Origin of the sequence: Sulfitobacter sp. NFXS29 (assembly GCF_040148765.1) — a bacterium.
In the GTDB taxonomy this organism is placed as follows: Bacteria; Pseudomonadota; Alphaproteobacteria; order Rhodobacterales; family Rhodobacteraceae; genus Sulfitobacter.
On record NZ_JAGDED010000005.1, the window covers coordinates 112,793 to 167,987 of the forward strand.

Annotated in this window: 57 protein-coding genes and 2 pseudogenes (2 of these 59 cut by a window edge); 22 read left to right on the plus strand and 37 right to left on the minus strand. The window is 62.6% G+C overall.

Features of this window, described 5'->3' with window-relative positions; translation table 11 throughout:
- Both rnhB and J3456_RS10125 read right to left on the minus strand, forming a co-directional pair.
- On the minus strand, positions 1-279 hold the 5' end (the start) of the coding sequence (gene rnhB, locus J3456_RS10120) for a ribonuclease HII (RefSeq protein ID WP_349580148.1). Its footprint begins 351 nt before the window's first position; 279 of the gene's 630 nt are visible here — the first part of the coding sequence; it begins with the start codon at positions 277-279; its stop codon lies beyond the left edge, outside the window.
- 124 nt (positions 280-403) lie between these two features.
- Positions 404-985 carry a hypothetical protein gene (locus tag J3456_RS10125; protein WP_349580149.1) on the minus strand — a complete coding sequence of 194 codons (582 nt, stop codon included), beginning with the start codon at positions 983-985 and terminating at the stop codon, positions 404-406.
- A 217-nt stretch (positions 986-1,202) separates the two neighbouring features.
- On the opposite strand from J3456_RS10125, the gene J3456_RS10130 reads away from it, so the two are divergent.
- From J3456_RS10130 to J3456_RS10140, 3 genes are all read left to right on the plus strand, one after another.
- Complete coding sequence (locus J3456_RS10130; RefSeq protein ID WP_349580150.1) at positions 1,203-1,496, plus strand: hypothetical protein; 294 nt, start codon at positions 1,203-1,205, stop codon at positions 1,494-1,496.
- Between the two features lies 1 nt (position 1,497).
- Positions 1,498-2,172 carry a winged helix-turn-helix domain-containing protein gene (locus tag J3456_RS10135; RefSeq protein ID WP_082849503.1) on the plus strand — a complete coding sequence of 225 codons (675 nt, stop codon included), beginning with the start codon at positions 1,498-1,500 and terminating at the stop codon, positions 2,170-2,172.
- A 108-nt stretch (positions 2,173-2,280) separates the two neighbouring features.
- Positions 2,281-3,303 (plus strand): aspartate-semialdehyde dehydrogenase, encoded by a 1,023-nt coding sequence (locus J3456_RS10140; protein WP_067623574.1) that lies wholly within the window; start codon positions 2,281-2,283, stop codon positions 3,301-3,303.
- Between the two features lie 75 nt (positions 3,304-3,378).
- Here J3456_RS10140 and J3456_RS10145 read toward each other — a convergent pair whose 3' ends face one another.
- A complete protein-coding gene (locus J3456_RS10145) occupies positions 3,379-4,029 on the minus strand; it encodes a carbonic anhydrase (protein ID WP_349580151.1) in 651 nt (216 codons plus the stop codon).
- 155 nt (positions 4,030-4,184) lie between these two features.
- Here J3456_RS10145 and J3456_RS10150 point away from each other — a divergent pair, with 155 nt between their 5' ends.
- The 3 genes from J3456_RS10150 (at position 4,185) to J3456_RS10160 (ending at position 6,787) form a co-directional block, all read left to right on the plus strand.
- Positions 4,185-4,562 carry a hypothetical protein gene (locus J3456_RS10150; protein WP_349580152.1) on the plus strand — a complete coding sequence of 126 codons (378 nt, stop codon included), beginning with the start codon at positions 4,185-4,187 and terminating at the stop codon, positions 4,560-4,562.
- A 63-nt stretch (positions 4,563-4,625) separates the two neighbouring features.
- Positions 4,626-6,008 (plus strand): leucyl aminopeptidase family protein, encoded by a 1,383-nt coding sequence (locus J3456_RS10155; protein ID WP_349580153.1) that lies wholly within the window; start codon positions 4,626-4,628, stop codon positions 6,006-6,008.
- Positions 6,005-6,787 carry a C40 family peptidase gene (locus J3456_RS10160; RefSeq protein ID WP_349580154.1) on the plus strand — a complete coding sequence of 261 codons (783 nt, stop codon included), beginning with the start codon at positions 6,005-6,007 and terminating at the stop codon, positions 6,785-6,787. The genes J3456_RS10155 and J3456_RS10160 overlap by 4 nt, the downstream gene beginning before the upstream one ends.
- Here J3456_RS10160 and J3456_RS10165 read toward each other — a convergent pair.
- Complete coding sequence (locus tag J3456_RS10165) at positions 6,784-7,131, minus strand: DUF2794 domain-containing protein (protein ID WP_259947163.1); 348 nt, start codon at positions 7,129-7,131, stop codon at positions 6,784-6,786. The genes J3456_RS10160 and J3456_RS10165 overlap by 4 nt on opposite strands.
- 130 nt (positions 7,132-7,261) lie before the next feature.
- Between J3456_RS10165 and paaI the strand changes: the two genes are divergently transcribed.
- A complete protein-coding gene (paaI, locus tag J3456_RS10170) occupies positions 7,262-7,699 on the plus strand; it encodes a hydroxyphenylacetyl-CoA thioesterase PaaI (RefSeq protein ID WP_067942039.1) in 438 nt (145 codons plus the stop codon).
- Positions 7,699-9,009, plus strand: a complete 1,311-nt coding sequence (gene paaK, locus J3456_RS10175; RefSeq protein WP_349580155.1) for a phenylacetate--CoA ligase PaaK — start codon at positions 7,699-7,701, stop codon at positions 9,007-9,009. The genes paaI and paaK overlap by 1 nt, the downstream gene beginning before the upstream one ends.
- A 9-nt stretch (positions 9,010-9,018) precedes the next feature.
- On the opposite strand, the gene J3456_RS10180 is transcribed toward paaK, so the two are convergent.
- Positions 9,019-9,507 carry an I78 family peptidase inhibitor gene (locus J3456_RS10180; RefSeq protein WP_349580156.1) on the minus strand — a complete coding sequence of 163 codons (489 nt, stop codon included), beginning with the start codon at positions 9,505-9,507 and terminating at the stop codon, positions 9,019-9,021.
- Positions 9,508-9,662: 155 nt separating this feature from the next.
- Between J3456_RS10180 and mbfA the strand changes: the two genes are divergently transcribed.
- The 6 genes from mbfA to J3456_RS10210 are packed head-to-tail and all read left to right on the plus strand — an operon-like array spanning position 9,663 to position 14,504.
- Positions 9,663-10,637, plus strand: coding sequence for an iron exporter MbfA (gene mbfA / locus J3456_RS10185; RefSeq protein ID WP_349580157.1), 975 nt, complete (start codon positions 9,663-9,665; stop codon positions 10,635-10,637).
- 55 nt (positions 10,638-10,692) lie between these two features.
- A complete protein-coding gene (locus tag J3456_RS10190) occupies positions 10,693-11,622 on the plus strand; it encodes an AEC family transporter (RefSeq protein ID WP_322344826.1) in 930 nt (309 codons plus the stop codon).
- A 28-nt stretch (positions 11,623-11,650) separates the two neighbouring features.
- Positions 11,651-12,484: an S-formylglutathione hydrolase gene (gene fghA, locus J3456_RS10195; RefSeq protein WP_349580158.1), complete on the plus strand. Its 834-nt coding sequence runs from the start codon at positions 11,651-11,653 to the stop codon at positions 12,482-12,484.
- A 3-nt stretch (positions 12,485-12,487) separates the two neighbouring features.
- Positions 12,488-12,940, plus strand: a complete 453-nt coding sequence (locus J3456_RS10200; protein WP_300054271.1) for a YaiI/YqxD family protein — start codon at positions 12,488-12,490, stop codon at positions 12,938-12,940.
- Between the two features lie 32 nt (positions 12,941-12,972).
- Positions 12,973-13,593, plus strand: coding sequence for an HAD family hydrolase (locus tag J3456_RS10205; RefSeq protein ID WP_349580159.1), 621 nt, complete (start codon positions 12,973-12,975; stop codon positions 13,591-13,593).
- A complete protein-coding gene (locus tag J3456_RS10210) occupies positions 13,590-14,504 on the plus strand; it encodes an ornithine cyclodeaminase family protein (RefSeq protein ID WP_349580160.1) in 915 nt (304 codons plus the stop codon). The genes J3456_RS10205 and J3456_RS10210 overlap by 4 nt, the downstream gene beginning before the upstream one ends.
- Here the strand turns inward: J3456_RS10210 and J3456_RS10215 are convergent.
- Positions 14,501-15,742, minus strand: a complete 1,242-nt coding sequence (locus J3456_RS10215; RefSeq protein ID WP_339639253.1) for an MFS transporter — start codon at positions 15,740-15,742, stop codon at positions 14,501-14,503. The two genes, J3456_RS10210 and J3456_RS10215, sit on opposite strands and share 4 nt — an antisense overlap.
- A 123-nt stretch (positions 15,743-15,865) precedes the next feature.
- On the opposite strand from J3456_RS10215, the gene J3456_RS10220 reads away from it, so the two are divergent.
- Positions 15,866-16,297 carry an Lrp/AsnC family transcriptional regulator gene (locus J3456_RS10220; protein WP_007118685.1) on the plus strand — a complete coding sequence of 144 codons (432 nt, stop codon included), beginning with the start codon at positions 15,866-15,868 and terminating at the stop codon, positions 16,295-16,297.
- A 1-nt stretch (position 16,298) separates the two neighbouring features.
- On the opposite strand, the gene J3456_RS10225 is transcribed toward J3456_RS10220, so the two are convergent.
- Genes J3456_RS10225 through J3456_RS10240 form a run of 4 tightly spaced genes read right to left on the minus strand, consistent with a single transcriptional unit; the run spans position 16,299 to position 19,262 of the window.
- Positions 16,299-17,252, minus strand: a complete 954-nt coding sequence (locus tag J3456_RS10225) for an OmpA family protein (protein ID WP_349580161.1) — start codon at positions 17,250-17,252, stop codon at positions 16,299-16,301.
- Positions 17,249-17,818, minus strand: a complete 570-nt coding sequence (locus tag J3456_RS10230) for a peroxidase-related enzyme (protein ID WP_349580162.1) — start codon at positions 17,816-17,818, stop codon at positions 17,249-17,251. Before J3456_RS10230 ends, J3456_RS10225 begins: the two co-directional genes overlap by 4 nt.
- 11 nt (positions 17,819-17,829) lie before the next feature.
- On the minus strand, positions 17,830-18,546 hold the full coding sequence (locus tag J3456_RS10235; protein ID WP_349580163.1) for a GNAT family N-acetyltransferase: 717 nt from the start codon (positions 18,544-18,546) through the stop codon (positions 17,830-17,832).
- Positions 18,543-19,262 carry a competence/damage-inducible protein A gene (locus J3456_RS10240; RefSeq protein WP_349580164.1) on the minus strand — a complete coding sequence of 240 codons (720 nt, stop codon included), beginning with the start codon at positions 19,260-19,262 and terminating at the stop codon, positions 18,543-18,545. Before J3456_RS10240 ends, J3456_RS10235 begins: the two co-directional genes overlap by 4 nt.
- A 48-nt stretch (positions 19,263-19,310) precedes the next feature.
- Between J3456_RS10240 and sfsA the strand changes: the two genes are divergently transcribed.
- Both sfsA and map read left to right on the plus strand, forming a co-directional pair.
- Positions 19,311-20,018, plus strand: a complete 708-nt coding sequence (gene sfsA / locus J3456_RS10245) for a DNA/RNA nuclease SfsA (protein ID WP_349580165.1) — start codon at positions 19,311-19,313, stop codon at positions 20,016-20,018.
- A 51-nt stretch (positions 20,019-20,069) separates the two neighbouring features.
- Entirely contained in the window at positions 20,070-20,900 is an 831-nt protein-coding gene (gene map, locus J3456_RS10250; RefSeq protein ID WP_349580166.1) for a type I methionyl aminopeptidase, read from the plus strand.
- A 29-nt stretch (positions 20,901-20,929) separates the two neighbouring features.
- On the opposite strand, the gene J3456_RS10255 is transcribed toward map, so the two are convergent.
- The 8 genes from J3456_RS10255 to J3456_RS10290 all read right to left on the minus strand — a co-directional run bounded on the left by J3456_RS10255 (position 20,930) and on the right by J3456_RS10290 (position 28,530).
- Positions 20,930-22,006 carry a DUF1513 domain-containing protein gene (locus J3456_RS10255; RefSeq protein WP_349580167.1) on the minus strand — a complete coding sequence of 359 codons (1,077 nt, stop codon included), beginning with the start codon at positions 22,004-22,006 and terminating at the stop codon, positions 20,930-20,932.
- Positions 22,006-22,992, minus strand: a complete 987-nt coding sequence (locus tag J3456_RS10260) for an imelysin family protein (protein ID WP_349580168.1) — start codon at positions 22,990-22,992, stop codon at positions 22,006-22,008. Before J3456_RS10260 ends, J3456_RS10255 begins: the two co-directional genes overlap by 1 nt.
- Positions 22,992-24,533: a di-heme oxidoreductase family protein gene (locus J3456_RS10265; RefSeq protein WP_502989501.1), complete on the minus strand. Its 1,542-nt coding sequence runs from the start codon at positions 24,531-24,533 to the stop codon at positions 22,992-22,994. Before J3456_RS10265 ends, J3456_RS10260 begins: the two co-directional genes overlap by 1 nt.
- A gap of 52 nt (positions 24,534-24,585) precedes the next feature.
- On the minus strand, positions 24,586-25,071 hold the full coding sequence (bfr, locus tag J3456_RS10270; RefSeq protein ID WP_349580169.1) for a bacterioferritin: 486 nt from the start codon (positions 25,069-25,071) through the stop codon (positions 24,586-24,588).
- Entirely contained in the window at positions 25,068-25,316 is a 249-nt protein-coding gene (locus J3456_RS10275) for a (2Fe-2S)-binding protein (RefSeq protein ID WP_349580170.1), read from the minus strand. The genes bfr and J3456_RS10275 overlap by 4 nt, the downstream gene beginning before the upstream one ends.
- A gap of 61 nt (positions 25,317-25,377) precedes the next feature.
- Positions 25,378-26,640, minus strand: coding sequence for an imelysin family protein (locus J3456_RS10280; protein ID WP_349580171.1), 1,263 nt, complete (start codon positions 26,638-26,640; stop codon positions 25,378-25,380).
- 130 nt (positions 26,641-26,770) lie between these two features.
- A complete protein-coding gene (rsmD, locus tag J3456_RS10285) occupies positions 26,771-27,328 on the minus strand; it encodes a 16S rRNA (guanine(966)-N(2))-methyltransferase RsmD (RefSeq protein WP_349580172.1) in 558 nt (185 codons plus the stop codon).
- Complete coding sequence (locus J3456_RS10290; protein ID WP_349580173.1) at positions 27,325-28,530, minus strand: NAD(P)/FAD-dependent oxidoreductase; 1,206 nt, start codon at positions 28,528-28,530, stop codon at positions 27,325-27,327. The genes rsmD and J3456_RS10290 overlap by 4 nt, the downstream gene beginning before the upstream one ends.
- A gap of 88 nt (positions 28,531-28,618) precedes the next feature.
- Between J3456_RS10290 and J3456_RS10295 the strand changes: the two genes are divergently transcribed.
- Positions 28,619-29,107, plus strand: a complete 489-nt coding sequence (locus tag J3456_RS10295; RefSeq protein WP_349580174.1) for a peroxiredoxin — start codon at positions 28,619-28,621, stop codon at positions 29,105-29,107.
- Positions 29,108-29,183: 76 nt separating this feature from the next.
- Here the strand turns inward: J3456_RS10295 and J3456_RS10300 are convergent, their stop codons facing one another.
- The 8 genes and pseudogenes from J3456_RS10300 to J3456_RS10335 all read right to left on the minus strand — a co-directional run bounded on the left by J3456_RS10300 (position 29,184) and on the right by J3456_RS10335 (position 38,306).
- Entirely contained in the window at positions 29,184-30,029 is an 846-nt protein-coding gene (locus J3456_RS10300; RefSeq protein ID WP_349580175.1) for a mechanosensitive ion channel family protein, read from the minus strand.
- Positions 30,030-30,041: 12 nt separating this feature from the next.
- A complete protein-coding gene (locus J3456_RS10305) occupies positions 30,042-30,350 on the minus strand; it encodes a 4a-hydroxytetrahydrobiopterin dehydratase (protein WP_067628953.1) in 309 nt (102 codons plus the stop codon).
- The gene (locus tag J3456_RS10310) at positions 30,347-31,534 is read right to left on the minus strand and encodes a GNAT family N-acetyltransferase (RefSeq protein WP_349580176.1); all 1,188 of its coding nucleotides are present in this window, start codon (positions 31,532-31,534) and stop codon (positions 30,347-30,349) included. The genes J3456_RS10305 and J3456_RS10310 overlap by 4 nt, the downstream gene beginning before the upstream one ends.
- 48 nt (positions 31,535-31,582) lie before the next feature.
- Entirely contained in the window at positions 31,583-32,344 is a 762-nt protein-coding gene (locus J3456_RS10315; protein WP_349580177.1) for a glycerophosphodiester phosphodiesterase family protein, read from the minus strand.
- Positions 32,341-32,799, minus strand: coding sequence for a RidA family protein (locus J3456_RS10320; protein WP_349580178.1), 459 nt, complete (start codon positions 32,797-32,799; stop codon positions 32,341-32,343). The genes J3456_RS10315 and J3456_RS10320 overlap by 4 nt, the downstream gene beginning before the upstream one ends.
- Positions 32,800-32,890: 91 nt before the next feature.
- Complete coding sequence (locus tag J3456_RS10325) at positions 32,891-34,201, minus strand: HlyD family type I secretion periplasmic adaptor subunit (RefSeq protein WP_349580179.1); 1,311 nt, start codon at positions 34,199-34,201, stop codon at positions 32,891-32,893.
- Positions 34,198-35,935 (minus strand): annotated as a pseudogene (locus J3456_RS10330) (type I secretion system permease/ATPase). Before J3456_RS10330 ends, J3456_RS10325 begins: the two are co-directional and overlap by 4 nt.
- Positions 35,936-36,050: 115 nt before the next feature.
- Positions 36,051-38,306, minus strand: a complete 2,256-nt coding sequence (locus tag J3456_RS10335) for a transglycosylase domain-containing protein (RefSeq protein ID WP_349580180.1) — start codon at positions 38,304-38,306, stop codon at positions 36,051-36,053.
- A 271-nt stretch (positions 38,307-38,577) separates the two neighbouring features.
- Between J3456_RS10335 and amt the strand changes: the two genes are divergently transcribed.
- Entirely contained in the window at positions 38,578-39,885 is a 1,308-nt protein-coding gene (gene amt, locus J3456_RS10340; RefSeq protein WP_349580181.1) for an ammonium transporter AmtB, read from the plus strand.
- 59 nt (positions 39,886-39,944) lie between these two features.
- Here amt and J3456_RS10345 read toward each other — a convergent pair whose 3' ends face one another.
- The 5 genes from J3456_RS10345 to J3456_RS10365 all read right to left on the minus strand — a co-directional run bounded on the left by J3456_RS10345 (position 39,945) and on the right by J3456_RS10365 (position 45,542).
- Positions 39,945-41,669 carry a histidine kinase N-terminal 7TM domain-containing protein gene (locus J3456_RS10345; RefSeq protein ID WP_349580182.1) on the minus strand — a complete coding sequence of 575 codons (1,725 nt, stop codon included), beginning with the start codon at positions 41,667-41,669 and terminating at the stop codon, positions 39,945-39,947.
- 200 nt (positions 41,670-41,869) lie between these two features.
- Positions 41,870-43,051, minus strand: coding sequence for an amino acid aminotransferase (locus tag J3456_RS10350; protein WP_349580183.1), 1,182 nt, complete (start codon positions 43,049-43,051; stop codon positions 41,870-41,872).
- A gap of 33 nt (positions 43,052-43,084) precedes the next feature.
- Entirely contained in the window at positions 43,085-43,939 is an 855-nt protein-coding gene (sseA, locus tag J3456_RS10355) for a 3-mercaptopyruvate sulfurtransferase (protein ID WP_349580184.1), read from the minus strand.
- 248 nt (positions 43,940-44,187) lie between these two features.
- Entirely contained in the window at positions 44,188-44,676 is a 489-nt protein-coding gene (smpB, locus tag J3456_RS10360; protein ID WP_067266812.1) for an SsrA-binding protein SmpB, read from the minus strand.
- A 47-nt stretch (positions 44,677-44,723) separates the two neighbouring features.
- A complete protein-coding gene (locus J3456_RS10365) occupies positions 44,724-45,542 on the minus strand; it encodes a sulfotransferase family protein (protein WP_349580185.1) in 819 nt (272 codons plus the stop codon).
- A 168-nt stretch (positions 45,543-45,710) separates the two neighbouring features.
- Between J3456_RS10365 and J3456_RS10370 the strand changes: the two genes are divergently transcribed.
- Both J3456_RS10370 and J3456_RS10375 read left to right on the plus strand, forming a co-directional pair.
- On the plus strand, positions 45,711-47,288 hold the full coding sequence (locus J3456_RS10370; RefSeq protein WP_349580186.1) for a DUF5928 domain-containing protein: 1,578 nt from the start codon (positions 45,711-45,713) through the stop codon (positions 47,286-47,288).
- A gap of 108 nt (positions 47,289-47,396) precedes the next feature.
- Positions 47,397-47,909: a PepSY domain-containing protein gene (locus J3456_RS10375; protein WP_349580187.1), complete on the plus strand. Its 513-nt coding sequence runs from the start codon at positions 47,397-47,399 to the stop codon at positions 47,907-47,909.
- 118 nt (positions 47,910-48,027) lie between these two features.
- On the opposite strand, the gene J3456_RS10380 is transcribed toward J3456_RS10375, so the two are convergent.
- From J3456_RS10380 to J3456_RS10390, 3 genes are all read right to left on the minus strand, one after another.
- Positions 48,028-50,541, minus strand: coding sequence for a cation:proton antiporter (locus J3456_RS10380; protein WP_349580188.1), 2,514 nt, complete (start codon positions 50,539-50,541; stop codon positions 48,028-48,030).
- A 76-nt stretch (positions 50,542-50,617) separates the two neighbouring features.
- Positions 50,618-51,247, minus strand: coding sequence for a DUF1523 family protein (locus tag J3456_RS10385; RefSeq protein WP_259947112.1), 630 nt, complete (start codon positions 51,245-51,247; stop codon positions 50,618-50,620).
- A 128-nt stretch (positions 51,248-51,375) separates the two neighbouring features.
- Positions 51,376-52,164, minus strand: a complete 789-nt coding sequence (locus J3456_RS10390; protein WP_349580189.1) for a hormone-sensitive lipase — start codon at positions 52,162-52,164, stop codon at positions 51,376-51,378.
- 91 nt (positions 52,165-52,255) lie between these two features.
- Here J3456_RS10390 and J3456_RS10395 point away from each other — a divergent pair, with 91 nt between their 5' ends.
- Positions 52,256-53,731 (plus strand): NAD-dependent succinate-semialdehyde dehydrogenase, encoded by a 1,476-nt coding sequence (locus J3456_RS10395; protein WP_317390460.1) that lies wholly within the window; start codon positions 52,256-52,258, stop codon positions 53,729-53,731.
- A 58-nt stretch (positions 53,732-53,789) separates the two neighbouring features.
- Here the strand turns inward: J3456_RS10395 and J3456_RS10400 are convergent, their stop codons facing one another.
- The 3 genes and pseudogenes from J3456_RS10400 to J3456_RS10410 all read right to left on the minus strand — a co-directional run.
- Positions 53,790-54,047 (minus strand): DUF6525 family protein, encoded by a 258-nt coding sequence (locus J3456_RS10400; RefSeq protein WP_349580190.1) that lies wholly within the window; start codon positions 54,045-54,047, stop codon positions 53,790-53,792.
- A 15-nt stretch (positions 54,048-54,062) separates the two neighbouring features.
- Positions 54,063-54,738, minus strand: a pseudogene (locus J3456_RS10405) (metal-binding protein ZinT).
- 193 nt (positions 54,739-54,931) lie between these two features.
- Positions 54,932-55,195, minus strand: the 3' portion of a protein-coding gene (locus J3456_RS10410) for a hypothetical protein (RefSeq protein WP_349580191.1). 243 nt of this gene lie beyond the right edge of the window; the window shows 264 of its 507 coding nt (coding positions 244-507); its start codon lies off the right edge, out of view; it ends in the stop codon at positions 54,932-54,934.

Sequence of the window (55,195 nt, forward strand, 5' to 3'; positions counted from 1 at the left end):
GCTGGCACGCAAGATGTTGTGTTCTTCGATCTCTTCCACGGTGGCATGGGCCACGCAAACGATAGCCACCGACATGATCTCATCATAGAGCCGTTCTCGGGCGCGGGCGGTCAGCTTTTTAGAATCGTTCAGCCCCTCGGGGATCTGCCCCTCGGTAAAGACCACGGCGGCGGCAGTGACCGGCCCGGCCAGCGGGCCACGGCCCACTTCGTCCACACCGGCGATGGTGCGAAAGCCTTGTCCCATGGCGCCGCGTTCAAATTCAAAGTCAGGTATCATGGCGCTGGTGAAACCGCATGCGCCCAAAAGGTGCAACAAAAAAGAGAAAGGGGAGGCGCCCGAACACCCCCCCTTTCAACACCCGAGCGACAGGGACGTGACGCTCGGTCAAGGCACGCCGGATTTACCGACGGGCCAAGCTGTAACCCGAGTCGCGCAGGCAGCGGGCATCATAGCCGTAGCGTGCACTGTCCGCCGTCTTCACGCGCTTGGCGCAGTAGTTGGGCAGTCGGTCGACTTGGGAATAATTCTTTTCAAGGCAGGGCTCGCCAAACATCATCACCTTGCCGTCTTCGCCGTCATAGCTGCGGAAGCACTGCTGCGGCAGCAACTTGCTGTCCACCCGCTCTGGCAGGGGGCGCACTTCGCGCTCAGGGTAGGTGGCGCGGTCGCGCTCTGGGTGGGTCCGGGCGCTGCGGCGCGGTTCGGGGCGCGGATCGATATAGGGGCGCGGGTGCGGCCGCTTGGAAACTGTGGGGTAATAACGCGGCGCCTCATACACTGGAGCGGCGCGGCGCCGGGTGACCGTCTCGCGCTCGTTGCGCTCTTTGTTGTTGTCGTAGATTATCTTGCCCACGATCGCGACGCCCGCAATCGCGGCGAGCGTACGCAACACTTCCTTTTCATCGGCGGCGGCAGGGCGGGCACCAAAAGCGGTGATGGCAACCGCTGCGGCGGCGATGGTAGCAATGAACTTGCGGTACATGGGTCTGGTCCCTTCTCGTTTATCGGCGCGTTAGCTGCGCCCTTGATCGTCTACGGCCTCAACTCGGGGGCCGCGTATCGGTTCGTGTGTCTGTTGGTGCCACCAAATTGGGGGGAGGGCCAAAGACAGGCAATAACAGGGGGTCGTTATTAGATAACAAGGCGCCCAAAACGCCTTGGTTATTGAATATCAGCGGGCGAAAGCGCATTAAAAACATATGAAAAACCGATGTCTCTCCTTACTGACCGCGCTGACGGTCATACTGGCCCTGCCCGCTGCGGCGACGGCCGGATGCTTTGCCGATTATAAGGCCAAGCAAGACAATCCGCTGCGCCTCCATTACGGGGTGGCGCAGATTTCCGGGGCCTGTGAGCCAGCGTCCGCCGAAACCGAACTCACGCCGCGTCTTGCAGCGGAGGGCTGGACATTGTTGAATGTGCTGTCTGTCTTCGGTGACGAAGGCTTGGATCAAAGGAAAGACAGTGCAGGAACATTCTACCTCCGCTTCTGACATGCGCAGATTTGGCGGGCGTTTCGTGATCGGTGGCATCGCCGCCGTGGTCGCCGTGCTTTTGGTCGGGGCGCTTGTCCTGCTTTGGGCGCTGCCGGATGCGAACGTCTTTAACGCGCGGGTTGAGCGGATCTTTATCGAGAATGACGATCTGACCACCCAAGCCGAGATCAAGCTTCTCGAAATCCTCGCCCAGTCCGGCACTGCCTTTTCTGAGACTTTGGCCAGCTACCGCATCGTGATCGTCGTGCTGCTGGTCTTTGCCAGCGCCATGCTGGTCGCGGCGATGGTGTTTTTGTTCATGCTGGTCGGCTTTAACCGCCGCATGGCGCAGATTGAGCGGACCGGCATTCAAGTGAACTCACTGCTCATTAGCCGCGAAGAGAATACCGTTTATCTTAACAACCTCGGTTTCAAATTGACCGCCGCCGCGATGGAGACGATGTCGGTTCTCGCCGAAGCGCGGATGGACGATGACGTGCTGTCAGGGTCCGAGATCGAAGGCATGATATCAGGCCGCAACGCCGCCGACTGTGATGAGGCCGCCGGGGCCACACGGATCAAGCGCCTGCGCGACACGCTGGGCAACCAGCTGGTGTCGGAACTGCTGGTCAAAAACATCGCCCGGCGCGGCTATATGCTGGCGATCAACAAGGACGTGATCAAGGTTCTTTAACCCCGCCAGAGCGGCGCTCTGCATGGTCTGCGCGCGGCTGGCCCTAGCCAATGCCCCGCAGGCACGTTAAATGGCGTCAAATTTAATTGGACAGACTGGAGTAATCAGATGGGTTATCGCGTCGCCGTCGTCGGTGCCACAGGCAATGTGGGCCGTGAAATGTTGAACATCCTCGCGGAGCGTCAGTTCCCCGTGGACGAGATCGTGGCTCTGGCCAGCCGCCGCTCGCTCGGCTCGGAAATCAGCTTTGGGGACAAGACCCTCAAGACCAAAGACCTCGACACTTTCGACTTCACTGGCTGGGACATGGCGCTTTTTGCGGTAGGTTCCGAAGCGACCAAGAAATACGCTCCTGCTGCTGCCAAAGCGGGCTGCGTGGTGATTGATAACTCTTCGCTTTACCGCTATGATCAAGACGTGCCGCTGATCGTGCCCGAGGTGAACCCGCAGGACGTGCACGGCTATTCCAAGAAAAACATCATCGCCAACCCCAACTGCTCGACCGCGCAGATGGTTGTGGCGCTGAAGCCACTGCACGACCGCGCCAAGATCAAGCGCGTCGTCGTCTCGACTTACCAGTCGGTTTCCGGCGCGGGCAAGGAAGGCATTGATGAGCTTTGGGATCAGACCAAAAGCATCTACAACCCGACCGATGACAAGCCCGCCAGCAAGTTCACCAAACAGATCGCCTTCAACGTGATTCCGCATATCGACGTCTTCCTCGAAGACGGTTCGACCAAGGAAGAATGGAAGATGGTCGCCGAGACCAAAAAGATCGTCGACCCCTCGATCAAAGTCACCGCGACCTGCGTGCGCGTGCCGGTCTTCGTGGGCCATGCGGAATCGATCAACATCGAATTCGAAGACCACCTCGACGAAGCCGAAGCCCGCGACATCCTGCGCGAAGCGCCGGGTCTCATGGTGATCGACAAGCGCGAAGACGGCGGCTACGTCACGCCGGTGGAATGTGTGGGTGACTTCGCCACCTTCATCAGCCGCATCCGTCAGGACAGCACCATCGACAACGGCATCAACCTGTGGTGCGTCAGCGACAACCTGCGCAAGGGTGCCGCCCTGAACGCCGTTCAGATCGCCGAACTGCTGGGCCGCGAAGTGCTGAAAAAGGGCTGAGGTTCAGCCAGTCTAGGAATAAGAAAGGGGGCCAATCGGCCCCCTTTTTCGTCTCAACAGTTCTGGTCGGCGAAATCAAACCGGCTCGAAGGTCTGCGCCTTGGCGTCGTAATATTCCAAGCTGCCCTCGCCAATGTCGGTCCACAGGCCATGCAAGCTCAGCGTGCCATCTTCGACCTTTGCCTTGATCCACGGGAAGGTCATAAGGTTTTCAAGCGAGGTCATCACCGCCTGACGCTCCAGCAAGAGCTGCTGCTCTGCCGGGTCTTCGACCTTTTCCACCGTCTCGTATTTCGGGCGCAGCAGGTCCATCCAGCGGCCCACGAAACTGTCTTGGTTCTCAAGCTCGGGCGCGTTGCCTTTGCACATCTGGATACAACCCGCGACGCCGCCGCAGCTGGAATGGCCCAACACGATCAGATGCGCGACCTTCAGCGCGTTGACCGCATATTCCACCGCCGCCGAGGTGCCGTGCTGTTTGCCATCTGGCTCATAGGGCGGGACGAGGTTGGCGATATTGCGGTGGATGAAGAACTCCCCCTGATCGGCCCCGAAGATCGAGGTCACATGCACGCGGCTGTCGCAGCAAGAGATCACCATCGCGCGTGGGCGCTGCCCTTCGGCGGCCAATCGGCGGTACCATGTCTGGTTCTCGGCATAGCCGGTCGCCTTCCACCCTTGATAGCGTTGCAACAGATACGACGGCAGAGCCTTGGCCTTGTCCATGTGTAAACGTCCCTTAATGCGTGATGTGGTTTTAGCGCAGATAGCGCAAATACCATACGAATTCGAGAGAAAAGACACTGCCATCGCAACCCTTTGCACACCTTCCCGCGCCATATTGTCTCAAGGCCGTGGGGGCTGATTGAAGGATGATACCAATGCAACTTATGCAAATACGCCCGACTGAGCAGGTCTATGTCGATCAAGAGCGGCTTGGCCTGCTCTACACGCAACTCGGGGAGGTGGGCGCCGAAGATGTCGTCTGCCGCGCCATGGAGGAATTGGCTCTGCGCCTGTCGCATTGCAAAAAGCTGCACAAGGACCAAGACCGCGCCGGGCTGCGCAAAAGCGTGCACCGCCTGATCGCCATCGCAGAGCAGGTCGGCATGGCGCTGGTCGCACAGGTGGCGGCGGATGTGGTGATCTGTATCGACGCGGCGGATGACATCGCGACCGCCGCCACTCTGTCGCGGTTGATCCGCAGCGGGGAACGGTCGCTCACCGCGATATGGGACTTGCCCGACATCACGATCTGACCGCTTGCGGGTGGCGATGGAAAAGGTAGGCTGCGCGCAAATCCAGATTTGCAAAGGTTTGTCATGTCCGCCGAATTCGCCGCCCCCTCCGCCGCCGCCCTGCCGCTTCATGTCTTGAGCGAGGCCGCGCTTGAAGGCTGGCTTGCCGATCAGCCCGGCCCGGTGCAGGCATGGGTCAAAGCCAGCGGTTTTGCGGGCGCTCTTGGTCAGGCGCTTGTGGTGCCGGGGGAGGAAGGCACCCCCGCGCTGGCATTGGCGGGCTACGGCACCGAAGCCGCGCGCCGACGGGGCCGCTTTCACCTCGCCGCCGCAGCCGCCCGCCTGCCTGCGGGGGACTACCAGATCGAAAGCGGCCTGCCAGAGGACCAAGCCGCGAACGAGGCGCTTGGCTGGCTGCTGGCGGGCTACCGTTTCGACCGCTACCGCGACCAAACCGCGCTGGCCGCCCGTCTTGTCGCGCCCGAAGGGATCGACGCCGATCAGATCGCGGCGCTGGCCACGGGTGAGATGCTAACTCGCGACCTGATCAACACCCCCGCCTCAGATATGGGGCCGCCCGATCTGGAAGCCGCCGCGCGCAAACTGGCCGAACAGCATGGCGCAAAGATCGAAGTCATCACCGGCGATGCGCTGCTAGAGAACAACCTGCCGATGATCCACACCGTTGGCCGCGCCGCCGACCGCGCGCCGCGTTTGATCGACATGGCATGGGGCGACACGGGGCCAAAGCTGACGCTGGTGGGCAAAGGCGTCTGTTTCGACACCGGCGGGCTGAACCTGAAACCCGGTGCGTCCATGGCGCTGATGAAAAAGGACATGGGCGGCGCCGCCGCCGTGCTGGGGCTGGCGCATATGATCATGGCCACCGGCATGGCCGTGCAACTGCGCGTGCTGATCCCGGCGGTAGAGAATTCGGTCTCCGGCAACGCCTTCCGCCCTGGCGACATCCTGACCTCGCGCAAGGGGCTGACGGTTGAGATTAACAACACCGACGCCGAAGGGCGTCTGGTATTGGCCGATGCGCTGGCGCTGGCGGATGAGGACAAACCGGATCAGATCATCTCGATGGCGACGCTCACCGGGGCCGCACGGGTCGCCGTGGGGCCGGACCTTGCACCCTATTACAGCGACGATGCCGCTTTCGTCTCGGCCCTAGAAAGCGCCGCGGCGGGCTCTGCCGATCCGGTCTGGCGGATGCCTTTCCATGACGCTTACGAGGCGCTGATCGAGCCCGGCATTGCCGATCTCGACAACGCGCCCAAGGGCGGCTTTGCCGGGTCGATCACCGCAGCGCTTTTTCTGCGCCGTTTTGTGACCGAGAGCAAATACGCGCATTTTGACATCTACGGCTGGCAGCCCGCCGACGCCCCCGCCCGCCCCAAAGGCGGCGCGGGCCAAGGCACCCGCGCGCTCTATGCCGCGCTGCCAGCCATGCTAAAGCTATGAGCGATCCACGCCTCACCCCTGATCCGGCGCTGATGACCCTAAACCGCCCCGCGCAGGTGGCGGTGCCGGTGGCAGACCTCTGCCGCCGCCCCGACGGGCCGCGCGACCGGCAGGTGTTGTTCGGCGAACAGATGACCGTCCTGCATGAGGCGTCGGGCTGGACCTATGTACAGGCCGAGAAGGATGGCTATTGCGGCTATGTCCTGCAGCGCGCGCTGAGCATAGCGCGCAGGCCCACCCATCGAGTCCGCGTGCCTGCCACCCATGCCTATTCCAACGCCGATCTGAAATCGCCCGACCTGCTGAGCCTCAGTTTCGGCTCACCCGTCACGGTCATTGCTGAGACCAAGGATTTTGCCGAGACCCCGCGGGGCCATATCCCGCGCGGCCACCTTGCCCCCATCGATCGCCACGAGGCCGACCCCGCGCAGATCGCGGCGCTGTTCCTCGGCACGCCCTACCTCTGGGGTGGCAACAGCCGCTGGGGGATTGATTGTTCGGGCCTCGTTCAAGCGGCGCTGCTGGCCTGCGGGATCCCCTGCCCCGGTGACAGCGACCAGCAAGAGGGCTCCGTGGGCGCGCCCGTCGACGGTGACTACCAACGCAATGACCTGCTGTTCTGGAAAGGCCATGTCGCGTTGGTGGTCGATGCCGAAACGATGATCCACGCCAATGCCCATGCGATGGCCGTGAGCTATGAAAACATCACCGATGCCATCGCCCGGATCGAAGCCGCTGGCGACGGGCCGGTCACCGCACATCGCCGCCCCGGCGTTTAATCCACCGACCGGATCAGCTTGCGTTCTAGCACGCGCAGCACCGCTTTAAGGTCATGCCCCCGGCGCAGCACCTGCCCGCCGGTGCCCACCACCGCATACATCCCTTGGCGGTTGCGCAGCTTTGGCCGCTTTTCAATCCGGTAAAGCGGTATCTCTGCCGTGCGTCGGAAAACCGAAAAGACAGCCACGTCCTTAAGATGAGAAATCCCGTAATCGCGCCACTCTCCGGCGGCGACCATCCGGCCATAAAGCGATAGGATCAGCGACAGTTCCGTGCGGTGGAATGCGACCTGTTCGGCGGGGCGCTCGAAAGCCGTGATCGGCGATGGGGGCTCTATGCTCATGGCTTTACAGTTGACCCTGACGGGGGCCAAATCAAGCCCTGACATGGTTGAATGCGCCGCTCAAAATTTCTTGAAAGCGTTACAGAATTGTGCCACCAATCTGAAAAATGAAACACAAAGGCCCGATGGAATGACCCCAGAAGCCCGCGCCCGCAAATGTGCCGAGGTGATGTTCGCCCAAGATTCCGCCTCTGCCGGATTGGGCATGACCATCGACGATGTCACCCCCGGCGGCGCGGTTTTGTCGATGTCGGTGCGCCCGGACATGCTGAACGGTCACGGGATTTGCCACGGTGGTTTCATCTTTACCCTTGCCGACAGCGCCTTTGCCTTTGCCTGCAACAGCTACAACCAGACCACCGTCGCACAGCAGAACCAGATCACCTATCTCAGCCCCGGCCAGCCGGAGGAGCGGCTGACCGCCACCGCACGCGAAGTGTCGCGCAGCGGTAGGTCGGGCATCTATGATGTGACCGTCACGGGTGAGGATGACCGTGTCGTGGCCCTGTTTCGCGGGCTCTCCCGCAGCATCAAGGGCCAGCTATTTACCGAGGAGGAGCCGACCTGATGAAAGACTTGACCCCCGCGAAGGACACGCTCGACCCGATTGAGATCGCCAGCCGGGACGAGATCAGCGCCCTGCAACTGGACCGTCTGAAATGGTCCCTGCGCCACGCCTATGACAACGTGCCCTTCTATAAGCAGAGCTTTGACGATGCAGGCGTGCACCCCGACGATCTGAAACAGCTTTCCGATCTCTCGCGCTTTCCCTTCACCGTCAAAACCGATCTGCGCGACAATTACCCCTTTGGCATGTTCGCCGTGCCGCGCGATCAGGTGGCGCGCATTCACGCATCATCTGGCACCACCGGGCAGCCGACGGTGGTGGGTTACACTAAGGACGACCTCGCCAACTGGGGCCAAGTCGTCGCCCGTTCCCTGCGCGCGGCGGGGATGCGCCCCGGCGATATGCTGCACAACGCCTATGGCTATGGGCTGTTCACCGGCGGCTTGGGCATTCACCTTGGGGCCGATGCGCTTGGCCTGTCGACCGTGCCAATCTCGGGCGGGATGACACCACGCCAAGTGCGGCTGATCGAAGATTTCCAGCCCAAGGGCATCACGGTGACGCCCTCCTACGCGCTGTCGATCCTGGATGAATTCGCCAACCAAGGCATCGACCCGCGTCAATCCTCGCTCGAAGTCGGCATTTTCGGGGCTGAACCTTGGACCAATGCCATGCGGCTTGAGATCGAGCAGGCTTTCGACATGCATGCCGTCGATATCTATGGCCTCAGCGAAGTCATGGGGCCGGGCGTATCGATGGAATGTGTGGAAACCAAGGACGGGCTGCACATCTGGGAGGATCACTTCTACCCCGAGATCATCAACCCCGAAACGGGTGATCCGGTTGAGGATGGCGAGATGGGCGAGCTGGTCTTTACCTCGCTGACCAAAGAGGCCTTCCCGATCATCCGCTACCGCACCCGCGACCTGACCCGTCTGCTGGCCGGAACCGCACGGTCTATGCGCCGGATGGAGAAGGTGACGGGCCGCAGCGACGACATGATCATCCTGCGCGGCGTCAACGTCTTTCCCACCCAGATCGAAGAAGCGCTGATGGCGACGCCGGGGCTTGCCCCGCATTTCCAGATCGAGCTCACACGCCCCGACCGGATGGATCAGATGCGCGTGCTCTGCGAATGCGCGGACGCCAGCATCAGCACCGACGCCCGGAAAGCGGCGATCAAAGCGCTCTCGGCGCAGATCAAGCAGACGGTGGGCATCTCGGTCAAGGTAGAGGTCATGGACGTGGGCGGCGTTGCCCGGTCAGAGGGCAAAGCCGTGCGCATTCTCGACAAGCGACCAAAGGGCTAGGCCGAAAACCTAGCCGCAGGTGACCTTGGCGATTTTCCCTTCCGCGTCCAACACGATGTTGGTGCGCTTTGGGTTGGCGTCCATCGTCACCGGGTCACCCTCGGTATAGACGCGCTTGGGCTCGGACACGATGTTTGCCGCCGCGCGGGGGCGGCCAATCAGACCCCACCAACTGCCTTCTTTGCAGGTTTCCGCCAGTGGCTTGGCAGGCGTGGGCGCGGTAGGCGTGCTGGAACTGCTGGAACTGCTAGAGTTACTAGACGGCTCATTCACCGCGTCGATCACCGAATTGGGCAGGGGTTTGGGCTTGGTCGTGGAGGCGCGCGCTTCTGTCCGTGCGGGGCGTGGCGCGGTCTGTGCGGGCGGTGTGGTTGTGGCCGTCGGTGGCGTAATCTGCCCCGTCGGCGCAGCTGGGGCCGGAATGGGGTTTTGCACCGGCGCTGTCGCCACTTCGGCGCAGCCCGCCATCAATAGGGGTGCCAAGAAAACTAATCTCATGTTCCAAACCTCGTTATTCGCGTGGTGTCGGAGCAAGGGCCGACCATCCCGCAACAGGTAGGTCCATCCCGCGCGCCGCCAAGGGCGAGGCGCTTTGCATTTGCTGGAACCCGCCGATGGCTCTACTGTGAGGGCCTGACAACGGAGCCTTCTCGATGCGATTTTCTCTCAACCGCAAACGTTTCAAAGACCTGAGCGAACAAGAGGTGCTGGCGCTGGCCATCTCCTCCGAAGAGGATGACGCGCGCATCTACCGCGACTATGCCGAAAGGCTGCGCGCCGAATACCCCGACAGCGCCGCCGTCTTTGACGGGATGGCTGAGGAGGAGAACGAACACCGCCGCCGCTTGATTGACCTGCACCGCGCCCGTTTCGGGGATGTCATCCCGCTGATCCGGCGCGAACATGTCTCGGGCTACTACGCGCGCCGCCCGGTCTGGCTGATCGAGAACCTGTCGCTAGAGCGTATCCGGCAAGAGGCCGCCGCGATGGAACAGGACGCCGAGCGGTTCTACCTTGCCGCCGCCGCGCGCACGTCAGACGCGGCGACACGGCAGTTGTTAGGCGATCTGGCCGCTGCCGAGGCAGGCCACCACAACAGCGCGCAGGATTTGACCGAGAAACACCTTAACAGCGACAGCCGCAGCGACGAAGACAGCCGCGCGCATCGGCAGTTTCTCCTGACATGGGTCCAGCCCGGGCTGGCGGGTCTGATGGACGGGTCGGTCTCGACCCTCGCGCCGATCTTTGCCACCGCATTTGCCACCCATAACACTTGGACGACCTTCCTCGTCGGCCTTGCGGCGAGCGTCGGGGCGGGCATCTCAATGGGCTTCACCGAGGCGGCATCGGACGATGGGGAACTGTCGGGCCGCGGCTCTCCGATCAAACGCGGGGTAGCCTCGGGTGTGATGACCACGGTGGGCGGGCTGGGCCACGCGCTGCCCTACCTGATCACCGACTTCTGGACCGCCACTGTCGTCGCGATCATCGTCGTCTTTGTAGAGCTTTGGGCGATTGCGTGGATTCAGAATAAGTTCATGGAAACACCCTTCTTTCGCGCCGCGTTCCAAGTGGTGCTGGGCGGCGCATTGGTCTTTGCCGCCGGGGTGCTGATCGGCTCAGGGTAAGGCAAAGAGCCATGCCCCATTGCACCCCAAGGGCGGGCTGGCTAATGCTTGACCCATGGTCGCGATCTTCCTGAAAACCCTGCCGTTCTTTGCGCTGATCGGCCTTGGCTACTGGGCCGGGCGCACGCGGTTCTTCTCAGCCGAAGCGACAGCCTATCTCACCAAATTCGTGTTCTATTTCGCCCTTTCGGCAATGCTGTTCCGCTTTTCCGCCAATCTGTCATTGGCCGAGGTTTGGGACAGCCGCCTTGTCGCCGCCTATCTTTGGGGCACGGCTTTCGTCTATGCCATCGCCAGCCTCGTCGGTTTCCTGCGCAGGCTCGACGTAGCGACCAACGGGATCGAGGCGCAATGCGCCGTGATCGGCAACACCGGGTTTCTGGGCGTGCCGATGCTGACGCTGCTTTTGGGGCCAGAGGCGATCGGCCCCGTGCTGCTGGCGCTGACCGTCGACATGATCATCTTTTCCAGCCTCATCGTGATCCTGATCACCGGGTCGCGCGAGGGGCAGTTGCGGCTGGCGACGCTCAAGATCGTCGGACTGGGGCTGCTGAAAAACCCGATGATTGTCGCCATCACCTTGGGGTTCCTCTGGTCCGGCTTCGGCATCCCGATCCCCGTGCCGCTGAACGAATTCCTCGCAATCCTCGGCGGGGCCGCCACCCCCGGCGCGCTTTTTGCCATCGGCGCGTCGCTGGCCTCCAAATCAGCCGAGCGGATCGAGATCGCAGGCTGGCTGACCTTTTGCAAGCTTGTGCTGCACCCGCTTTTCGTGGCCTTTGGCGCGCTGTTTCTTTTCGGCGTCGATCCGTACAAAGCCGGGGTCATCATCGCAACGGCATCCCTCCCGGTGGCGGGCAATGTCTATATGCTCGCCCAACATTACGGCGTCGCTCCTCAGCGCGTCTCCGCCGCCATTCTCGTCTCAACCACAGTCAGTATCGTTACCGTCAGCCTTGTCGTAGGCTGGGTCTCGGCGCTGTGACACATTCAAGTTCGAAAGGAACGCTGCCATGAAAACCATCTCGGAAAATGCCTGTTTCGGTGGCACGCAGGGGGTCTACTCCCACAACTCCGACGCCTGCGGCTGCGACATGACCTTTGGCCTCTTCCTACCTGCCGAAGCACAAGACGGCCCTGTCCCGGTGCTGTGGTATCTGTCGGGCCTGACCTGCACCCATGAGAACGCCATGACCAAAGCGGGCGCACAGCTTTGGGCGGCAGAGCATGGCATCGCAGTGGTCTTCCCCGACACTTCCCCACGCGGTGAGGATGTGGCGGATGATGACGCTTATGACCTCGGCAAAGGCGCGGGTTTCTATGTGAATGCCACGCAGGAGCCTTGGGCCAAACACTACCAGATGTGGGACTATCTGGCCGATGAACTGCCCAGCTTGATCGGCGAGAACTTCGCCATCGATATGGAGCGGCAGGGCATCACCGGGCACTCCATGGGCGGCCACGGCGCACTGACGCTGGCGATGAACCTGCCGGGGCGCTTCCTCTCGGTCTCGGCCTTCGCGCCGATCACCAACCCTACGTCGAGCGACTGGGGCAAGAAGCAACTCAGCGCCTATCTAGGCACGGATGAAACCACATGGGCTAGGCATGACAGCACGCTGCTGATGCGCGAAAAGGGCTTTGATGGCCCCATCCTGATCGACCAAGGCAGCAGCGATCAGTTCCTTGACCTGCTAAAACCCGAAGCATTGGCCGAAGCCATGGCCGCCAAACGCCAACAAGGCAGCTTCCGCATGCAGCCGGGCTATGACCACAGCTATTTCTTCGTGGCGAGCTTCATGGAAGACCACGTCGCCTTCCACGCCGATGCGCTCTATGCGGGTTAAGCCATGACTGCGCTCTACATCGACGCCGACGCCTGTCCGGTCAAAGCCGAGGCCGAGCGGGTGGCGACCCGCCATAAGGTCAAGATGTTCCTCGTCTCGAACGGCGGGTTGCGCATGTCGCAAAACCCGCTGGTCGAGGTGGTGATCGTCCCTGACGGGCCCGACATCGCCGACATGTGGATCGCCGACCGCTGCGGGCCCGGCGATGTGGTGGTCACCGGGGATATCCCGCTAGCGGCTAAATGCGTCGAAGCCGGGGCAAGGGTGCTGAAACACAACGGCGAGGCCCTCACGCAGGCTAACATCGGCAACGTGCTGGCGACCCGCGATCTGATGACCGACCTGCGCGCCGCAGACCCCTTTCGCCAAGGCGGCGGCAAGGGGTTTACAAAGGCCGATCGCTCCCGCTTCCTAGAGGCATTGGAGCGGGAATTGCGCGCGGCCGCGCGGGGTTAGCCCCGCGTTTAGGAATTGATAGGGCAAGTGATATGACACCTCAGGCGGTCGTTTTCGACATCGGCAACGTATTGATCGAATGGCAACCCGAACGCTTTTACGACAGCGTCATCGGCGCAGACCGCCGCCGCGCGATGTTCGAGGCGGTTGATCTGCACGGCATGAACGACCGCGTCGACAGCGGCGAAAACTTCCGCGATACGATCTATGCCATGGCCGAGGCGACGCCCGAGTGGGGCGACGAAATCCGCCTCTGGCATGACCGCTGGATCGACATGGCCGTACCAGTGATCGACCATTCCCTGCGGCTGATGAAGGCGCTTCAGGCGCGCGGCGTGCCGGTCTTCTCACTCACCAACTTTGGCATCCAAAGCTATGATCTTGCCGCCACGCACTACCCCTTTCTGCGCGAGTTCGACCGCGATTTCATCTCGGGCCACCTTGGCATGATCAAACCCGCGCCATCGATTTATGAGGCCGTGGAGCAAGGCAGCGGCCTGCCGCCCGAAGCGCTGCTCTTTACCGATGACCGCGCCGACAATATCGCCGCCGCCGCCGCGCGCGGCTGGCAGACGCATCACTTCACCGGGCCGCAGGGCTGGGCCGACCGGCTCGTTCACGCCGGGTTGCTCAACCGGGAGGAGGCCGCATGACCGATATCCCCAACATCTCCTTCGACGAAGGCGAAGCGCTGCTGGATTGGATCGCCCTGACCGACGCGCTGGCCACGGGCCATGACCTGCCCAAGGCCGAGATTGGCGACACTTTCCTCTATCGCGGCAAGGACACGCTGCTCAGCCGCGCGGCATGGATCGACGGGCTGGGCATTGCGGTGAAATCCGCCACGATCTTCCCCGGCAATCCCGACCGCGAGGTACCGATGGTCAACGGCGGCGTGTCTCTGTTTGATGACGAAACCGGCACGCTCGCCGCGATTGTGGATTTCCACCTCGTCACCAAATGGAAAACCGCTGGCGATAGTCTGCTCGCCGCGCGGCGGCTGGCGCGACCCGAAAGCGAGAACATCCTGATCGTTGGCGCGGGCACCCAAGGCCGTGCGCTGCACGCCGCCTACTCCGCCGCCTTCCCGCAGGCGCGTTTCACCGTTTGGAACCGCACCGCCAAAAACGCCGAGGCGATGGCGGCCGAGCTTAAGATCAACGTGGCCACCGATCTGGAACAGGCCGTGCGCGCCGCCGATATCGTAACCTCTGCCACCATGTCGACCGACCCGCTGATCATGGGCGACTGGCTGCACCCCGGCCAGCACGTCGATCTGATCGGCGCCTACCGCCCCGACATGCGTGAGGTCGACGACACGGCGCTGCTGAAGTCGCGGGTCTTTGTCGACAGTTTTGACACCACCATCGGCCATATCGGCGAAATCAACATCCCGCTTGAGGCAGGCACTATCACGCGCGATCACCTGATCGCGGATTACTACGACCTCGGGGCCTTCACCCGTCAAAGCGACGATGAAATTACCCTGTTCAAGAACGGCGGCGGCGCGCATCTAGACCTGATGACCGCGCGGCACATCCTCGAACGCTGGCGGGCGCGTTAAGCGGTCACCAGCCCCTCAAGCCGTTTCTCGCGGATTGGTAGATGCACCACGGCGCTGAACGCCCCCACGGCCACGCCGACCCACCAGACGCCGGTGTAGCTGCCATAGATGTCATACATCCGCCCGCCCAGCCACACGCCAAGGAAGCTGCCCAACTGGTGGCTGAAAAAGACGATCCCATAAAGCGTGCCCATATAGCGCAGCCCGTAGATATGCGCGACGAGACCCGACGTGAGCGGCACCGTCGCCAGCCAAAGCGCTCCCATGCCGACCGAGAATAGGATCACCGTCACCGGGGTGATCGGGAACATGATAAAGGCCGCTGCGATCACCGTGCGCCCCACATAAATCCCCGCCAGCAGGTACTTCTTGGAATAGCGTTTGCCCGCCCAGCCCGCCAGCAAGGTGCCCGCGATATTGGCAAGCCCGATGAGCGAAATCGCCACCGCGCCAAGCGCCGAGGTGGTGGTGATGCCGATGTTATGCAGCACACCTCCGGCCAAGATTGGGCCACACATCTCGGTCACGAAGGCCGGGAAATGCGCGGTGATGAAGGCGAGTTGATACCCGCAGGAGAAGAAGCCCAGAAAGATCAGCGTATAGGACGGATCGCGGAAGGCTTTGCCGAGGATCTGGCCCATCGACTCCTCAAGCTCGGCCCGGCTCGCCATCGCGGGCGCGCGCATCATCGGCAGGGTCAGCAGCATCGCAAGGATCACGCCCGCGAAGCTGACAAAGGTCATCTGCCACGACATGAAGCTCAGCATCCACTCTGCCACCGGCGCGCCAAAGACCTGCCCCGCACTGCCCGCCGCCGTGGCGATGGCCAGCGACATGGAGCGGTTCTCGTCCGACGCGGCGCGGCCCACCACGGCCAAGATCACGCCAAAGCCCGTGCCCGCGATGCCGAACCCCACCAGCCAAGCATAGGTTTGATGCTCAATCGGAGTCGCGGAATTGGCCGACAAAAGCAGCCCTACCGCATAGACCACCGCGCCGATGATGATCGCCTTTCGGTCGCCGATCTTCTCGGCCAGCGCGCCAAAGATCGGCTGCCCGATGCCCCATGCAAGGTTCTGGATCGCAATGGCGAGGGAGAATTCGCTGCGCGCCCATGCAAATTCCTCGGCAATCGGAATCTGGAACACGCCGAAAGAGGCCCGCACGGCGAAGCTGACCATGATGATGATACAACCGACCATCAGGACCGGTGTGAACAGGGGCGCGCGGCTTTGCATGGAGGAAATCCTTTCCGCGGCAGATTATGGGTTTCCCCGCCGCCGTCAATTGCGCATCCCCAAGACTGGCCAGCCTGCCCGCGCTGCCGTAAACCCTATTCAACAAAGCAAACAGGATCCCCCATGGACGAGATCGACAACAAGATCATCGCAGAACTGCGCCGCGACGCACGTATGTCCTATTCCGCGCTGGCGGCCACCACGGGCCTGTCGCGTGTGACGGTCCGCGCGCGGGTCGAACGGCTGGTCAGTTCCGGTGCGATCTTGGGCTTTACGCTGATCCTGAAAGAAGACATGCGCCACAGCCCGATCCGGGGCCATACGCTCTTGGCCATCGAAGGGGCGGGCACCGACCGGATCAAGCGCATCCTTGCCGGTATGCCCGCCGTGCAGGCGATCCATGCGACCAACGGCAAATGGGATTTGATTGTCGAAACGGGGACTGAGACCGTCGAAGAGTTGGACAGCGTGCTGGGCCAAATCCGTCGCATTCAGGGGGTGAGTTCCAGCGAGACGAACCTGCTCCTGGCCACCCAGATGACGGTCACGAAATAGCCTACTCGGCAGAGAGCACCACCACCTCAACCCGGCGGTTCTGCTCGCGGCCCGCTTCGGTCAGGTTGCTGGCCCGCGGCGCGAGATAGCCGGCACCCTGCGCCTCGACCCGGCCGGGGGCCACGTCATAGCTCTGCACCAAACGGTCCCGCACCGCCTCGGCCCGTCTGCGCGACAGAGCGGTGTTGGCGTCCAGACTGCCCACCGCATCGGTATGCCCCACCAGCGCCACGCGCAGATCCGGCTCGGCCTTGAGCAACTCGGCTAGCCGCTCAAGGGTGGCAAAGGGGCCGGGGCCAAGCGCGGAGGTGCCGGTCTCGAACTCCAGCCGGTTGAGCACCAGATGGCCGTCGACTTTCAGGGTCTCTGCGAAATCGCCCGTCGCAGTGGCAAGCGGCACCTCGGCAGTCGCCTCTGGCGTGATGGGGGTGCTTTCCCCTTCGGGCGCGTCGCCGCTGCGGGCTTGGATAATCTGCACATAGGCCGAGGTCGCCGCCGTGCTGGCAAGGATGCTGATCGCCTCGGTCGGCGTTCCGTCCTCTCCTCGGCGCAGGGCGGTGATGAAGTGGAAGGCGCGCAGGTTGACGTACATGTTCGGCCCCGGCAGCACCTCCACCGCAAAGCGAAAATCAAAGCCGCCGCATTCCCGCGCAGCACAGTCGAGCACGATGTCAAAGCCCGCTTCGCCCAGTTGTCGCCGCAGCGGGCGCATCACCTGCAAGGCGGTCAGCCCCGGCGTGTCCATCCGCCACGCGGCGCGGCGCACGCTGCCATCCACATTGACCCGCGCCACCTGCCCTTCGGCATAGACCCCCACGGGCGCGGCATAGCGATCCGGCGCGGTGTTACGCTCTGCCGTCAGGCGTGCGGTGCTGGGCAGCGCCAGTTCAAGCGCTACCGCCGGGGCCGCCAGCAGCACCCCGAGCAGAGCCGCAGCAGCCCCCGCCCGGCTCATCGCGCCTGCGCGTGGTAATCGTCGTTCGGGCGCATGTCGGTGGCACTGGCCACCCGGTTGGTCATGTTGAAGAACCCGGCCACACTGGCGATGTCAAAGATATCCCGGTCAGTGAAACCCGCATCGCGCAGCGCCTGACGGTCGGCCTCCTCGACCTTGGCGCTGGCCTCGGTCAGTTTCACGGCGAAATCCAGCATGGCGCGTTGTTTTGCGGTAATCTTGGCAATGCGGTAGTTCATCACAAGCGCCTCGCCCAGTTGCAGATCGCCGGAAAGCTCACGCACCGCCGCGCCATGCGCGACAAGGCAATAGTAGCATTTGTTCACCGAGGAGACCGCCACCGCGATCATCTCACGCTCAAGCTTGCTGAGCGCGCTATCGCCCAGCATCAGATCGTTATACATGCCGGCAAAAGCGTTCAGCTTGTCGATGTCAAAGGCATAGGCGCGCAGGACATTGGGCACCATCCCGAGCTTTTCCTGACAGATGTCGAAATACTTCTGCGTCGCTTCGGGCAACGGATCGACCATCGGCAGATCAAGGGCGGTGGGCATGTCGTTGGCCATGGTCTTATCCTTTACTCAGTGCTTTGACGGTAATGATAGTGCCCGACCGGGGCAAAGCCCAGTTTGGCGTAAAGCGCCTGCGCGCGGATATTGGTATCAACGCAGAGCACCGAAAGCCGCTTGGCCCCTTGGGCCTGCCCCCAATGGGCGGCGGCGCGCATGATCCAAGTGGCAACGCCCTGGCGCTGTTGATGCGGCAGCACCTCGACCGCGTGGACCATGCAAATATCGTCGTGCACCCCGGCAAAGGCCACGCCTGCGGGTTTCTCGTTCCAGCGCGCAAGGATGCCTGTTTTGGTCGCGACGCGGTCCATCACGGCAAGACGCGCAGGGCCGACCCCTCCGGCGGCCCAGACCTCGGCCATGATCGCCAGCGGCTCCCAAATGCAAAAGGCGGTGACCGGGGGCATAGGCACATCTGTCAGCCGGGTGATCGGCGCGCTCAGCACCGTGACCGGGTCGACCACCTCGTAGCCCCGCGCGGCCAGCAGCGCGTCGAGATCATCTTCGCCCGCACGCACCATAAAAAGCGGGCGCTGGTCCATCTCGCGCATCGCCGCTTCGGCGGTCGGAATGTCGGCGTCGGTTATCGCCCCACGCACTGTCGCCGCCGAGACGCGTTTGCCGCCACCCTGCCCTTCGCGCAGTGTCCATGGCCCGTGATCAAACCGCCGCGCGGCGGGCCATGTCGCGTCGCCCGCATCAAAAAACGCCTGCGCCTCGCTCATGCGAAGGCGGCCTTGAGCTTGATCATCGCGGCTTCGACCATCCCCGGATCGCTGCCCCGGATCACCACATGCGCACCAAAGACACCGTCCTTTTGAAACGGGTAGCTGCCCATCGACAGATGCGGGTATTCCTCGGCCAGCGCGCCCAAAGGCCCGGCGATATCACCCTCGCCCCGGTCGATGCGCAGGGTCTCACTGATCAGCGGCTGTCCACCTGTCAGTCCCGGCAAAACACTCGCGACCATGGCTTCAAACACCGCAGGCACCCCGGCCATCACATGCACATTCTCAACCACGAACCCCGGCGCGGCAGAGACCGGGTTTTCGATCAGCGCGGCCCCCTCGGGAATGCGCGCCATGCGCAGGCGCGCCTCGTTCATCTGGGTGCCCGCGCGGGCGTAGTGTTCGGCCAGTATCTCGCGCGCGTCGTCGCGCACGTCGATATCACGGTTAAAGGCGGCGGCGATGCAATCGGCGGTAATGTCGTCATGCGTGGGCCCGATGCCGCCCGAGGTAAACACATGGGCATAGGCACCTGAGAGTGCCTGCACGGCGGCGATGATCGCGCCATGATCATCCGACACCACGCGCACCTCCTTGAGGTCGATCCCCACTTTCGTCAACTCTCCCGCAAGGTGATGCATATTGCTGTCGCGGGTCCGGCCCGAGAGGATTTCGTCGCCGATCACGATCATCGCGGCGGTGGGGTTTGACATGGGGGCGGCTCCTTGAGGATGGCGTCCCTTCGGTATAGGCCGCGCCTCATGCGCTTTCAAACCCAACTTGTCCCCGCCCGGCTGATCCGCCGCTACAAACGCTTTCTGGCCGATTGCACGCTTGAGGAAACGGGCGAAGAGGTGGTGGCCCATTGCGCCAACCCCGGCTCAATGATGGGGCTGGCGGAACCGGGCAGCCGGATTTGGCTAGAGCCGAACGATGACCCGAAGAAAAAGCTGAACTACGGCTGGCGGCTGGTCGATCATGAAAATGGCCATTTCACCGGCGTCGACACCGCCCTGCCCAACCGCGCGATGAAGGCGGCGCTGATCGCGCGCGAGGTGGCGCCACTTGCCGCCTATACCGAAGTCCGGCCCGAGGTGAAATACGGCGAAAACTCCCGCATCGACTTCCTGCTGCGCGGCGATGGCCTGCCCGACGCCTATGTCGAGGTGAAATCAGTTACCCTCTCGCGGCAGACGGGTCTGGCCGAATTCCCCGACAGCGTCACCGCGCGCGGCGCGAAGCACCTTGGCGAACTGGCGCGGATGGCGCAGGCCGGACACCGCGCCGTGCTGCTGTATCTGGTGCAGCGCACCGATTGCACGCAGATGACCCTCGCCGCCGATATCGACCCGACCTATGCCGCCGCGTCCCAAGCCGCGCGGGAGGCGGGGCTGGAAATCTACGCCATCGGCACCCATATCACGCCCCAAGCCGTCACACTGGCGCAACCGATCCCCTTTACGGGCTGAGCTGCACTGGCCCTCGCCGGAAAGCCACGCTAAATAGGAGCGAACAAAAGGATGGAGAGAGCGGTGAACAACGCACACCGAGGCCGCCAGACACGCGACGGCATTCGCATTTACGAGCCTTCGGATCACGCCGGGATGCAGGCGGCGGGCCGTCTGGCCGCCACGATCCTCGACGAGATCGCAGAGCATGTCCTCCCCGGTCAAACCACCGGAGAGCTTGACCGCCTGATCGAAGAGAAGGTCAACGCCGCCGGCGCGAAATCCGCGACGATCGGCTACAAAGGCTATCAGCACGCCAGCTGCATCTCGGTGAACCATGTGGTTTGCCACGGGATCCCCAGCGACAAGAAGCTGAAAGACGGCGACATCCTGAACATCGATGTGACCGTGATCGTCGATGGCTGGTTCGGCGACACCAGCCGCATGTATGTCGCAGGCAAGCTGCCCCGCAAGGCTGAGCGGCTGATCAACGTGACCCACGACAGCCTGATGTGCGGCATAGAGGCGGTAAAGCCGGGCAATACCTTTGGCGACATCGGCCATGCGATCCAGACATTTGTCGAAGGCCACCGCATGTCCGTCGTGACCGATTTCTGCGGCCACGGTCTGGGGCAGGTCTTTCACGCGCCGCCCAACGTGCTGCACTATGGCCGCCCCGGCACGGGTGCTGTGCTTGAGCCGGGCATGTTCTTTACCATTGAGCCGATGGTGAACCTTGGCCGGGCCGAGACCAAGACCCTCGCCGACGATTGGACAGCGGTGACCCGCGACAAATCCCTCTCGGCGCAGTTCGAGCATTCGGTTGGCGTGACCGAAGACGGGGTTGAGATCTTTACCCTCTCCCCCGGCGGGCTGTTCCACCCGACGTATAAGACCGACTGAAACCCGGTGGGGGCAGTGCCCCCGCCCGCCTATCCGTCAATGGCAACCAGATGGTTGTCCCACGCCCGCGCGGCGGTAGTGAGCCGCGACAGCGCCGCCTCTTGCAGCGATAGGATACCGCCCAGCCCATCCGTTGCGACGAAACCGCCCCGGCCCGGCGCCAGCCCGCAGACATCGGCACGGCGGTGGCTGGCAAGGAACCCACCTTTGCTGTCAAACAGATGCAGCCGCCCGCCCCGGGGGGAGGTGATACCGACCGCCCCGCCATCTGCCGCGAATGCCACGCTGCCTGCATAGCCCTGCATCGCGATTTGTTCGGCCAGATCGGCCTCGGCCAATACCGGGTTGTGCCCGCGCCGGTGGAGGCACAACAACGGCACGGCGTCGTTCGGCTCTCCCTGCCATTGCATCGCAAAAGCCACCTGCCCGTCGGGCGCCAAGGCCAGATGGCGGATCGAGTTCCTGTGCAGATCGTCGGGCAATGTGACCTGCTCCAAAACCTCGCCTGAGAGGCTGACATAAGACAGATTGGGCCGCATATCGTCGATGTTCAGCTTTTCCCGCCCGCTGTCGGGATGGGTGCGGATGCCGCCATTGGCCACGACCAGCACATCCTCGGCCCAGCGGCGAATTTCATGCGGGCCGATCCCGCCCGAGGCGATCTCTCCGATCCGGGCATAGCCCTGCGCGCGAGACCACAGGCCGATGCGCCCTTCGCCTGTGTCGATGTCATTCTCGCTGGTGGCGAGGATGGCCCCGCCCTTAAGATATGCCCCATGTCCGTAGAAATGCCGCCCTTCCGGCGCGTCGAGCTGGTGGGATACGCGGCCCTGCACACAGTCAATCACCAGCGCAAAACGCCCCGGTCGGCGGGCAAAGGCAACCGCCTCAGGCGCAGTGGGATGCGCCGCAGCCGCATGGCCCCGGTCAGGCAGCGGAATGCGGAAAATGTCGTGGCCGGTATCGTCCAACCCAAAGAGCGCATAGGCCCCGGACGGGTCGCGCGCGGCGGCAAGGTAGGCTGGGCTACCGGCAGCAGCCCAGCCCATACGCGGCAGGCCGGTGGCAGCGGCCAAGCCGGCGAGGAAGTGGCGGCGCGAGGGCATCAATCGCCATCCGCCGAGTTAAACCCGACCGTGACGCCAAGTGCCGGAGCGATCTCCTCGTCCACCGTTTCCAAGACGGCGCGCACATCATTCTGCAAAGCCTCGACCCGGATGCGGCCCAGCGGGTCGGCCACTCCGGCAAAGATCGGGTCTTCCAAAGCGCGGGCGGCAGTGAGCGCGCGGTCAAAGGCGGCGTCGGTTTCGGGCGTCGGTTGATCCGACAGGGTGCGGGCAAAGTTCTGCAACGCTTCGAGCGACAGCGCCACATTGCGCAGGCTGCGGCCTGAGCGGCGCGCCTCCGCCACCTGCGGTTTGGGGGCGTCAAAACTGCCCATCGGGCGGCCTAAGCGTTGGTCGGCGACGAACTCCAACCCCGTGGCGAGGGCGGTGTAGAGCGCCTGCGCTGCCTCGCGCGGGCTGAGGAAACGGCTGTTGCCCGCCTCCCCTGCGCTGCGGAGCGTGGCGGCGAAATCCTCCCGCCAAGCGGTGTCGACCTCGCGGCCCAACTCGGCCAAATCGGCGGCCATCGCCCGGACCAGCGCGCAGCGATAGCTCTCGGCCTCGTAGCCTGCGAAGTCATCGTCATAAAGCAGCCGTTCCAGCGCAAAGAGCCCGCGCGCGGCGATGGAGACTTCGGCGTACTCCCCGCTTGTCGCAATTGGGTCTTCCTCAGCCACCAGTCTCATCACGCTACGCCCGACCATGCCGCGCGTGTCGGGCCAAAAGGCGATGGCCAGCCCGCGCCCGTCTTCCTCCAACGGTCCAAGGGTCAGATGCGCGATGCCCATCCATGCGTCGAAAGACTCTTGATAGGCGGGGCGCAGGGCCGTGTCGGTGCAATCCGCCTGCGCGGCCGCGCCTAGCGCTGCGGTAGCTGAGGCGAAACGGGCGGTGCCCGGCAACGCGTGATCGTCGATCACCTCGCTCACCCCGGCAAGGGCGGGGGCGGCGGTCAGAAGGAATGTGGCGGTCAGCAGGCTGCGCATCAGAGGCTCTCCAGATAGCGGATCAGGGCGTCACGGTCGGCTTTGGGCATCTCCACCACGGCATCGCGGGAGGGCTGTGCTTCGCCGCCGTGCCACAGCACCGCTTCGAGCAGCGACCGCGCGCGCCCATCGTGGAGGAATTGGGTATGGCCGTTGACCTGCTCGGTCAAGCCGATCCCCCAGAGCGGCGCGGTGCGCCATTCGCGCCCATTCGCGCGGCCTTCGGGGCGGTTGTCCGCCAGCCCGTCGCCCATGTCATGCAGCAAAAGGTCGGTCATCGGCCAGATCAGTTGGAAGCTCTGCTCGGGCTGATTCTCCAGCCGTTCGGTCACGAATTTCGGTTGGTGACAGGAGGTGCAGCCGACCTCATGGAACACCGCCTTGCCGCGCAGCACCTCAGGTGCGCCGACATCGCGGCGGGCGGGCACGGCAAGGTTGCGGCTGTAAAAGGTCACCAGATCCAGCCCCTCGGCGTCGATCTCTGCCCCGCGCGCGTCACCATCCCCATGCGGAGCATCGCGGCAGGCGGTCTGCTCGGTGGTGCAATCGCCCCATGCTGCGTCGAAGATCGGGGAGGAAATGCCGATGTCCCCCGCAAAGGCGCTGGCGGATTGTTCGCGGATCGTCGGTGCGCCGGCTTTCCAGCCGAAACGGCCCAGCATCGGGCGCGCGTGTTCAAAGGACCAGACGATCTGCGCCCGACCAGAGATGCCATCGCCGTCGGCGTCTTCGGGGTCCGCGAGGGCCAAGATATCCGCGGCTGGGATCGCTTCGAGCAGGCCCAAACCGATCATCGGCGGGGCAACACGGGGGCTGAGCATCGCGCCATCGGCCAAGGGACCATACCCGAGGTCTTCGGCGCTGTAGGTCGGGCGGCGCAAGCGGACGCTCTCGCCCTCGGACAATGCGACTTCCACCTCTTCATAGCGCACATCCAGCCGGTATTCTGCCGGATGCCCAGCCGTCCCGAAATCTTGCAACTGGCCGCCATAAACCGGATCAGGCCGCGTGCGGGGGGTGGTATCGCCCACCGAGAGCAGAAACGCCTCGATCTCACTCATCGCTTCTTCGGGGGCGGTGGGCACCGAGATGCGCAGGAACATCGACACTGCGTCATCCTCCGGCCCTTCGGGCGGATGGCCGCGCCCGTCTTTCAGGTGGCAGCGTTGGCAAGAGCGCGCGTTGAAGAGCGGCCCCAGCCCGTCAGAGGCCAGCGTCGAAGACGGCGAAGAAACCCAGAGCTTTTTGAACAGCCCATTGCCGACCTTAAAGTCCAACTCACGCTCGAAAGGAATGTTACCGGAGGGCAGCGAAAACGCATCGGCATTGCCGCGCGGGCTGACCGTGGCGGCCCCAGCCGGGTTCGTCTCAAAGGGTTCGGGCTTGTCGAATTCGGTCGTGGGGGCGGTGACCTTGGCGATCCGGGTGGCCTCTTCTGCGGTGCGGGGGATCACCTTGAGATGCGGCTCCTCCAGTGCTTGCGGGGCGGCGGCGGCCATACCCGCGGCGGCCACCGTGAGCATCGGAATGAGGAATCGCATGGGGAATGCCTTGGATAAGCGGCAGGCCCAGAGCCGGGCCTGCCATTCGAAGTTACTTGCTGTCGTCTGTCGGCTTGGCCTGAAGCTGGCCATAGACCGCCGTGCCCAGTTCCGCTTGAAGCGCCAGTTGGGTTTCGAGGAAGTCGATATGCCCTTCCTCATCGGCGATCAATTCTTCGAACAGGTTCTTCGAGACGTAATCGCCCACCTGATCGCAGTGATTGCGCGCCTCAATGTACAGGGTGCGGGCCTCATGTTCGGCGGCCAGATCGGACTCTAGACATTCCTTCACCGTTTCACCGATGCGCAGCGCGTCCAGCTTTTGCAGGTTGGGGTGCCCTTCAAGGAAGATGATCCGCTCGATCAGCTTATCGGCGTGGTTCATCTCTTCGATGCTTTCCTCGCGCGATTTATCGGCAAGCCGACCATAGCCCCAGTCTTCTTGCAGCCGGTAGTGCAGCCAATACTGGCTCACGGCTGTCAATTCGCTGCGCAATGCCGCGTTGAGATATTCGATGACCTTGTCGTCGCCCTTCATGAACCTGTCTCCTTGTTTGGTTTTGCCTGACGTAGAGTGGTTGCCAGCACCGGCACGGAAAAGTTGCCATTTCCGCGCATGGTAGACAAGAACAGAGGCATGCAACCGCCACAATCGGCTGCCTTGCCCAAGGCACGGTAGACTTTGCCCGCCGTAATGACCGTGCGCGCATCAGAGGCGCGCATCCAGTCGATGGCATTGTTGATGTCGCGATCGGTGATGTTCTGACAGTGACAAACAATCATGGTTTTGCGTATTCCTTGGCTGGCCCCGGGCCGCCGCAGCGGCCCAGAGGAAGGGATAGGATTACTGGAAGACCGCCTCCGGCGCGTCGAGGCTGTCGGAGCCTTCAAAGGCGATTTCGTCACCGCCCAGAACCGTCACGGCACGCTCGATGGCGCGGGTCTGGTTCACCAGCGCATCGACCGCGCCCATGATCAGCGCTTCGCCTTCGGCATTGCCGCGCTCAAGCATCATATCATAGCTGAACCCCGCTTCGGCGGCGGTTTTGATCTGGCCCAGTTCCACCATGGAGGCGTTCAGTTTGGCGCGCAGGTCTTCGTCGACGGTGGCATCGGCGCTGGCCACGAGGTCAGACAGCGATGCGCCGGAAACCACGCGGCCATCGACGCGCAGGTATTCTCCCAGATAGACGTTCCGCACGCCCAAACCGTCGTAGTAGTGGCTGTTGTGTGTGTTGTCCGAGAAGCAGTCGTGCTCTTCTTCGGGGTCGTTAAGCATGACGCCCAGTTTCATCCGCTCTCCGGCCTGTTCACCGTAAGAGAGCGAGCCCATGCCGGTCAGGATCGCGTCGATCCCGGCATCTTCGTCGGCCAGCACGGCGGCGCGTGCCTCACCGCCATCGGCCCATTGCCCGGCCATCCATTCCAGATCGCTGACCAGCAGATCGGTCGCGGCTTTCAGGTATTGCCCACGGCGGTCGCAGTTGTCGCCGGTGCAGTCTTCGCCGGTTGCGTAGTCGGTCCAAGGACGGTTGCCCGCGCCATGCTCAGTGCCGTTCAGGTCTTGGCCCCAGAGCAGGAATTCGATGGCGTGGTAACCGGTCGCAACATTGGCCTCGACCGCGCCCGCCTCGTGCAACTGCCCTTCAAGGAGCGCAGGCGTGATCTTAGCGGCGTCCACCTCTTCGCCGCCCAGCGTGAAACTCGGGTTGGCGATGACGTTCAGAACCGCCAGTTGGTTCTCATCCGTCTCGCCGCCATAGGAGGCGTCGACATAGTCGATCAGACCTTCGTCCAGCGGCCAAGCGTTTACCTTGCCTTCCCAGTCATCGACGATGGCGTTGCCAAAGCGGAATACCTCGGTCTGCTGGTAGGGCACGCGGGCGGCCAGCCATGCGGATTTCGCGGCCTGAAGCGCTTCGGCCGAGGGGGTGGCGATCAGCGTCTCAACGGCGGCTTGCAGCGTCTGCGCGGTGGTCAGGCTGTCTTCGTAGCCCGCCTGCGCGATGTCGGCATAGGTGCCAAGCACCTCGGCCTTGTCTTGTGCAAATGCCGGAGCGGCGGCGCATGTGATCAGCGCAATGGCCGTGGTCGCTTTGAGGCGCATCGAATGTCCTTCCTTGAAAATCACCTTGGGCACGACGCAGGGCGCACCGGGCCTTCGGACAATAGGTGACTTATTTTGTCGGAAATGACAAGGATCAACCTGAGAGGGGCGAGCGCGCGGCAAAAAGCCGTTAGCTTACAGCCCTTTGCAGCAGCGTCACATGGGTATCGCCGTATTTGCGCTTGTCGATACGCGCGAATCCCTCGGGTGCATGCATGGGCGCGCTTTCCTCCCAAACGATCATCGCGCCGGGTGCAAGCCAGCCGCCTTCGGCAGCCGAAATAAGCGCCTTTTGCCCCATGGATTTGCCGTAGGGCGGGTCAAGGAAGACCAGATCGAAAGGGTCCTGCGCGCAGGACCCCAGCCGCGTCGCGTCATTGCGCAGCAGCCGCGTTTCCGCCTCTGCTTCCAGTTTGCGCATGTTCTCCCCGATCAACTGCTGGCCTGTCCGGCCATTCTCAACGAAGCAGACAGACACGGCACCGCGCGACAGGGCCTCGAACCCAAGCGCGCCGGTGCCTGCGAACAGGTCCAACACCCGCGCGCCCTCGATCACATCGTGATGGGTCAGCATCGAAAAAAGGCTCTCCCGCACCCGATCGGAGGTCGGTCGTAAATGCGCCCCGGCGTCGCCCTTGCCGAGCGCGGCAAGCGGGCGACCACGGTATTTCCCGGCGATGATCCTCATGGTTTCAGCAATGCCTTTAGGTTCGTCTGAGGGTCCGCGACCAAAGCCGGGTCTGGCGATTTTCCCGCTTCGATCAACCGCTTGCCCACCATATAGCCGCGCGGATCGTTCGCGGCATCGACGGCCAGCAACGTTTCGCCACGGTAGTACCAGAACGACGCGCTGCCTTCGCCAAGGCGGCTGACCACGCGGTCATAGCCTGTGTTTAGCCCAGCGATTTGCAGTTTCACGTCATATTGGTCCGACCAGAACCACGGCTTGGCGATGTAGTCCTTGCCCGCGCCGAGGATATTTTCAGCGACCACCTCGGCCTGATCGATGGCATTGGGCACGCTTTCCAACCGGATACGCCCGCCGCGATAGGGGAAAGAGGTGCAATCCCCCGCCGCCCAGATGCCCGGCACAGTCGTGCGGCCCTGCGCGTCGACCTTGATGCCGTTGTCGATCTCGATCCCTGCTGCTTTGACCAGCGCGATGTCGGGCTCGATGCCCACGCCGGTGATAACGAAATCGGCGGCAATCTCTGTCCTATCGCTTAGCCGTGCGCCGGTGACGTGGCCTTCGCCCAACAGCCGCTCAAGCCCCACGCCTTCGCGCAGGGTCACGCCGTGGCCTTCATGCAGGGCGCGGAAATAGTCACTGGTCTCGGGCGCTGCGACGCGCTGCAGGATGCGGTCGGCCATTTCCACCAGCGTGACCTCAAGCCCCAGCTTGGCCGCGACGGCCGCGGCTTCCAGCCCGATGTAGCCACCGCCGACGATCAGAACCTTCGCGCCCTTCACGAAACGCGGCGCCATGGCATCCACATCCGCCAGATCGCGCACGGTAAAGACGCCCTCCAGATCGCCGCCAATCGCCGCCGGCAGCCGACGCGGGAGGGAGCCGGTAGCGAGCACCAGCTCGTCATAGGCGACCTCGCCCTCGGTCGTGCTCAGAACACGCGCTTCGGGGTCAATCGCGGTAACGCGGCAATCGGTCTTGAGCGCGATCCCTTGGTCGGCATAGAAAGCCTCGGGCCGCAGAAACAGCCGCTCCAGTGTCATATCGCCCAGCAGGTACCCTTTGGACAGCGGTGGCCGTTGGTAGGGCGGGCAAGGCTCAGCCCCGATCAGGGTGATCTTGCCCTCAAACCCGCCATTGCGCAATTTGGCCACGCAAGAGGCCCCCGCCTGCCCGGCTCCGATCACCACCACATGCTGCATTTGCCACCCCCCGATTGATCTGGTTTCAGCCGCGGTCAAAGCCTATATCTGGCCCCAAGACAACCGCAATGACAGGAGAGGCTATCCCATGACGATTTCTCAAGGTTCGACGCTGCCGGACGCGAAACTGGTTCAGATGGGCGCGGATGGGCCCGAGCCGGTACAGATGGCCGACAAGCTCAAGGGCCGCAAAGTGGTGATCTTTGCCGTGCCGGGTGCCTTCACGCCCACTTGCCACTCTGCCCATGTGCCGAGCTTCGTGCGCACCAAGGATCAGTTCGACGCCAAAGGCGTGGATGAGGTGATCTGCGTCTCCTGCAACGACCCTTTCGTGATGAAAGCTTGGGGCGAAGCGACCGGCGCGAGTGAGGCCGGGATCACCATGCTGGCCGACGCCAGCAGCGAATTTACCCGCGCCATCGGCATGGAGTTCGACGCCGAAGGTGCCGGGCTGGTCGGCCGGTCCAAACGCTATGCGATGCTCGTCGAAGACGGCAAGGTGACACTGTGGCAGCCCGAGGAAAGCTCCGGCACCTGCGAGATTTCCGGCGGCGAAGCACTGCTGGACAATATGTAAAATGCGAACGCCCGGCCAGATTGGCCGGGCGTTTTACTGATAAGGGTGCCCCGCGAAGGGCCGCAGGCGCGAAGGCCTATTCTGCAGCCTGCACGATGGTGCGTGTAGGGAACGGAATATCCACCCCGCCCTCATCCAGCGCTTCTTTGACCTTGCGGGTCATATCGGCCTTGAAGGCAAAATAATCCCCCGCGCTGCACCAGACCCGCACAAGGAAATCGACCGAACTGTCGTTGAGATTGTTCACCTGAATGAAGGGCTCGGGGTCCGTGTGGGCGCGCGCATCCGCCATGATCGTGCTGCGAATGATCTCTTCGGCGGTCTTGAGGTTCGCGCCATAGCCCACGCCAAAGGTCCATTCCGCACGGCGGGTTGGGTTGACCGAATAATTGGTGATGACATTGCCCCAAACCTCAGAGTTCGGCACGATGACCTGCACATTGCTGAGGTCGGCCAGCACCGTATAGTTCAGGTTGATCTGTTTGACCGTGCCCATCTCGCCCGCGATCACAACGAAATCCCCGATTTTAATCGGGCGAAAGAGGATGAGCATGACCCCGGCGGCCACGTTCGACAGGGTGCCCTGCAGGGCCAGACCGATGGCCAGACCCGCCGCACCGATAACCGCCACGACCGAGGTCGTCTTGACCCCGAAAGTGTTAAGCACAAACAAAACCGTAAAGCCCAACACCACATAGCGCACGATGGAGGCCAGAAACTCAAACAGCATCTCATCAAGGTGCTTGTGCCGCTTGCCAAGGTTCTCGACCCGGTGCTGCAGCCAACTGGAGATGATCCACCCCAGCAGCAAAATGACAATCGCGCCGATCACCGAGCCTGCCGCGCTGGCAAGGAACTCCAGTGTCAGCAGATCGGCAATCGTCTTTCCCTGCCACAGTTCGGTTTCAAACAAATCTTGCATTCAGTCTCTCCGTCAGTCTTTCCCGGCCCCAAAGAGACCATCCATCTTGCGCGCCAGTTTCGCATCAAGCGAGCTTAGCCCATCCACGTCATGGGTGATCAACGTCACCTCCACACGGTTGTAAACATTGCTCCATTCGGGATGGTGATTCCACTTTTCCGCCCAAATAGCCACCCTTGTCATCCAGCCAAAGGCGTCGGCGAAATCCTTGAACTTGAACGTTTTGTGGATCGCATCCCGGCTTTCGACCATTTCCCAGCCGGTGTTGAACAGCGGCTGGAGCAGCGTCTTGCGGGTCTCGATGCTCAGTCTCTCGGTCATTCTTGTTCCTCAATCGTCGTCTTTTTAAAAGGGCCGTAGTCGGTCAGCACGCTGATCTCCTCGTCCACGGCATCGCGTTCTGCTTGCAGGTATTCCCCCACCGCCGAGGCGAAGCCGGGGTCGCGCATCCAATGCAGAGACCATGTTGCCGACGGCAGATAGCCCCGCGCGAGCTTATGCTCGCCCTGCGCGCCCGCCTCGACACGGGTAAGCCCATGGGCGATGGCGAAATCCATCGCGCGATAATAGCACAGTTCAAAATGCAAAAAGGGGTGATGCTCGGTGCGGCCCCAGTAGCGGCCAAAGAGCGTCTCTGCCCCGATGAAGTTCAGCGCCCCGGCAACCCAACGCCCGTCACGTTCGGCCAGCACCAGCGCGATATCGTCGCGCAGGTTTTCTTGCGCGTGGTCAAAGAATTCCCGCGTGAGGTAGGGCGAACCCCATTTCCGCGCGCCGGTGTCTTGGTAGAACTGCCAAAAGGCATCCCAATGCTCGGGCGCGATCTGGTCACCAGTGAAGGTGTGGATCGTGCCGCCAAAATCCTGCGCCTGCGCGCGTTCCTTGCGGATGTTCTTGCGCTTGCGCGAAGACAGGCTGGCGAGGAAACCGTCGAAATCCGCATAGTTGCGGTTATGCCAGTGAAACTGCTGGCTTTTGCGGCTCATGAGGCCCAGTGCTTCGGCCCGGGTGGCCTCCTGCTCGGTGCAAAAGGTGACATGCAGAGAAGACAGCGCGTTGTTATCGGTCAGCTGCACCGCGCCTTGAACCAGTGCTGCGGTGCCCGCCTCTTCAAACTCGGGCCGCACCAAAAAGCGCCGCCCGGTGGCGGGGGTGTGGGGCACGGCGATCTGCAGTTTGGGGTAATAGCGCCCACCCGCGCGCTCATAGGCATGGGCCCAATTGTGGTCGAAGATATATTCGCCTTGGCTGTGCGATTTGGCATACATCGGCGCCACAGCGATCACTTGGCCCGCGATCCTCGCGGCCAGATACTGCGGCTGCCAGCCCGTGCCGGGGCCGACCGATCCGCTCTGCTCTAGCGCCGACAGGAAACGATAGGTCGTGAACGGGTCACGCGGACGGCCCCCGCCCGCGGCCTCGGGACAGGCGCAGGCGTCCCAGTCCTTTTGGCCGATCTGTGCCAGTTCTGGCACCACGGTAATCTCGATTTCCTGCGCGTTCATCTGAGCCTTGCCTGCCTTGCGTCCTATGTGTGGCCTCGGCCTCGCAGATCAAGAGCGCGGGCGCGGCAGATACCCCTCAAAGGTCACGTTCTGCGCCACCTGACGCGCGATGTCTTCCTCAGCTTGGCTGCGGATCGTCCAACAGAGCACCGCCGCCCCTTCGGCCTTCAGTTCCGCCACACGCGGGCGGTTCAGGTCGTCGGCCTCATGGCTGATGAAACAAGAGCCGGTGTCGGCATAGTCGGGTATGCCGCGCAGCCGGTCGCAGGTGGCTGCGGGCAGCGGCCATTCATCGGGGCGGTAGGCGCTGGTGGTCAGACCGCGCGGCACGTCGGGCAAAAGACGGGCAAGTGCGCGCACCGAATGCGGATTGAACGACATGACCGCCAAATCGCCCCGGTATCGGCCAAGCAGTTCGGCGGCGGCGGTCTCAAGCGGGCCCACGTCCGGCCCCATGGCGCCGTCTTGATCCTTGAACTCCACCAAAAGCGGCACGCGCCCGGCGATGAGGTCGAGGATTTCCTCAAGCGTTGGAATCCCCTCGTCGCCGCCCTTTAGCGGGATGGCCGCAAGGGCGCTGGCCTCACGCAGCCGGACCGCGCCGCGCTCTGGTGTCAGCCGCTCCAAGGCATAGTCATGGAACACCATCGCCTTGTTATCGGCGCTGAGTTGCAGATCAATCTCGATCCCGACACCCGCATCGACAGCCGCCCGCACTGCGGCGCGGCTGTTCTCGGGCCGCCCGGCAGAGAGGTCATGCAGCGCGCGATGCGCCAGCGGAATGTCCAGAAAGGCGGCGGGAAGGGTCATTCGATTTCGAAAATGCCTTCGATTTCGACGGCGACACCCAGTGGCAGCGATGCGGCAGAGACCGCCGAGCGGGCGTGATGGCCCGCCTCGCCCAAAGCCTCGACCATGAAGTCAGAGGCCCCGTTGATGACCTTGGGCTGGTCGGTGAAATCGGCGGTGGAGTTCACGAAGCCCGTCAGTTTCACAACCCGTTTGAGACGGTCCAGATCGCCTCCGCAGGCCGCGCGGACCTGCGCCAAAAGGCTCAGTGCACAGCTGCGCGCGGCGGCGGCCCCGGCGTCGACATCCATACCGTCGCCCAAACGCCCGGTGATCAACCCATCCGGCCCGTTAGAGATTTGGCCCGACACATAGACGGTATTGCCGGTGACCACGAAGGGCACATAGTTCGCGGCCGGTGCGGGCGCGTCGGGCAGGGTGATGCCGAGATCGGCGAGACGAGCGGTCAGGGACATGACAGGCTTCCTTTGATTGCGGGTTCGAGCGGACGCTAACCGCCCTCCGCCCCGAGGAAAAGCCCCTTTGCCGCCCGCCCGGCGCGGCGCGTCAACTTTCGCGGAAAGCGCGCGCAAAATAGTCGGCCATCGGTTTCAGAAGATAGGCCATGGGAGAGCGTTCGCCGGTGCGGATAAACGCCTCAACCGGCATGCCGGGCAGCAGGATCGTGCCCTCTTCCAGCTTTTCAATCTCGCCGGGGTTAAGCGCGATCTCGGCCCGGTAATAGGTTTGCCCGGTCGCGTCGTCGTCAATGGAATCGGCAGAGACCTGCAAGACCTTGCCCACCAGTTCCGGCGTGGTGCGCTGGTTCAATGCCGAAAGACGCAGATTGACCTCTTGGCCGACGGCGACCTGATCGATGTGGATGGTCTGGACCCGCGCGGCGATGATCAGCGGGCGATCTTGGGGGACGAGGTACATCAACGGCTCCGCCGCGCGCACGACCGATCGCGGGGTTTGGATCTGCATCCCATAGATCACCCCCGACACCGGCGCGCGGATATCAAGCCGGTTAATCTCAGCCCTGAGCGCGCGGCGCTGTTCGGCCATCTCCAACTCGCGGTAGCGCAGGTCGCGCAACTGGGTGATCGCCTCCTCCCGCCCGGCGGAGCGCAGCTTGAGCCGCTCAATGTCAATCTCTGTCACCCGCTCTTGTGATTGCGCCTTTTGTGCCGACAACTCTCCGATCTGGCCGCGCAGGCGGGCCTGTTCGCGCATCAGGGTCAAGACGGCGGAGGCCTGCGTCAGGCCACGATCCAGCAGCGACTGCTGATTGCCCAACTCCTCTTCGATCAATTCCAGCTGGCGCGAAAGCGCGGCCTCTTGCGCATCGACCCCGCGGATTTGCGCGTTGATCTGCGCCCGGCGTTTGCCCAGTTGCTCAAGCTCTTGGGCCACACTAACGCGGCGCGCGTCAAACAGGTTGCGCTGGCCGTCGACCAGTTCCTGCACGTCGGGATTTTCGGAGGCGGCGGTTCGCAACTCGTCGTCAAAGGAAACCGCCTCGACTTCATCGCGCTGCGCTTCCAGACGGCTGCGGCGGGCCATAAGCTCATAAAGCTGGCCCTCGACGATGGCCAATTGCGAGGTCAGCTGCTCTGCATCCAGACGCAGCAAAGCGTCCCCGGCGGCGACACTGTCGCCCTCATCAACAAGGATTTCGGCCACTACACCACCGGTTTCATGCTGGACGATCTGCCGGTTGCGGTCGACTTCGATCCGGCCCGAAGCCACCACCGCCCCGGCGATTTGGCTGGTCACGGCCCAAGTCCCAAAGCCGCCGAACAGCAAGATCAGCCCGAAGAACCCAAGGATCAGGGGCCGGGTTGCCGACCAGCGTTTGTCGCCGTGATCGCTCATACCACGCCCCCCGACCGCGGGGGGGCTTGCTGAATCTCGCGGTGATTTTGCACCATTCCGGCAAGCACCTCCATCCTTGGGACCAAAGGCTTTGCGGATGCCGTTACCGAGAACCAGCAGTGTGTCACATTCCTGAATGGCCGCGGGGCGATGTGCCATGATCAACACCGACCGCCCGCTGGCCTTCATCTGCCGGATCGCGTGGTTCAACGCCTGGGAACCGGTATTGTCGAGGTTCGAATTCGGCTCATCCAGCACCACGATCACCGGGTCATCATACAGCGCCCGCGCCAATCCGATGCGCTGCATCTGTCCCCCCGAAAGCCGCACCTGCCCCGCGCGAATGGGCGTGTCATAGCCTTGGGGGAACTCGAGGATCATCTCATGCGCCGCCGCCAATTTAGCGGCCTTGATCACTTTGGCATCGTCGGGGTCGGGGGACAGCCGGGCGATATTCTCGGCGATGGTGCCATCGAACAATTGGACGCGCTGCGGCAGGTATCCGATATGCCGCCCCAAGGTTTCGCTCCCGTAATGCTCAAGCGCGGCCCCATCCAGCCGGATCGACCCGCCCGCAGGCGGCCAGACCCCGGTGAGCGTGCGCGCCAATGTCGACTTCCCCGCCCCCGACGGGCCGATCACGCCCACCGCCTGTCCCGGCTCGACGGTAAAATTGATCGACTTGAGCGCCGCCTGTTTCTCGCCCGGTGCCACCACGGTCAGCGCCTTGGCGACCAGCCGCGCTTTGGGCTGCGGCAGCGCGGTGCGCGGGGGCTCTTCACCCACGGCGCCGAGAAGCTGCGCCAGATTGGCCCAACCGGACCGCCCCCGCTGCACCACCGGCCATTGGTTCAATGCCAGTTCGACCGGCGCCAGCGCCCGGCCCAGCAGGATCGAGCCTGCGATCATCGCGCCCGGAGTCATCTGGTTTTTCAAGACCAACCACGCGCCGAGCCCCAGCATGGCGGACTGCAGAAACAACCGCAGCGTCCTGGTCATCGCGGTGAACGTGCCGCCCACGTCGGTCGATTTGACCTGCTGTTCCAACGCCTGACCACGGGCCTGTTGCCAGCGCGAGAATGCCGCGTCACGCATCCCCATCGCTTGCACCATCTCAGCCTCGACCCTGATCTGGTCCGACATTGCATTTGCAGTCTGCCCCGAGAGGTTTGCACGCGCTTGGCTTTCGCGCGACAGCAACTGGTTGGCAATGGTGATCACCACCAGCACCGCCGCGCCGCTCACCGCCAGCCACCCCAGCATCGGGTGGAACAGAAAGATCGCCGCGAAAAAGATCGGCGTCCAAGGTGCATCGAAGGCGGCGATCAGAACCGGCGATGTCATCAGCCGTTGCACGGCTTCAAGGTCGGCAAGGCCCGCGTTGGTCTTCACATCCGGCGCCACAGCGGATTTGCGCACCACGGCGTCGAACACACGCCGGTCGAGATCGGATTGAAACCGCGCGCCCACCCGCGCCATGATCCGGCCGCGCGTGTAATCCAAGAGCCCCATCACCGCATAGAGAAAGACCACAAGAACCGAGAGGGCGATCAGCGTCTCTTCGGATCCGGAGCCGAGCACCCGGTCATAGACCTGCAACATATAGAGCGGGCCGGTGAGCATGAGCATATTGGCGAATAGGCTGAACAGGGCCACAGCCCAATAAAGCCCGCGGCTGCGCCCGCGCACGCGACGCAGTTCAGACAGCCCCCTGTTCACCACATCGCTTTGCATCAATCCCTTTCGAAGCTGCCCACACAAAACCCGGCGCGCTTCCCGCTTACGGGGAATTGATAATGATTTTGATAACCTAGTGCCATTTTTTTCTCGGGCCGCAGCCCCGACCGCCTTAGCGGTCGAGGAAACCGGGTGCAGGCGCGCTGGCGCCACTGCCGCTGCTGCCGCCGCCAAAGATGTCACGCAGAACGCGGTCAATCACGTTGTCCGCGCCGCCACCCCCCTGATTGCCCCCGCCCTGCGGTTGCTGCGGCTGTGGCTGCGGTTCGGGCTGCGCTTCGCTCAGGTTGCTGGGCGGGGCGGGCGCCTGCATCGGCAACTCCTTGAGGGGCAGCCCTTCATGCACGCGGCTCATGGTTTCGCGCCAAATCTCTGCGGGCAGGCCACCGCCTGTGACCCCGGTGAGCGGCGTGTTGTCATCATAGCCCATCCAGACCCCGGCCACATAATCCGCCGAAAAGCCGACAAACCAAGCGTCTTTGTTGGCCGAGGTCGTGCCGGTCTTGCCCGCCAGCTGACGGTCGCCAAACTGGGCGCGCTGGCCGGTCCCCTCCGAGATCACCTTCTCCATCATATAGACCAACTGGCGCGCGGCATCTTCTTGGATGACCCGTTCGTTGATACCGCCGCCGGTGCCCATCAGCGGCTCCGTCTCGCCCAAGAGGCGCAGATCGACCAGCCCGTAGGGGGTCACCGAAGAGCCGCCGTTCAGGATGCCCGCATAGGCGCCCGTCATCTCGAGCAGGGTGCTTTCCGATGCGCCAAGCGCCAGCGCGGGGCCTGCGGCCAGATCGCTTTTGATGCCGAACTGCGTGGCGACCGCACTCACCTTCTCGCGGCCTACCTTTTCCGAGACTTTGACCGCCGGGATATTCAACGAGTCTTTCAGCGCGTCTGTCAGGGAGACCGGCCCTTTGAAATTTTTGGTGTAGTTTTTGGGGCACCACCGGCCCGAGCCGGGGATATCGAGACAAATTTCTTCGTCCACGATGATGTCTTCGGGCGAATAGCCCAGATCAAGCGCCGCGGCATAGATGAAGGGTTTGAACGCCGAACCGGTCTGGCGCATCGCCTGCGTGGCACGGTTGAAGGCACCCGCGACCTTCGTCTTGCGCCCGCCCACCAGCGCCCGCACCGCCCCATCAGAAGACATCACCACGATGGCCGCCTGTGCTTTGGAGGTGTCGCGCACCTTGTTTTCGAAAACCCATTTCAGCCCCTCCTCTGCCGCGCGCTGAATGCGCTGGTCGAGGGTGGTTTTGATGATGACATCTTCGGTGGTGTTGCGGGTAAAGAACTCTGGCCCCGAGGACATGACCCAATCGGCGAAATACCCGCCCGCCTCGGCCTCTGCCGCCTCGGACAGTTGCGCGGGGTTGGCGATGGCCTCATCGGCCTCGGCTGCGTTCAGATAGCCCTGATCTTCCATCAGGCGGATCACCGTGGCGGCACGGCTTTGCGACCGATCCAGATTGTTAGTGGGCGATAGGGTTGTGGGCGCGGTCAAAAGACCGGCCAGCATCGCGCCCTCAGATGGCGAAAGCGCCGCGGCGGGCTTGCCGAAGAATCGCTGCGCCGCGGCCTCTGCGCCAAAGGCACCGCCGCCCATGTAGGCACGGTTCAGATAGATCGAAAGGATGTCGCTCTTGGTGTATTTCAGCTCCATCGCGACGGCAAAAAGCGCTTCTTTGGCTTTGCGGCCCAAGGAAGAACGACGGCATTCCGCTTCATATTCCTTTTCCGTCAAGCCGCTGCTGGGGTCATAGGGCTCGCCCAGACAAAGCAGTTTGGCCGTCTGCTGGGTGATGGTCGACCCGCCATGGCCTGAAAGCGGGCCACGCCCCTCGCTTAGGTTGATCCGCACCGCCGAGGCGATACCCCGCGGGCTGACCCCGAGATGCTTGTAGAATCGCTTGTCTTCGGTGGCGATGACCGCGTTTCGCAGATGTTTGGACACCGAGTCTGCCGAGACCACGCCGCCAAACTGGTCGCCGCGCCAGGCAAAGACCTCTCCCTCCCGGTCGAGCATGGTGACAGAGCCGCGCGCGCGGCCATCCACCAGCGCTTCGAGCGGCGGAATGGTGGTATAGATATAGCCGACAGCCAGGGCGAGAACGAGGAAGGCCACAAGGCTCACGCGCCATGTGATCGTCCAGATCAAACGCCAAATCCACCGGGCCAAGCCCGCAAAGAAACCAATGATCCCCCCGCGCCGGGGGCGTTTGCTGCGCGCCGCCTTGCGGCGGGCCGGTGCTGCCTTGCGCGTGGTCGGTTTGGCCCGCGCAGAGGTCTTGGGCTTGGGTTTGGCCTTGCCCGGATACCGCCTGTCGGCGACCAAAGGGCGTTTGCGCTTGTTCTTGTCAGTCATAAAATCGCCTGCTCGGCCCTATTTTTCGCCACTTTAGCCTGACTGCAGCGGTTTGTTTAGCGCTGCAAGGTCCAATCGGCGTCAAATGTCTGATTAATTTATAGGCAGAATCCAGCTTGCGCCCGCTTTTTAGGCAGCACTGCCAAGCAATGGCGCAAATATGGCAAGCAAACCTGTCCAAGAGCGTCCGATATCCGGTTTTCTCATGCTGCACGGGCAGCCGCCCGCTTCGGTAAGCACGCATTCGGACCCGCAGACAGGAAACGACCATATGAAACCCACCTTAATACTTCCCCTCGCAGCGGCGGTCACAGCCCTGCCCGGGCTGGCGCTGGCACAGGACGCGGAATACGCGACGCTGGCGGATACGACCTTCATCTTCAACACCCTGCTTTTCCTGATCGGCGGTTTCCTCGTCTTTTGGATGGCGGCGGGTTTCGCCATGCTGGAAGCCGGACTTGTCCGCTCCAAGAACGTCACAACACAGTTGACCAAGAACATGGGCCTCTTTGCCATTGCGGCGGTCATGTATTGGCTGGTGGGCTATAACATCATGTACCCCGGTGACGGCAATTGGATCATGGAAGGCGTCTTTGGCACCTTCGCCACCAAAGACATCAAATCCGAGATTGACGCAGGCGGCTATTCCAACGCTTCCGACTTCTTCTTTCAGTTGATGTTCTGCGCCACCACCGCCTCCATCGTGTCCGGCGCGCTGGCCGAGCGGATCAAACTCTGGCCCTTCCTGATCTTCGTGGTCGTGCTGACCGGCTTCATCTACCCGATCGAAGCATCTTGGCAGTGGGGCGGCGGTTTCCTTTCCGCCATGGGCTTTAGCGACTTTGCCGGGTCGACCCTCGTGCACGCCGCAGGTGGCTTTGCCGCCCTCGCCGGGGCCATCGTACTGGGGCCGCGTTTGGGCAAATACGGCAAGGATGGCCGCGTAGTGCCGATGCCGGGCTCCAACCTTGCCCTCGCCACTTTGGGCACATTCATCCTGTGGATGGGCTGGTTCGGCTTCAACGGTGCGTCGCAGCTTGCCATGGGCACCATCGAAGATGTCGACGCCGTGGCGCAGATCTTTGCCAACACCAATATGGCCGCTGCCGCCGGTGCTGTCGCTGCGCTGATCCTGACACAGGTGATGTACAAAAAGGTCGACCTGACCATGGTGCTGAACGGCGCGCTGGCGGGCCTCGTCTCGATCACTGCCGGGCCGCTTGACCCGACATTGTTCGGCGCACTTTGGATCGGTGCCGTGGGTGGTGTCATCGTGGTCTTCACCGTGCCCATGCTCGACAAGTTCAAGATCGATGACGTGGTCGGCGCGATCCCGGTTCACCTGATCGCTGGCTTCTGGGGCACGCTGGTTGTGCCGGTCTATACCGAGGGCACATCCTTCGTCACACAGATCATCGGCTTTGCTGCGGTTGGCCTCTTCGTCTTCGTCGTCAGCTTCGTTGTCTGGCTGATCCTGAAAGCTGCCGGTGGCATCCGCGTCAGCGAAGAAGCCGAGATCACCGGTCTGGACATGTCCGAACTGGGGATGGAAGCCTATCCTGAGTTCGCCAAGGGCTAAGCCCTAGCCCCATCGCCAAGCAATTGACCGCCCGGCCAGCAATGGCCGGGCGGTTTACGTTAGGCCACCAAGGGTAAAGAAATCGTAAAGGTCGTGCCGACACCCGGCGCGCTGACATAGCGGATGCTGCCGCCGTGCCGGTCCAGAATTTGCCGCGTGATATGCATCCCCAGACCGCTGCCATAGGCTGTTTTCGTGTCGGAGCCGTCAAGCTGCGAGAAAGGGGCAAAGACCTGCTCCTCCGCCCCCGGAGGAATGCCGCAGCCGCTGTCGCTTACCTGCACCAACGCCATGCCTTCGGCTTGCGCAAGACTGACCTCCACCAGTCCGCCGGGCAAAGAGAACTTCACCGCGTTCGAGAGCACATTGCCAAAGACCTGACCCAACCGCTCTGCATCGGCCTGCACCATCGGCGCATCCTCAGACAGCTCACAACGAAAGCGAATGTCCTTGTCGGGTTGCAGGCTTTCCGCGCGCGCCACGGCGCCCTGCACCAGCGGGCCAAGTGCCACAGGTTGAAGGTCAATGCTGAACGCCGCGCTGCTCAAGCTCTGCGTGTCGATCAGATCGTTTACAAGCGTCGTCAGCGTCTCGGAACTGTCTGTGGCCTTTCCGAGCAAACGGGCCTTTTGCGCATCGCTCAGCTTTGCGCCGCCCGTCGACAGCAGACCAAGCGCACCGTTGATTACCGTCAGGGGGGTCCGCAACTCATGGCTCACCGTGGCAAGGAACTGCGTCTGCATCTGCTCGGCGGCGATCGCTTTTTGCGCCGCGATCTTTTGCACGGTCACATCCAAGAGCGCCACGGCCCAGCCGACCTGCTTTTGCCCGACACCCAATGAAATCGCATGGGCGCGCACGGCGAAATGGCGGTGGCCCAACTGGATATCGGTCACGTCCGGCAGGCTGCCGTGGGCCGCGAGATAGCGAATGACCGGCCCCAACTCTCCGAACTCGGTCAACGGTGCTTCGGGCTCTGCGCCGCGGTGCAACAGATCGGCCGCAGCCGGGTTCGTCTCAATCGCAACCCCTGTTGGGTCGACCACGAAAACCGGGTCAGTGCTGTTGTAGAACAACAGCTCTCGCGCGATCGCGTTGACATCAATCCAGCGGTTGTCAGCCACCAGCCAAACCACCAGCGTCAGCGAAAGCGCAAAGGAAAAGGGCGTCGGATCGGTGTTAAACAGCGTGATCCCGCCCAGAATATAGCCCAGATTGGCCACCATGGGGATCAGCGTCGCGGCGAAGAGCTTTAGGAAAAAGCTGCGCACCGCGGGGTTTGCCGTCCGTACAGCACGGCCCGCCACCACCGCCGCGGCCACGATGACCATGTACAAATAGGCGATCGCGACGAAAAAGAGCGGGCCATGGTCCGATTGAACGTAGGCCCCCTCTTCGCTCAAAAGCCACTTGGTTTCCGGCCCGTAGAATTTCTCATGCCAACCGCTCGTCACCGCAGCGAGGGTGATCAGCGCAGGCGCAACCCCGGCACAGAGCGGCACCAGATACCGCGGCACCTTGGCCCCAAGCGCATATTCGTAAAGGAAAAAGGCCCAGAAAGTCGGCAGCAGCACAAAGCCGATCCACGCCCAACGGCTGACCCCAAAGGCGCAGGCCGCCGAAGTGGCCGACAGCTCGACCCCGACCGAAAGAAGCCACATGTCCATGGCCAAGATCGCCAGCAGGAACCAATGTTTGCCAGGCAGACTGCTGTGGCCGCGCACCCAATGACCCAAGACCGTGACAACCGATGCCGTCACAATCACGAGCTGTACGGCTGGCATGCCAACATCCAACCGGATGCACTGAAAAATTGATTCTAAAATTTGCCTGACCCTAAGTTTTCGCTCAAGGTACTCAATCTGGGTAATCCGACCAAGTTCTGTTTTAATGTAGACATTACGGGGGCATAGCGCCCAGTTATGTTATCAACGCTTGGTGCGGCGGGGTGTTCGGGCCGCGGCAGGCGCGGCCCGAAATGGCATTAGATGCCTACGTCGATGATCGCGCGGGCCAGAATTGGCACGCTGTTTTGATTCAACCCAGCAATGTTCATGCGGCTGTCGCCAACCATGTAGATGCCATGCTTTTCGCGCAGCGCTTCGACCTTGTCCGGGGTGGTGCCAAGGCGCGAGAACATGCCCCGGTGCTGGGCGAGGAACCCAAAGCGGTCCGACCCGGACAGGCGCTGCAATTCACCGGCGAGCTGCTCACGCAGGGCAAGCATGGCGTTGCGCACGTCTTCCAATTCGGCCTTCCAGTCGGCCTTGAGTGCGTCATCGGTCAGGATGGTCGACACGATCCGCGCGCCGTGATCGGGCGGGAAGCTGTAGTTCTGGCGGTTGAGAAAGGCCAAGGTGGCTTGGTTCAGCCCTTGGGCCGCCTCAGAAGCGACCAGCATCAGGATGCCGGTCCGCTCGCGGTAGATGCCGAAGTTCTTGGAACAGCTTGCCGCGATCAGACACTCGGGCACCGAAGACGCCACTTTGCGGGTCGCGGCGGCATCGGCTTCCAGCCCGTCGCCAAAGCCCTGATAGGCGATGTCGATCATCGGCACGGCACCGGTGCTTTGCAGCACGTCGATTACCGCGTCCCATTCACTGCTGTTCAGGTTCGCGCCTGTCGGGTTGTGGCAGCAGCCGTGCAGCAGCACCACATCGCCCTTCTTGGCTGTCTTGAGGTCTTCGATCATCCCGTCGAAGTTCACGCCGCCGGTCGCGCTGTCGAAATAGCGGTAGTTGACCACTTCCATGCCCAGATAGGACAGGATCGACAGGTGGTTCGGCCATGTCGGGTCAGAGACAAAGACCCGTGCGCCGGGGTTGGCCATGCGCACCAGTTCAAACGCCTGACGCACCGCGCCGGTCCCGCCGGGGGTGGCGGCGGCGGCAATCGCACCACGCGGCACGGCATCGCCCAACACAAGCGCGGCCATCGCGTTGGTATAGGCCGGATCACCAGCCAAACCGGTGTAGACCTTGGTGTCTTGGTTTTCCCAGATGCGCTGCTCGGCGGCTTTGACGGCGCGCATCACCGGGGTGTTGCCGCTGGCGTCTTTGTAAACGCCGACGCCGAGGTCGATCTTCGTGTCACGCGGGTCTTCGCGGTAGGCCTGTACAAGGGCGAGGATCTTGTCAGCGGGTTGCGCCTTGAGCGTCTCGAACATGGGGTTCTCCGGTTGGAAGGTAACTAAAAAGGGTTAAGCCGCGCCGGTGACGACGGGCACGGTGGGGAACATGCCCCACTCCGCCCATGAGCCATCATAGAGCGACCATTTGCGATGACCCACCCGCTCCAGCGCCAGCGCCAGCACGGCGGCGGTGATGCCCGACCCGCAGGAGGTGATGACGGGTTTGGCAAGGTCCACGCCCGCCGCCTCGAAAATGGCGCGGGTTTGTTCGGGGGTTTTCATCGTCTTGTCGTCGTTCAGCAGCTCGGTAAAGGGCACATTGCGTGCGCCGGGGATATGGCCCGCGCGCAGCCCTTCGCGTGGCTCTGGCGCATCGCCGCGGAAGCGGGCGGCGGCGCGGGCGTCCACGATCTGCGGATCGCCGAGTTTCGAGGCATGGGCCACCTGCGTCACATCACGCACCAACTGGTTCTGAAAGCGCACGGTCATGTGGCGATCGCGCGGCACGGGCGGCATGTCTTCCGTCTCGCGCCCCTCGGCCTGCCATTTGGGCAAACCACCATCCAGCACGGCGACATTCTCCTGCCCCATCAGGCGGAAGAGCCACCAGACACGCGCCGCCGACATCAGCCCGGCACCGTCATAAACCACCACCTGATGCCCATCGCCCACGCCCATGGCGCGCAGGCGCGACATGAATTTCTCGATCGGGGGGGCCATATGCGGCAAGTCCGACCGCGCGTCAGAGATGTCATCAATGTCAAAGAACCGCGCGCCGGGGATGTGGGCGGCGTCATACTCGGCCTTTGGGTCGCGCCCGGCGTCGGGGAGATACCACGAAGCATCAAGGATGCGCAGGTCTGGGTCTTTCAAGTGCTGAGCCAACCAGTCGGTTGAAACCAATGTCTTGGGATCGTCGGCCATTGGGGCCTCCTTCGTCGCGGGCGTTGCCCTTGACTATAACCGGTAGGGGGTGCTGGCAAGTGGAAGGGGGCGGTGAGAGGCGTTGCCTGCCCCTGGGTTGGCAATGCTATGGGGTATTCATGCCACTTTATAGTTCAGGTTTGATGTGTGCTCGCGAAGGAGCACCCAGCCTCACCAAATCGCTTACCCCGGGGAGGGGCAGGCGATGGCCCGGCGCCTGCGGCTTGTCCCGGGCCTAGGTGGCAGCCTTACCCGTGATCCTTCAACAACCGCTGCTTCTGCCGCGACCAATCGCGCTTGGCCGCCGTCTCGCGCTTGTCATGCAGCTTCTTACCCTTGGCCACACCGATCTTGATCTTGGCCATGCCGCGATGGTTGAAATACATCACCAGCGGCACCAGCGTCATGCCCTTGCGCTGCGTCGCGTTCCACAGGTCCGCCAATTGCTTGCGGCTGACCAGCAGCTTACGGCGGCGGCGTTCCTCATGCTGAAAGGTTTTGGCCTGCTTGTAGGGCGCCACATAGGAATTCACCAACCACAGCTCGCCATCCTCCACGGCGGCGTAACTCTCGGCGATATTCGCCCCGCCTTCGCGCAGAGATTTCACCTCGGACCCTTCAAGGATGATGCCGCATTCGATGTCTTCTTCGATAGCGTAATCAAACCGCGCGCGGCGGTTTTCGGCGATCACCTTGTAGTTCGGATCGGATTTGGAGCTGGATTTGACCTGTGACATGCCAAAGCATGTAGAGCGCGACCCGCCCCGGTGCAAGATGCTGCCGCTCAGTCACCCAGTTTGGCGTGCACCTCATCGAGATCGATCTCACCCACAGGCAGCTTGTTCCCCGGATTGTCGAAGTCATATTTGAAGAGATCAAAGTCGCGTTTGTAGATCTCGCGCATCAGATGCATCGACAGATCGTCGAAGTAATCCTCAACCGGATGCGCCCGCTTAGGCCCATGGTCTTCGCTTTCGTTGAACCGAGGGATCGCCGCCAAATCAACCCGATGCGGCGTATCTACCGCGTCGAGCACTTGCTGCATGCCATCGTTAAACTGCTCGGTCCAAAAGATATTGTCGTAGGTGCCGCCATTGATGATGAAGGTGCTGACATGGCCCGAGACCGCAGACCAGTGAATGTCCGGGTCCATCGGCCGCCGCCAACGAATGGTATCACGCGCAAACAGCAAGAAACGCCGGAAACTGGCGATCTGGTCGAACTCCTGCTTGCCGTCATCGCCACCCACGTCGATCCCGTATTTCTGAACCAACAGCGGCACCAGATTGCCGCGATACCGCCGCCCATTGCGCTGGATGCCGCAAATCTTGTCAAAGAAGGACGACAGGACCCGCGTGTAGGGATTGCGCACGCAGGTAAAGGCATAGGACTTGCGCGCCGTCACATTATCGGTGATCGGCCCCTGCGATGCATCCAAGGCCCATTTGTGGATGCCTGCCTTGGCATCGTGGATGTCGCCGTCAAAGAATTCGCCATGATCGGAATAAAACATGATCTGCCCGATGGTCGAACAGGCGCATTTGGGCACCACCCGGTACACCATGCTCTCGCTCTCCGTCATCCATGTTCCGGGAAAACCCATGCTCCTCGCCTCCTGATGGCGCTGACTGTTTTAAGCAACAATCTGGCCTTGGCGCAAAAAAGCAAAGAAATGCTGTTTATTCAATCGGTCTTCACGATTAACTAGGTAGGTGATCCACGACAAAAGGCCGATGCAAGCGGGCCGCGACAAGGACATTCGGTATCCTGCATGGCGAAAATTGCCTATATCCTGCTGTGCCACAAGGATCCGGAGGCTGTTATCCGGCAGGCCGAGCGGCTGACCGCCGTGGGCGACTATATGGCGATCCACTTTGACGCTTCCGCCAGTGCTGAGGATTACGCCCAGATCACTGCCGCCCTTGGCGACAACCCCAGCGTCACCTTCCCGCGCAAACGCACCCGCTGCGGCTGGGGTGAATGGTCTTTGGTGGAGGCCACGCTGGATACGCTCACCGCCGCACTGCAAAGCTTCCCCCGCGCCACGCATTTCTACCTGATGTCCGGCGATTGCATGGCAATTAAATCGGCAGAATACGCGCATCAGTTTCTTGATGAGAATGACACCGACTTCATCGAAAGCGTGGATTATTTCGACAGCGATTGGATCAAGACCGGTTGGAAAGAAGAGCGGCTGATCTATCGCCACTGGTTCAACGAACGCACACAGCGCAAGCGGTTCTACGCGATGTTCGAGGCCCAGAAACGTCTGGGCCTCACCCGCAAAATCCCTGCCGACCTTCAGGTGCAAATCGGCAGCCAATGGTGGTGCCTGCGCCGCCGTACCATCGAGGCGCTGATGGCATTCACCCATCGCCGCCGCGACGTAATGCGCTTTTTCCGCAGCACATGGATCCCGGATGAGACCTTCTTTCAAACCCTCGTGCGCCACCTCGTCCCCGAGGCCGAAATCTCCAACCGCAGCCTGACCTTCCTGCTGTTCTCCGACTACGGCATGCCGGTCACATTCTACAACGATCACTACGATCTGCTGCTCGGTCAAAACCACCTCTTCGCGCGCAAAATCAGCCCCGAAGCGCTGGACCTCAAACGCCGCCTCGGCCTGCTCTATGCCGCCCAAGGGGTGCAATTCCAGATCAGCGACGAAGGCCGCAACCTATTCGACTTCCTCACCGGAAGGGGCCGCATCGGCCGCCGCTTCGCCCCCCGCTTTTGGGAGACCGAAGCCAGCCTTGGCCGCGAACGCGAGCTGCTGATCATCCTCGCCAAGAAATGGCATGTCGCCAAACGGCTCGTCGGTCGGATACGTCAGGAAACCGGCCTCCCGGCGGTGGACTTCCTCTTCAACGAAGAAGACACCCCCCTACCCGATCTCGGCGGCATTCAAACCACGCTGGAAAAACGCACCCGCCACCGGCGCGCCTTGATGCGGATGCTCTATGACTACTACGACAGCAAGCGGCTGATCGTCTGCATTGATACATCCAACCTCGACCTGCTGCGCGATTTCGCCTCAGACCGCGCACAGGTGCGCATGCTCGAAGTCGAATGCACGCTGACAGATGCCTATCTCACCGGCCACGCCCTGCGCATCGGCCTGACCGGGGAACAGACCTCGCAGGAAAACCTCTCGCGCCTGCTCCCTACGATCCGGGGGAACATGCTGCATGAGGTCGACCAGATCCGTGACGCACAGTTTGAAAACTATACGCGCCTCTCTGAATACGCCGACACCGAAACGAACGCCGCAGCCCTCGCGCGCTTTCTCAACGTGAGCGAAGACAAGGCCCGCGCAATCGCCCAGAGCGACAGGCTCTTCGCCGATTAACGCAGCCCCCCTGCCCCATGGAACAGCCCGCTTTGCCAAGCGTTGAACCGCGAATGCCGTCGCCCACTAGGGGGCCGGCAAACCGCAACACATTTCATGAGGTTTCCCATGCCACATAAGTTCACCGCCCTTGCCGCATCGCTCCTGATCGCCCCCGCTGCGCTCTTCGCCCAAGAGACCGCCGCAAAGGCCGAGCGTGTCAGCATGTCCCAAGCCATCAAAGCCGCACAAAGCAGCATCGACGGCGGCGTGCTGGAAGCCGAGATCGAAACCGAAGGCGACGCGCTGGTCTATGAAATTGACCTCGTCCGCGGCGAGGCAGTCTACGAAGTCACCGTCAACGCCGCCACCGGCGAGGTGATCTCGCAATCCGAAGAGCAACTTACCAGCTTCCTCAGCGGCCTCTTCCAAGAAGACGAACTGCGCGCCGCTGGCACCTCCCGCGATGTGCTGATGAAAGCGCTGGCCGAACTCGAAGGCCAAGACGGCACAAGGATCGAGGAACTCTCGCTCGACGATGAAGACGACCGCATGGTCTATGAGGTCGAACTGACCGGTGCGACAGGCGAACGCGAGGTGCTGATTGACGCCTCCACCGGCGAAATCACCCAAGACGACTAACCTCACCCCAAGGTGCGGCCGTCCCTACCGGCCGCCCCCCCCCCCTTATCTTCATCCTTTTTTAAATACCGCTGCGCACCACCGGCCCCAAACACCCCGTCCGCGATTGCCTAGCAGCCTATCCAGCCCCGCCGCCCCCCGAGAGCAAGTCCACCGGATCGATGCCGCGCTTTTCTGCGCTGGCCCGCACCGCGTCGCGCAGGGCCGCACTCCGCTCCAGCAGGCGGCGAAAACGGTCTTCGTCCAACACCAAAAGCGTTGTCGGTGCGATGGCGCGAACGTCCACCCGGCGCACACGGTTCGTCAGGATCGCCATCTGGCCGAACATCTCCCCCCGACCCAATCGCCAAGTCTGACCTGCGCTTTCCAACTCGACCGCGCCCGAGGCGATGAAAAACACGCTGCGTGCAGGGCTTTCCTTGTGCAAAACCACATCGCCGATATCTACATAGCGGGTTTTGAGCACCCGACTGAGCCGTTTGAGCGCGCCCTCACCCAGATCCGTAAACAGCGGAAACTGTTCGATAAAAGCGCCGCGCCGCACGGCAAGGTCAAGGCCCGGACGCCCCTCTGCCGCCATGCGCCGCGTGGCCAATTCCTGCATCAGCGCGGTATAGACCTCAGCCCCGAACAGCCCGTCTTCGCGCATCAACGTGTATTCGCGTTCTTCCAGCCGCAGCGCCGTGCGGCGGATGAAACGCCGCTCAAGTTCCTCGGCATAGCCCGGATACTGCAGCCGCAGCCCCTCTAGCGCGGTTTCGATCCCTTCGATGCGGCGCGCCAGCAGATCGTGCAGCAATTCGGCCACCCGCCGCCCGTGAATCCGGCGAATACGCCCATCGATAAAGGTGCCCAGATCGCGCAGGATCAGCCGCTGCGACAGCAGCATTTCAAAGCGGTCCGCCGTCATCCGCGCTAAGGGCCCCGAAACGCCGTAGCGCCCGTGCAGCACCGCCGCCGCGCGAAAGGTGCGCCCATAGGCCACGCTGCGCCGCGCCGCGCGCTGGTAACCGCTGCGGCCTTGGGTCCGCGCCCCTTCGATCAGCCGGTCCGCATCCGAGAGCACCAGATCAGCCATCCGGGCCGAGATCGTCCGCTCCCGCACCCGCGCGAGGATCGTGTCGCGCTCGTGCCCTGCCAGCGCGATGAGGCCAAGCGCGATCCGGTCCCGGTCAAGGATATCGGTCGCCTCCTCCGCAGTCTTGACTGCCGTCTCAAGCCGCTCGCCGAAACGTTTCGCCTCGGAGCGCACGATATCGCGGTTCAGATCATAATTCTCGGTCGTTTGGGCCACGTCTTCGCGCACGGTCTGCAGGGCCACGGCGATCACCTGCCGCGACAGCGCGTGATCAATGGGCGACAGTTGATCCAGCCCCAGCCGCCCGATGATCCAGCGCAGCGTCGTACCTTGGGCCAGCAGCGTAAAGAGGGTGAAACCGGTGGCCAAGATACCCACGATCCGCTGGATATCATCCGGCACCCGCACGCTTTCCGTCACCGCCAGCGCCAGCGCCAGAGTGACCGCCCCGCGCAAGCCCCCCCAGAGGATCGCAACACGGTAGGGCCGCTCGACCGAGGGCGAAAGCTTGGCCGCGGTCAGCAGGGGCAGCAGCCCGAAAAGGATCACCGCGCGGGCGAAAATGGCGGCGACCACGACCACGGCAATAAGAAAGAAATCCTCCAGCCGGACTTCTTCTAACAGCCGGGGGATCAGCAGTGCTGCGAGGATAAAGATGAGCGCTCCGGCCCAATGGGCCAGAACGTCCCAAAGTTCGCGCAGGTTGGTCAGCGCCTGCGGTGGCAACCGCCCCGGTGCCGTGAGGTTCAGCGTCAGCCCCGCGGCCACCACGGCGATTACTCCCGAGGCGCCGACGCTTTGCTCAGCCACGATATAGGCCAGATAGGGCAGCGCGACCGAGATCGACTGCTGCGCCAGTTCATGCCGCGCGAACAGCGCCATGACCCAAACTGCGATCCGTGCGCCCAGCCAGCCCACCAGCGCCCCGCCCGCGATCAACATCGGAAATTGCGCAAGTGCGCTGCCCAGCTCCGGGTCAGGAATGCCCAGCATGACATAGCCCATGAACAGACCGAAAAGCGCGATGGCGGCGGCGTCGTTCAGCAGGCTTTCACCCTCAATGATCCGCGCCAGCCGCCGCGGGGCCGAGATCGAGCGAAAGATCGAGACCACCGCCGAGGGGTCCGTGGTCGAAACGATTGCCCCGATCAGCAGACAGGCCGCCAGCGGAATGGCACTGACCCAAAACAGCGCGTAGCCAATGCTAACGGTCGCCACCACCACGGCCACCACAGCCAGCACGAGAATGGGCACCCAGTCATCCACCATGCGCCGCAGGTTCATCCCCAGCGTCGCCTGAAACAAAAGCGTCGGCAGGAAAACATAGAGGAAGACGTTTGACCGGATCGGCAGCCCCAGAATGGCCGCCGCCATTGGATTCAGCGCATCCGTCAGATCGGTGCGCAGAAAAAAGATCGCCGACGCCCCGATGAGGATCCCCACGACCGCAAGGATCACGCTGAATGGCAGTTGCAACCGCGCGGCAAAGGGTTCGGCCAAGCCGATAACGACAAAGAGCGACGCAATGATCGTGGTGACGAGGATGATGTCCATATAGGATGGAATACCAGAATTTAGCTGAATGCGGGGCGCTACCTGCCCCGCTCAGCGTTTACAGTTCTTGGTGAGGTTACTTCCGCGCGCGTCGTTCGGCACGCCAGCGGGCAAAGCGCCCTCGGCGCGCGGCGAAGTCATCCTCGATCGCCTCGATCCTTGGGTCCAACCGCGCGCGGCGGAACCGCCGCCAGCGCACCCAAATGGCATAAAACAGGGCCGCCACGAGGGTCAGCACGATGATGGTCACAAAGGGGATACCCTTGCTCGCCTCCGGCCCCTCGACCGCGCGGAGCGAGATGGCATTGGGGTAGATCGACAAAAGCTCACTGCGCCAACCGTAGTGTTTCAGCGCATAATACTGCGGCGCGCCGGTGGTGCTGCGGGCATCCGCCGCCTCGGCCTGAAGGTTGGCAGTGTCGAATTTGAAATAGGGCGGCCAGCCCCAGCCGGTGTCTTCGTTGCGGTAAACCATGACATCGCCTTTGGCGCGGCGGGTCTGGATGAAAAAGACATCGCGGTTGACCGCCTGCCCGGCACTATCGGTCGAAGAGCCCGCCCAGAAGATCGAACTGTTGCCAAAGTCGATCCGCTTTTCATAGGTGTCCGTGACGCGGACGATATCGGTCTGCGGCAGGGTATAATGGAAGAACGCCGCCACCAGCGCCCAGACGGTCACCCAAAACACCCATTTAACGATTCTCATCTTCGGCCCTTTCAATTGCATCGCGTGGCCGAACAGGGGCCTCTGCCCCTCTGACATAGTGTTTCTGCGGCACTGCGGCAAATGCCTTACGTGCATTAACGCAGGGCATCTGCCGTAAAATGTGGGGCTTAGCTGCCCAATAGCGCTTTGGTCAGGTCGCTGTCCGGCTCGGCCAGCGGGTCGATCACGTCGAAATGGTGCTTGCCCTCGGCCACCACCTGTTTCGCACCCCAGCTGCGGGCGAAATTCTCGGCCTGCTCAAGGAAGGCGGGCCGCTCTTGCGCGCCCACCCAGACGGTGACATCCACGCCGTGCGGCGGGGTCATGTTCATCGGGCTTTCGGCCTCGGCCTCGGCCTCGTCCAGCCGCAGAGTATCGTTCATTTGAGTCTGAAGCAGCGGGGCAAGGTCAGCCACAGGCGAGATCGGCACGATCCGCGTGATCCGGTCGCGCACCTCGGCCCCGAGCAGCAGGGGGTCGGTCATCCGGGCCACCAGATGCCCGCCCGCCGAATGGCCCGACAGCACGATTGCGCCCTGCGTGCGGTTCGCCACTTCGGTCAGCGCGGCGGCGATCTGCGTGGAGATCTCAGAGATACGCACCTCGGGGCATAGGTCATAAGACGGTATCGCCACCGCATAGCCCCGCGCCAGTGGACCGGCGGCCAGATGCGACCAATAGCTCTTGTCGAAGGCCTTCCAATAGCCACCATGCACAAAGACCGCCGTGCCCCGCGAGACGCCCTCGGGCTGGAAGAAATCGAACTTTTGACGGTCCGAGGGGCCGTAGCGCACATTCAACTGCGCCCGCGCCCCCAATGATGCGCGGAATGCCTCCGCCTCCTTTTCCCAGCGGGGCGGAAAGCCGTCGGCCCCGTCGATATAGGCAGCATTTGCATAGGCGTCATCTAGCATCATTTGGGTCTCCCACCCCGGATTTGATCAAACTGAACTGGACAATCATACTCGTTGTTGCTTTGGAGGCTATAGAGAATAGCGGAGAGATGACATGACTGATGCTAAGACGGATCTGAAATCACTGCTGAAAGACCCCAGCCTGCTTGAAACCCGCGCCTATATCGGTGGCCAATGGGTCGACGGAGAAGACGGCACCTTCGACGTGACCAATCCCGCGCGGGGCGATGTCATCGCACAGGTTGCCGACCTCAGCCGTGCGCAGGTCGCGGGCGCGATTGCCCAAGCCGAAAAGGCGCAAAAAGACTGGGCCAGCTGGACCGGTAAGGAACGCGCCGCGGTGATGCGCAAATGGTTCGACCTGATGATGGAGAACCAAGACGATCTGGGCACCATCCTCACCGCCGAACAGGGCAAACCGCTGGCCGAAGCCAAGGGCGAGATCGCCTATGGCGCCTCCTTCATCGAGTTCTTCGGTGAAGAAGCCAAGCGCGTCTACGGCGAGATGATCCCAGGCCACCAGCGCGACAAGCGCATCATGGTGATGAAGCAGCCCATCGGCGTTGCCGCTTCGATCACGCCGTGGAACTTCCCCAATGCGATGATCACCCGCAAGGCGGCCCCCGCGCTGGCGGCGGGCTGTTCCTTCGTGGCGCGCCCGGCGGCCGAGACTCCGCTCTCGGCCATCGTCATGGGTGTGCTGGCCGAACGTGCGGGTATTCCGGCGGGCGTGTTCAACGTGCTGCCGTCGTCATCGTCGTCTGCCGTGGGCAAGGAATTCTGCGAGAACCCCGCCGTGCGCAAGCTGACCTTCACCGGCTCCACCGAGGTTGGGCGCATCCTGCTGAAACAGGCCGCCGATCAGGTGATGAAATGTTCGATGGAGCTGGGCGGCAACGCGCCTTTCATCGTCTTTGACGACGCCGATCTTGATGCTGCCGTCGAAGGCGCGATCATGTGCAAGTTCCGCAACAACGGCCAGACCTGCGTCTGCGCCAACCGGATCTACGTGCAGGCGGGCGTCTATGACGACTTCGCGGCCAAGCTGAAGGACCGGGTGAGCAAGATGAAGGTCGGCGACGGCCTCGAAGAGGGCACAGACCTTGGCCCGCTCATCAACCCCGAAGCCTCGGACAAAGTGCGCGAGCATATCAAGGATGCGGTCGACAACGGGGCCGAGATCATTCTGGGCAATGCCAAGGACGACATGGGCGGCAACTTCTTCGGCCCGACCATCGTGACCGGCGTGACGCAAGACATGAAGGTCGCCAAGGAAGAGACATTCGGCCCCCTCGCGCCGCTGTTCAAGTTCGACGATGTGGACGACGTGATCGCCATGGCGAACGACACGATCTTTGGCCTTGCCTCTTACTTCTATGCCAAAGACCTGAGCCGTGTGTACAAGGTCGCCGAGGCGCTGGAATATGGCATCGTCGGCGTGAACACCGGCATCATCTCGACCGAGCTTGCGCCCTTTGGTGGGGTCAAGCAATCCGGCCTTGGCCGCGAAGGCAGCCACCACGGGATCGAGGACTACCTTGAGATGAAATACGTCTGCCTGTCGGTCTAAGCACCTGAGACGATTGATAGAACGGGGCGTGCCTAGGGCGCGCCCCGTTTGTTTTTGCTCAGATCTGCAACCGGTCCTGCGCCAGCATCCGGTGCTCTGCGCGGCTTAAGTGGAGGGCGGCCCCCACCGCATCGCCTTCGCACCGCTGCAAGGCCCGACACCACAGCCGATGGGCCGACTGCGGCGACCACGGCAGCGCCGTCTGCGCCAGCCATGCCCTAAGCGGGGGCGGCAATCGGTCATAGGCCGCCATCGGATCCCCCTGACGCCGCCGCTGTTTCAGCCCGCTTCGCAGATTTCGCTTTCTGCCAGACATGCTGGATGGCCGCCCTTAATGCGCCTGCATATCCGCCGCGATCTCAGACGCGCTCATCTCGGCGGGGAAATAGGTCGGCCAATTGGTCAACTCCTTCAGCACTTTGGCGCGATCGTCACCCCCAATAGAGGTGGTAGTGATCGGCCTTTTGCGGTGCGATGATGTGGTCGCTGAACTGGATAAAGCCCGGCGCTTCGGCATCGCCATCCTCTTTGGCAAAGACATAGCGCACGCCGCGGTTGCCCTTTTCGTAGGTCAGCACTTCGTAGCCATCACTGGCATAGCGCCCCTGCACCGGATCACCGTCGCGAAAGAAGGTCACGGCGTTGCCCTCAATGGTGATGCGGTCCACATCCGTGGCATAGCCGACATCGTAATAGGCTTTGTACTCCGCCGCTGTTTTGTCGCTGTCTTCGGCCTTGTACTGCATCACCTCGTCCAGCGCGCCCTGCTGCAAGAGCGGGTAGACCGATTGCCATTCACCCGCCCAATTCGACAGGGGCCGGTCCTTGATCTGTGCGTCATCGAAATAGCCTTTGTAGATGTCGTCTTGGCCGTGGGCGTGGTCATGCGCATGGGAATGATCGTGGTCATGCGACGCCTCTTTCGTATCGGCGAAGGCGGGGGCCGAGAGGGCAATGCCCGCGCTGAGTGTCAGAAAGAAAAGCGGGGATGCGGATGTTTGGGGCATGTCGTTCTCCGTGATGTAACGTAGATTGTGATTCGATATGTTATATCATAACTATTGCGCAGTACCCTCCGCCCAAGACATTTGCAAGCCGTCAAACCCCCGACCCCCGACCCCCGAACGCAAAAAAGCCGACAGCACTTTCGTGCTGCCGGCTTCCGGGCGGGGGAGAGAAACGCCCTGGGAGTGACCCGTCTTAGTTGGTCCGGGTCTGCGCCGCGCTGCCCGCATTCATTTGCTGGGACAGGGCTGCGGCGAATTCTTCGCCTGTCATGCCAATGAGCAACTGGCCTTCGGCGTCGACATCTTGGTCGATCTGCACGACTGCGCGGTCGCTATCGGCGGCGAAATCATTGGCCAGATCGATGGAATAGCGCACAGAGCCATCGGCCTGTGGTTCCGCATTGGAAATCGTGCCGATGACAGTGTCGTCCGACGCGACGGCCACGGTGCTTCCATC

Bases quoted from the DNA above. Each gene is read 5' to 3' on its own strand.
- J3456_RS10385 (WP_259947112.1), bottom strand. From the start codon at position 51,247: ATGAGAATCGTTAAATGGGTGTTTTGGGTGACCGTCTGGGCGCTGGTG.
- J3456_RS10220 (WP_007118685.1), top strand. From the start codon at position 15,866: ATGGACGAGATCGACAACAAGATCATCGCAGAACTGCGCCGCGACGCA.
- J3456_RS10380 (WP_349580188.1), bottom strand. From the start codon at position 50,541: ATGGACATCATCCTCGTCACCACGATCATTGCGTCGCTCTTTGTCGTT.
- smpB (WP_067266812.1), bottom strand. From the start codon at position 44,676: ATGTCACAGGTCAAATCCAGCTCCAAATCCGATCCGAACTACAAGGTG.
- J3456_RS10225 (WP_349580161.1), bottom strand. From the start codon at position 17,252: ATGAGCCGGGCGGGGGCTGCTGCGGCTCTGCTCGGGGTGCTGCTGGCG.
- J3456_RS10315 (WP_349580177.1), bottom strand. From the start codon at position 32,344: ATGACCCTTCCCGCCGCCTTTCTGGACATTCCGCTGGCGCATCGCGCG.
- J3456_RS10305 (WP_067628953.1), bottom strand. From the start codon at position 30,350: ATGACCGAGAGACTGAGCATCGAGACCCGCAAGACGCTGCTCCAGCCG.
- J3456_RS10210 (WP_349580160.1), top strand. From the start codon at position 13,590: ATGACCGATATCCCCAACATCTCCTTCGACGAAGGCGAAGCGCTGCTG.
- sfsA (WP_349580165.1), top strand. From the start codon at position 19,311: ATGCGCTTTCAAACCCAACTTGTCCCCGCCCGGCTGATCCGCCGCTAC.
- rsmD (WP_349580172.1), bottom strand. From the start codon at position 27,328: ATGAGGATCATCGCCGGGAAATACCGTGGTCGCCCGCTTGCCGCGCTC.
- J3456_RS10310 (WP_349580176.1), bottom strand. From the start codon at position 31,534: ATGAACGCGCAGGAAATCGAGATTACCGTGGTGCCAGAACTGGCACAG.
- J3456_RS10205 (WP_349580159.1), top strand. From the start codon at position 12,973: ATGACACCTCAGGCGGTCGTTTTCGACATCGGCAACGTATTGATCGAA.
- J3456_RS10390 (WP_349580189.1), bottom strand. From the start codon at position 52,164: ATGATGCTAGATGACGCCTATGCAAATGCTGCCTATATCGACGGGGCC.
- J3456_RS10240 (WP_349580164.1), bottom strand. From the start codon at position 19,262: ATGTCAAACCCCACCGCCGCGATGATCGTGATCGGCGACGAAATCCTC.
- J3456_RS10255 (WP_349580167.1), bottom strand. From the start codon at position 22,006: ATGCCCTCGCGCCGCCACTTCCTCGCCGGCTTGGCCGCTGCCACCGGC.
- J3456_RS10125 (WP_349580149.1), bottom strand. From the start codon at position 985: ATGTACCGCAAGTTCATTGCTACCATCGCCGCCGCAGCGGTTGCCATC.
- mbfA (WP_349580157.1), top strand. From the start codon at position 9,663: ATGCGATTTTCTCTCAACCGCAAACGTTTCAAAGACCTGAGCGAACAA.
- amt (WP_349580181.1), top strand. From the start codon at position 38,578: ATGAAACCCACCTTAATACTTCCCCTCGCAGCGGCGGTCACAGCCCTG.
- J3456_RS10230 (WP_349580162.1), bottom strand. From the start codon at position 17,818: ATGGCCAACGACATGCCCACCGCCCTTGATCTGCCGATGGTCGATCCG.
- J3456_RS10290 (WP_349580173.1), bottom strand. From the start codon at position 28,530: ATGCAGCATGTGGTGGTGATCGGAGCCGGGCAGGCGGGGGCCTCTTGC.
- bfr (WP_349580169.1), bottom strand. From the start codon at position 25,071: ATGAAGGGCGACGACAAGGTCATCGAATATCTCAACGCGGCATTGCGC.
- J3456_RS10135 (WP_082849503.1), top strand. From the start codon at position 1,498: ATGCGCAGATTTGGCGGGCGTTTCGTGATCGGTGGCATCGCCGCCGTG.
- J3456_RS10140 (WP_067623574.1), top strand. From the start codon at position 2,281: ATGGGTTATCGCGTCGCCGTCGTCGGTGCCACAGGCAATGTGGGCCGT.
- fghA (WP_349580158.1), top strand. From the start codon at position 11,651: ATGAAAACCATCTCGGAAAATGCCTGTTTCGGTGGCACGCAGGGGGTC.
- J3456_RS10145 (WP_349580151.1), bottom strand. From the start codon at position 4,029: ATGGACAAGGCCAAGGCTCTGCCGTCGTATCTGTTGCAACGCTATCAA.
- J3456_RS10150 (WP_349580152.1), top strand. From the start codon at position 4,185: ATGCAACTTATGCAAATACGCCCGACTGAGCAGGTCTATGTCGATCAA.
- J3456_RS10365 (WP_349580185.1), bottom strand. From the start codon at position 45,542: ATGGGTTTTCCCGGAACATGGATGACGGAGAGCGAGAGCATGGTGTAC.
- J3456_RS10165 (WP_259947163.1), bottom strand. From the start codon at position 7,131: ATGAGCATAGAGCCCCCATCGCCGATCACGGCTTTCGAGCGCCCCGCC.
- J3456_RS10235 (WP_349580163.1), bottom strand. From the start codon at position 18,546: ATGAGCGAGGCGCAGGCGTTTTTTGATGCGGGCGACGCGACATGGCCC.
- J3456_RS10335 (WP_349580180.1), bottom strand. From the start codon at position 38,306: ATGACTGACAAGAACAAGCGCAAACGCCCTTTGGTCGCCGACAGGCGG.
- J3456_RS10400 (WP_349580190.1), bottom strand. From the start codon at position 54,047: ATGTCTGGCAGAAAGCGAAATCTGCGAAGCGGGCTGAAACAGCGGCGG.
- J3456_RS10375 (WP_349580187.1), top strand. From the start codon at position 47,397: ATGCCACATAAGTTCACCGCCCTTGCCGCATCGCTCCTGATCGCCCCC.
- J3456_RS10395 (WP_317390460.1), top strand. From the start codon at position 52,256: ATGACTGATGCTAAGACGGATCTGAAATCACTGCTGAAAGACCCCAGC.
- sseA (WP_349580184.1), bottom strand. From the start codon at position 43,939: ATGGCCGACGATCCCAAGACATTGGTTTCAACCGACTGGTTGGCTCAG.
- J3456_RS10325 (WP_349580179.1), bottom strand. From the start codon at position 34,201: ATGAGCGATCACGGCGACAAACGCTGGTCGGCAACCCGGCCCCTGATC.
- J3456_RS10345 (WP_349580182.1), bottom strand. From the start codon at position 41,669: ATGCCAGCCGTACAGCTCGTGATTGTGACGGCATCGGTTGTCACGGTC.
- J3456_RS10275 (WP_349580170.1), bottom strand. From the start codon at position 25,316: ATGATTGTTTGTCACTGTCAGAACATCACCGATCGCGACATCAACAAT.
- J3456_RS10130 (WP_349580150.1), top strand. From the start codon at position 1,203: ATGAAAAACCGATGTCTCTCCTTACTGACCGCGCTGACGGTCATACTG.
- J3456_RS10370 (WP_349580186.1), top strand. From the start codon at position 45,711: ATGGCGAAAATTGCCTATATCCTGCTGTGCCACAAGGATCCGGAGGCT.
- map (WP_349580166.1), top strand. From the start codon at position 20,070: ATGGAGAGAGCGGTGAACAACGCACACCGAGGCCGCCAGACACGCGAC.
- J3456_RS10190 (WP_322344826.1), top strand. From the start codon at position 10,693: ATGGTCGCGATCTTCCTGAAAACCCTGCCGTTCTTTGCGCTGATCGGC.
- J3456_RS10180 (WP_349580156.1), bottom strand. From the start codon at position 9,507: ATGAGATTAGTTTTCTTGGCACCCCTATTGATGGCGGGCTGCGCCGAA.
- paaI (WP_067942039.1), top strand. From the start codon at position 7,262: ATGACCCCAGAAGCCCGCGCCCGCAAATGTGCCGAGGTGATGTTCGCC.
- J3456_RS10200 (WP_300054271.1), top strand. From the start codon at position 12,488: ATGACTGCGCTCTACATCGACGCCGACGCCTGTCCGGTCAAAGCCGAG.
- J3456_RS10215 (WP_339639253.1), bottom strand. From the start codon at position 15,742: ATGCAAAGCCGCGCGCCCCTGTTCACACCGGTCCTGATGGTCGGTTGT.
- J3456_RS10265 (WP_502989501.1), bottom strand. From the start codon at position 24,533: ATGCGATTCCTCATTCCGATGCTCACGGTGGCCGCCGCGGGTATGGCC.
- J3456_RS10300 (WP_349580175.1), bottom strand. From the start codon at position 30,029: ATGCAAGATTTGTTTGAAACCGAACTGTGGCAGGGAAAGACGATTGCC.
- J3456_RS10260 (WP_349580168.1), bottom strand. From the start codon at position 22,992: ATGCGCAGCCTGCTGACCGCCACATTCCTTCTGACCGCCGCCCCCGCC.
- J3456_RS10320 (WP_349580178.1), bottom strand. From the start codon at position 32,799: ATGTCCCTGACCGCTCGTCTCGCCGATCTCGGCATCACCCTGCCCGAC.
- J3456_RS10160 (WP_349580154.1), top strand. From the start codon at position 6,005: ATGAGCGATCCACGCCTCACCCCTGATCCGGCGCTGATGACCCTAAAC.
- J3456_RS10295 (WP_349580174.1), top strand. From the start codon at position 28,619: ATGACGATTTCTCAAGGTTCGACGCTGCCGGACGCGAAACTGGTTCAG.
- J3456_RS10280 (WP_349580171.1), bottom strand. From the start codon at position 26,640: ATGCGCCTCAAAGCGACCACGGCCATTGCGCTGATCACATGCGCCGCC.
- J3456_RS10155 (WP_349580153.1), top strand. From the start codon at position 4,626: ATGTCCGCCGAATTCGCCGCCCCCTCCGCCGCCGCCCTGCCGCTTCAT.
- paaK (WP_349580155.1), top strand. From the start codon at position 7,699: ATGAAAGACTTGACCCCCGCGAAGGACACGCTCGACCCGATTGAGATC.
- J3456_RS10350 (WP_349580183.1), bottom strand. From the start codon at position 43,051: ATGTTCGAGACGCTCAAGGCGCAACCCGCTGACAAGATCCTCGCCCTT.